This is a genomic window from Streptomyces sp. CNT372 (assembly GCF_000377145.1).
Map to the genome: position 1 here is coordinate 113,470 of NZ_KB897788.1, position 50,426 is coordinate 163,895.

Consider the following 50,426-nt stretch of genomic DNA (forward strand, 5'->3'; position numbering starts at 1 on the left):
GCTCCCGGGGCGGACGCGGCCCCGGTGCCGGTCCCGGCGGCGGACGCGGTGCCGGCGGCGGCCCGGGTCCCGGACCCCGACCGCGCGCCCGCCCGGCGCAGCCTCACAGCGGGCCGAAGCGGTAGCCGAAGCCCCGCAGGGTCTGGATGTACCGGGGGCTGCCCGCCGGGTCCTCGATCTTGGTCCGCAGCCGCCGTACGCACGCGTCCACCAGCCGCGCGTCCCCGTGGTAGCTGTGCTCCCAGACGTGTTCGAGGAGTTGCTGGCGGCTGAAGACCTGCTCCGGGGCGGCGGACAGGTGCAGCAGCAGCTTCAGCTCGGAGGGCGCGAGGGCGAGGCGGGTCCCGGCCCGGGAGACGGTGAGCCCCGCACGGTCGATGGCGAGGTCGCCGTGCTGCTCGACGGCGGGCCGCGCCCCGGCCGGGCCCTCGATACGGCGGAGCACCGCCCGGATACGGGCCTCGATCACCTCGGTACGGGCGGGCTTGACGATGTAGTCGTCCGCCCCCGCCTCCAGGCCGATGACCACGTCGAAGTCGTCGCCGCGCGCGGTCAGCATGATGATCGGCAACTGGCTGGTCTCGCGGACCCGGCGGCAGACCTGGACCCCGTTCATCCCGGGCAGCATCAGATCGAGCAGCAGCAGGTCGGGCCGGAAGGCGCGCAGGGCGTCGAGCCCGGCCTCGCCGGTCGCGGCGGCGAGGACCTCGTGGCCGCGCCTGCGCAGCCCGAGCTCGACCCCCTCGCGCACGGAGGGGTCGTCTTCGACGAGGAGGACGCGGGGCATGGCGATGACTCCAGGAGGTGAGAGCGGCGGGGAGGGCCGCCGGGAAGGAAGAGCACGGGACGGGACGGACGGTTCCCGGACCTGAGCGCGTTGAGCGCTGCGCGCGCTGTGGGCGCTGTGGGCGCTGCGCGCACTGTGGGTGCCTCGAACGGTGCGCCCGGTACGAGCCGGCGCGCGCTGCGCCCGCCGTCGGCGCTTCGAACGGTGCGCGCGGGGTCACCGCTTCCCGCCGGGCCCGGCCCGGCGCAGCCGCCCCGCCACCCGGCCGAGCAGCGCGTCCAGGTCGGTCAGCCGCAGCGGCCTCGCCAGCAGCGCGAACACCGCGAGGACGGCGACCGACCCGGCGACGGCCCCGGCGAACGCCCCGCCGGGCTCCGCCCAGCGCGCCGCGAGGTGCCCGAGCCCGGCGGCGGGGAGGGCCGCGACGAGCAGCCGCGCCTGCGCGGCCACCGTCGCCGACCGCCACAGCCCACCGCGCGCACCGGCCCCCGGCCCGCCCGCCGCCAGCCTGCGCCGCAGCACCACCGCCGTGACCAGCCACCCCGCCACCAGCGCCACCGAGTACGCCCCCGCGATCCCGGTGACCGCCCAGCGGGCGGGCAGCACCAGCCAGGCCGCCCACGACAGGGCCGCGTTCAGCCCGGCGATCACCAGGTTCAGCAGGAACGGCGTGCGGGTGTCGGAGAGCGCGTAGAAGGTGCGCGAGAGGACGTACTGCCCGGAGAACGCGACGAGTCCGGGCGCGAAGGCCATCAGGATGCCCGCCATCACGGCCACGTCCTCCGCGCCCGTCGCCCCGTACCCGTAGACCGTCCCCATCAGGGGCTGGGCGAGGGAGAGCAGCGCGCAGGCGGCGGGGACGACCAGGGCGGCGCTGCGGCGGAGGGCGTACGCCACGTCCCGGCGCAGCGCGGCCGTGTCCCCGTCGGCCGCCGCGCCGCTCATCCGGGGCAGCAGGGCGGTCATCAGGGAGACGGTCACGATGCCGTGCGGCACCGCCCACAGGACGTAGGCGTTGGTGTACGCGCTGAAGCCCGCGCCCTCCACCCCGGCCCGCTGCGCGGCGAGGCCCGCCGAGGTCGCGAGCCGGGTGGTCACCCAGTACGCGGCCTGGTTGGTGAGGACCAGCAGCACCAGCCAGCCCGCCGAGCGCAGCGGCCTGGTCAGCCCCGCGCCCCGCCAGTCGAAGCGCGGGCGGAAGCGGAAGCGGGCCGCCCGCAGGGCCGGGAGGAGGGCGGCGGCCTGGACGGCGATCCCGGCGGTGGTGCCCCAGCCGAGCAGCGCGGTCTCGCCGGGGGTGAGCCGCCCGCCGTCGCCGGTCGCCAGGTAGAGACCGAACACGGCGATCACGACGACGTTGTTGAGGACGGGCGTCCACATCATCGCGCCGAACCGGCCGCGCGCGTTCAGCACCTGCCCGAGCAGGGTGAACACGCCCAGGAAGAAGATCTGCGGCAGGCAGTAGCGGGCGAAGGCGACCGTCATCGCGCCCTGCTCGCCGGAGTAGCCGGTGTACGCGCCGATGATCGCGGGCGCGGCCCACACGGCGGCGGCGGTCAGCGCGAGCAGGGCGAGGACGCAGACGGTGAGCAGCCGGTCGGTGTAGGCCGCGCCGCCGTCCGCGTGCTCCTTGCCCGCGCGGACCAGCTCGGGCACGAAGACGGCGTTCAGCGCGCCGCCGATCAGGAGCATGTAGACGATGGTGGGCAGCGCGTTCCCGACGGCGTACCCGTCCGCGACCAGCCCGACGCCGAGCGCCGCCGCGACGACGGCGGACCGCGCGAACCCGGTCGCCCGGGACACCAGCGACCCGGCCGCCATCACCAGCCCGCTCCGCGCGACCGACGGCGCCTCCGCGCGGGGCCCGGTCCCGCCGTGCCCGGCCCCCTCCGCCCGGGGCCGGGCGCCGGAGGCCGGGGTGGCAGGGACCGGGGTGGCGGGGGTCTGCGTGGCAGGGGTCTGGGCGCCGGGGGTCTGGGCGCCGGGGGCCGTCACCGGCGCGCCAGGTACGCCTGGAACGCCCGGTACAGCGCGTGGTTGGCGGTGCCGTCCAACGGTCTCTCCCATTCCCCCGAGGTCTCCACGACCTCGCCCCCGGTCCCCAGCTTCCAGCGCAGCAGTCCGAAGGCGCGCTCCTCGGGGTCGAGGGTGGAGGGTACCCCGCGCATGTCGTACACGTCCGCGCCCAGTGCGTGGGCGTCCTGGAGCATCCGCCACTGGAGGAGGTTGGACGGCCGCACCTCGCGCCGGTGGTCCGCCGACGCCCCGGTCTGGTACCAGACCCGCCGGCCGACCCGGACCATCGTGTGCGCGGCCAGGATGTCGCCCCGGTGCCGGGCCAGGTACAGGGTCATCCGCCCCGGCTCCTCCGCGTTCAGGGCCGCGTACTGGCGCTGGTAGTACGCCAGCGAACGCCCCAGCCGGAACCCGTCCCGTGTCTCCGTGATCCCCAGCAGCCGGTGGAACTCGGGCAGGTCCGCCGCGCTGCCGACCACCGTCTCGACGCCCTCCCGCCGCGCCCGGCGCACATTGCGCCGCCACTCCTGGTTGAGCCCCCTCCACAGGTCGTCCGTGGTCCGCCCGGCGAGCGGGACGCGGAAGACGTGGCGGGGCTGCGCGTCCCCGTCCTCCTCGCCGCCGCAGCGGTGCCAGCCCCGGGCGCGCAGCCGTTCCGCGACCACCGAGCCCACCGGGTCGACCTCCCGGGCGAGCACGTCCGTGATCCGGCGGCCGGGCCCGGCCGCAGCCTTGAGCCGGGCCGCGTCCCAGACCCGGTGCGCGGGCGCGGGCCCGATCCGCACGGCGAACGCGCCCGCCGAAGCCAACTGCCGCAGCAGTGGGTTCAGCCAGGCGTCGATCCCGGGGTCCGCCCAGTCGGCGACCGGCCCCTCGGGCAGATACGCGAAGAACCTGCGCGTCCCGGGCAGCCGCCGCATCAGCACCAGCGCCGCGCCCGTCAGCTCCCCCGCCTCCGGGTCCGGCCCCCAGCCGAACAGCAGCGGACGCCAGCCCTCCTTCACCTGCCCCCAGGACGGGCACTGGAGAAAACCGGGGGCGAGGGCCTGACCCGCCGGGGAGGCCAGAAAGGCGCGATGGACGTCGGCGGTGACGGGAGCGAGCACGGTCTCGCGGCCTCGGTCGGCCGGCAGGAGCAGCGCGGACACGGTGGGACCTCATGTCTGTCGGTGTGTCTGTCGGTGTGGCGGGGGGCCGGGGGCGCCGTGTCCCGCACGGCGGTCCCTCCTGGCGGTCCGACGGATGCTCACAGCCGTCCGTGACCGTCCCGCCCGCCGAATGTGACCGGACGATGACCGTTGCGCCGCAATGCCCGTCACACGCCACGGACGCCTCTCACCTGCGGTTTCGCCGCCCTACGCTCGCCGTCGAGCCACGTGCTCCGACTTCTTTCCGCTTCTTTGCGCTTCTTTCCGCCGCCGCGCAACGGTCCGTCCCCGACGGGCCTCTTCCGTGGCGGCCCAGCCCTGCACGACGGAGGTTCCGATGCGTCCCATGCACCCCGCGAGAGCCGTGACCGAGCACCCGATACGCACCCGGATCGCGGTGGCCGCCCTGCTGCTCGCACCGCTCGCCGCCTGCTCGGCGGGCGGCGGCACGGGCGGCAGCGGCGCCGGGGACGACAAGCCCGGCGGCGGGAAGGGCCGTCCGCCGACCGTGACCGTCACCCCGGCCGGCGCCAAGGCCCCCGCCGGGAAGCCGGTCACCGTGGCCGTGCGCGGTGGGACCCTGGTGAAGGTCGCCGTCACCGACGCCGAGGGCCGCTCCCTCGCGGGGGAACGTTCCGGCGACACCGCCTGGAAGTCCGCCCGCAAGGCCGCCCCCGGCACCGAGTACACCGTGCGCACCACCACCCGCACCCCGGACGGCACCGAGCGCACCGACGAGTCCTCGTTCACCACCGCGCCCGCCGACCGGGTCAACAAGGTGGACTGGCGGCCCGGCGAGGCGAGCACGGTCGGTGTCGCCCAGCCCCTGTCCCTCGTCTTCGACCACCCCGTGACCGACAAGGCCGAGGTGGAACGGCAGTTGAAGGTCACCTCATCGGACGGCACCGAGGGCTCCTGGGGCTGGATCAAGGACTGGTCGGGCCGCGACCGGGTGGACTGGCGGCCCAGGGAGTACTGGAAGCCGGGCACCGACGTGCGGCTCGACGCCCGGCTGAACGGCACGGACTCCGGAGACGGCGGCTGGTTCGTCCGCGACTACTCCACGCGCTTCACGGTGGGATCCAGCCAGATCGTCAAGGTCGACCTGGACGCCAAGCGCCTGACCCTCCAGCGGGACGGCAAGACGGTCCGCTCGATCCCGGTCTCCGGCGGAACCCCCGGCGGCAAGAAGCGCTCCTGGGGAGGCACGACGGTGCTGATGTCCAAGGAGGGCACCATCAACATGAACTCCGAGACGGTGGGCCTGGGCAACGCCTACGACAAGATGGTCGACTACTCGATGCGGCTCACCTGGTCCGGCATGTACGCGCACGCCGCGCCGTGGAACGCCCAGTACATGGGCCGGGCGAACCGCAGTTCCGGCTGCATCGGCATGGACACCCCCGACGCCCGCTGGTTCTACGGCCAGGTCCGCCCCGGCGACCCCTTCGAGGTCACCGGCGGCGACACCAAGGGAGTCCCCGACCCGGGCAACGGCTTCGGCGCGTGGAACCTCTCCTTCGAGGAGTGGCGGGCGAAGAGCGCGCTGCGCTGAGCCGGGGCGGACACGGCGCGGGCGTCCCGGGTCAGGCGTCCGCGCCGGGGAGTTTGGACATGCACTCGAACCACACGGTCTTGCCCGGCGGGCCGAAGCGGTGGGGCAGCACGCCCCAGCGGTCGGTGACGGCGTCGACGAGGAGCAGCCCGCGCCCGTCCTCGGCATTGACGTCGCCCCGCCCGGGGCTGGGCACGACGGGGCTGCCGTCCGAGACCTCGACCCGCACCCCGCCGTCCTGGAAGGTGACCAGGGTCCGGCAGCGGCGGCCGGGCACATGGCGCACCACGTTCGCGATCAGCTCGGTGAGGGCGAGCTCGGCGGCGTCGCTGACGTCCGGGATGCCCCAGGAGACCAGGTAGGTGCGGAGGATGCGGCGCAGGTGGCGGGCGGAGTGCTCCCCGACGGCCATCTCCGCGCGGTAGCCGGGCCCGAGGGCCGGTTCCCGCGCATCAGTTGCGTGATTCATGCCACCAGCGTGCGACGCGACGACTACGCTCGGCTACGGAACGAACCGAACGCCGCAAGGCGTTGCAGGCCGGAGGTGCCCGTCGTGGCCAACATCCAGTCACTCGACCCCAGCGCGTCCCCCCTCGACTACTACGGCTGGGAGTTACGCCGGCTGCGCGAGGCCGCGGGCCTCAAACAGGGCGAGCTCGGGGACATCGTCTTCTGCTCGGGGTCCCTGATCGGCCAGATCGAGACCACGAAGAAGGTCCCGACCAGGGAGTTCTCCACGCGGGTCGACGCGGCCCTCGGGACGGACGGCCTCTTCTCCCGGCTGATCGGGCTGGTGCTGCGCAGCCAACTGCCGAGCTGGTTCCAGCCGTACGCGGAGATGGAGGCGAAGGCGTCCTACATCTCGACGTACCAGGCGCAGGTCGTGCCGGGACTGATGCAGACCGAGGCGTACGCACGCGCGATCCTCGCCACCGGCGAACAGGATGAGCTCGAAAACCTTCTGGCGGCCCGGATGGAGCGGCAGCGCATCGTGGAGCGCGCCCATCCCCCACTCGCATGGGTCGTGCTGGACGAGGCTGTGCTGCACCGCGAAGTCGGTGGAACTGCCGTGATGCGCGACCAACTGACGCGCCTGTTGCAGTACACGGACCACCGCTGGATGCGCGTCCAGGTGCTGCCCTACACGGCGGGTGAACACCCCGGGCTGGACGGCGCCTTCAATCTGCTGCGCTTCGACGACCACCCGGACATCTTCTACACGGAGGACATGATGTCCGGCCACATGACCGCCGATCCCCGAACCATCAAGCAAGCGTCCCTCCATTACGCTCACTTGCAGGCCCTCGCCCTCTCAGTGAGGGATTCGGCGGCGCTGATCACGTGTGTACTGGAGGAACGCTATGGAGATCCGACCCGACCTGGCCAAGGTCCAGTGGCGTAAGTCCAGCTTCAGCGGCCCCAACGGGGGCGACTGCGTGGAGTGCACGGTCACGGGCACGGCCGCCTGGCGCAAGTCCAGCTTCAGCGGCAGCACGGGCGGCGAGTGCGTGGAGTGCACGACTACCGGCACCGCCGCCTGGCGCACCTCCACCCACAGCGGAAACACCGGCGGTGAATGCGTCGCGGTCGCCGACGGCTGCCCCTCCGCCACCGTGCCCGTCCGGGACAGCAAGAACCCGGACGGACCCGTCGTGGTCTTCGAGGCCGCCGCCTGGCAGACCTTCGTCAACGGCCTCCGCTAGCCCTCAGCGACACCCGCACCGAGGGCCGCCAGGACTTCCCGCGCCCGTCTCCGGAAGCGCTCGTCCTCGCGGACGATCTCCGTGTCGACGCCCGAGTTGACCACCCGGGCGTCGCCCTCCGCCAACACGGCCAGCCGGGCCGCCTGTTCGGCCGGGACGCCATCCGGGCCGAGGGCCAGCAGCGCGTCCAGGACGTCCAGCGGCGGCGCGCCCCGGTCCGCCGCGTCCAGCACGGCGACCGCGAGCACGGGCCGGTCCAGGCCCGCCCCGTCCGCGACGGCGAGCAGCGCGAGGACCGCCGCCGCGACCTGTCGCGGATGGTCGAACAGCGCCCGCAGCCGGGGTTCCAGCGACCGGCCCGCCGGGCCCAGCAGGGCCGCCGCCCCGGCGGCCCGTATCGCCGTCCAGCGGTACCACTCCTGCCCCGTCGCCCGCTCCAGGACCGCGTCCAGCACGGGCACCGCCGCCTCCGCGTCGCCCGTGATCCGCCACAGGGCCGCCTCGATCGCCACATCCGCGTCCAGGACCGGGACGATCGTGTCCTCACCCGCGTCGCTGAGGGCCGCCCGCAGAGCCGGGACCAACGCGACTGCCCGCGCGCCCAGTTCACCCGCCGCGACCGCCGCCGACGCGACCTCGTTCTTCCCCTCCGCCAGGTCCCGGGCCAGCGCGGCGAGCAGCGGTTCCGCGTCCCCGGTGAGGGCGTGCAGGGCCCCGGCCACGTCCGACGGGCCGTCCGCCGCGTGTGCGCGCAGGGCCGCCGCCGCGCGGGCGCGCTCCTCGTCGGGCGCGGCGGGGGCGACCGCAGCCAGCGCCCGGGCCGCCGGGAGCGGATGGCTGCCGAGGTGCGCGTACACCTCGGGCAGCGCGGGAACGGCCCGAGCGCCCCACTGCCGCAGCAGGCCCATCAGCTGAGACGGCTCGTTGCCGCTCAGTCCACCGGCCCCCAGCCGCTCCCGCACCGCGTCCAGCAGCCCCGCGTCGAAGGGGAAGTCACCGGCCGCCCGGAACCCGGCCGCCGCGTCCAGCGCCCAGGGCAGTCGGCCGAGGCCCCGGGCCAGCAGCGGGGCGGCCTCCTCCGGCGCGACCTGGACGAGTGCGGCGAGCGCCCGGTCGCCGAAGTCGTCCTCGTACTCGGCCTCGGCGAGGGATTTCAGCGCGGGCGCGGCTCCGGCGGCGGCCCGGCCGAAGCGGGCGACCAGGGAGGCGGCCCGGCGCGGCTGGGCGTCGGGGGCGAGCAGGGCGGTGAACGCGGGGAGCAGCCGGACGCCGAGCCCGCGCGACCGGGTGACGGCGTCCTCCGCCGCCCACAGCGCCTCTTCGACGGCTTCCGGCCGCCCGTCCGCCAGGGCGGCGGCGAGGAGATCCCCGGCGGCGGCCGTGTCCTTGTCGGTCCCCCGCCTCAACAGGGCGAGGACGAGAGCGTGCAGGGGCTCGGCGCGGTCCAGGTCGAAGCGCTCCCGGCCGAGCGCGTCGGCCGGGAGGAGGGCGAGGACCGTCTCGTGGTGGGCCCGCTCCCAGCTCTCCCCCGCGTCCAGCGCGGTGAACACGGCGGCCAGCCGCAGCGGCGCGGGCCGGTCCGGGCCCAGCTCCGCGCGGGCGAGGCGGGCGGCCTCGCGCACGCCGGACCGGCCCAGGGCGGTGAGGAGTTCGGCGCGCACCAGCGGGTCGGGCTCCACCGCCCAGCGCTCGCGCAGCTCGGTCCCGGCGCTCCCGGCCGCCCGCAGCTGCCCGGCGGCCCAGGCGGCGGCCTGGCGCACCGGCGGATCCTGGTGGGCCAGCAGCGGTATCAGCAGCGGGAGTTGGGCGGCGACGGCCGCGCGGACCGTGCCCTCCGGGACGCCCCACTCGTCCTCGCTCTCGGCCAGCCCGCCGAGGAGCAGCAGCGCCTCCGCCGGGCGTCGGCCCGCCGCCGCGATCCGGGCCAGCCAGGGCGCGGCCTCGGCGCTCGCCGGGTAGACCGTGCCCTGGTGCAGGATGCTGCCGTACAGCTCGGACTCGGCCTCCCCGGCCGCCCCCTCGTCCTCGCCCGCGAAGGCACGCAGCAGTTCGGGCAGATCCTCCGCACTGCCGTAGGCATGGGCGAAGTCCGCCCAGGGGCGGGCATCGAGGCCGTCGAGCGCGTGTGCGAGGTCCATACCGGGATCATGACAGCGGGGTCCGACACCACCCCCGGCGCGCCCACCCCCACCTTCGCGCCCCGGCGCACCCTCACACCCCCGGCCCGCCCCCCGCCATCTCCCACACCAGCACCTCGGCCCCCGACTCCGCGCCCGCGACCAGCGTCAGCCCCTCCGCGCCCGTGATCCGCGCCGAGTCCCCGGGGGACAACGTTTCTCCGCCGCCCGCACCGGCACTGCCGCCGTCACCGCCGCCCGCACCGCCGCTGCCGCCGTCCCCGCCACCCGCGCCCTCCGCCCCGGCGCCGGTCGCGCCCAGCACCGCCACCCCGCCCCGCACCACGTGCACGTAGACGAACTCCCCGTCCGGCACGGCGGTCCGCTCCCCCGGGGCCAGCCGGCGCGCGTGCAGCATGGCCCGGGCCTGCGGCAGCGCGTACGGCGTCGCGTCGGCGATCCCGCGCACGATCTCGTACGAGGGCTCCCCGCCCGGGTCGAGCGGGGCCAGCCACATCTGCACGAACACCAGCGGTACGTCACCGTCGTTGCGCTCGGTGTGCCGCACCCCGCCCGCCGCGCTGAGCCGCTGCACGTCCCCGGGGCGGACCACGCTCGCGTGCCCGGCCGAGTCCCGGTGGGTCAGTTCGCCCTCGACGACCCAGGTGACGATCTCGGTGTGGCTGTGCGGGTGCTCGTCGAAGCCCGCGCCCGGCGCGAGCCGCTCCTCGTTGCAGGCGAGCAGCGCTCCGAAGCGGAGATTGTCCGGGTCGTAGTGGCCGCCGAAGGAGAAGGCGTGCAGGGAGTCGATCCCCGCCCCGGGCTCCCCGCCCGGGTAGCGGTCTCCGGCGCGCCGGACCGAGATGCTGGAGGCTGTCACGCGTCCACGGTAGCGGCGGCGCGCGCACCGGCCGGCACAGTGCCGTGAACCCCTGCACTCGGTCCCCCCGTCCTGATAAGGCAGTCTTGTCCCCGTGCCCGAACCTGCTGCGAACGCCTCCCACCCGCACTCCGCGACCCTGCGCCGCCTGGAGCAGTCGTCCGGCCGGCTCGCCGCGAACGCGATCGCCCGCATGGACGAGACGCTGCCGTGGTACCGGGCCATGCCCCCGGAGAACCGGTCCTGGATCGGGCTGGTCGCCCAGGCGGGCATCGCCGCGTTCACCGAGTGGTTCCGCCACCCGGAGACCCCGCAGGCGATCTCGACCGACGTCTTCGGCACCGCGCCCCGGGAGCTGACCCGGGCGATCACCCTGCGCCAGACCGTGGAGATGGTCCGCACCACGATCGAGGTCATGGAGACCGCGATCGAGGAGGTCGCGGCCCCCGGCGACGAGTCGGTGCTGCGCGAGGCGCTGCTCGTGTACGCGCGGGAGATCGCCTTCGCCACCGCCCAGGTGTACGCGCAGGCGGCCGAGGCCCGGGGCGCGTGGGACGCCCGGCTGGAGTCCCTGGTGGTCAACGCGGTGCTGTCCGGCGAGGCCGACGAGGGCGCGGTCTCACGGGCGGCGGCCCTCGGCTGGAACTCCCCCGACCACGTCTGCGTGATCCTCGGCACCGCGCCCGACGGGGACAGCGAGCTCACCGTGGAGGCGATCCGCCGGGCCGCCCGGCACGCCAAGATCCAGGTGCTGACCGGGGTCCTCGGCGACCGCCTGGTCGTGATCGCGGGCGGCAGCGACAACCCCCTCCAGGTCGCCAAGGCCCTGATCGGCCCGTACGCGGCCGGGCCGGTGGTCGCGGGCCCGATCGTGCCGGACCTGCTGGCCGCGACCCGGTCCGCGCAGGCGGCGGCGGCCGGGCTGAAGGCGTGCACCGCCTGGCAGGACGCCCCGCGGCCGGTCCTCGCGGACGATCTGCTGCCGGAACGCGCCATCGCCTCCGACCCTGCGGCGCGCGAGCAGCTGGTGGAGGAGATCTACAGACCGCTGGAGGAGGCCGGTTCGGCGCTGCTGGAGACCCTCAGCGTCTATCTGGAACAGGCCAGCAGTCTCGAAGGCGCCGCCCGGATGTTGTTCGTCCACCCCAACACCGTCCGCTACCGGCTGCGACGTGTGACCGACGTCACCGGCTGGTCGCCGTCCGACGTCCGCTCGGCGTTCACGCTGCGAATCGCCCTGATTCTCGGGCGTCTGGCCGACGGGGACACGCAGTCCTAGACTTTTGTGGGACACCGACAATTCCCCCGACGGTTCTTCGTCCCTGTCCCCACGGGCGTCGGAAGCCGTCCACAAGAGAGAGTGTGAAGGTGCTCGTACTCGTCGCTCCCGGCCAAGGCGCCCAGACGCCCGGCTTCCTGACCCCCTGGCTCGAACTGCCCGGCGCCGCCGACCGCGTCGCCGCGTGGTCCGACGCCATCGGCCTCGACCTCGCCCACTACGGCACGAAGGCCGACGCGGACGAGATCCGCGACACGGCCGTGGCCCAGCCCCTGCTGGTCGCCGCCGGACTGCTGTCCGCCGCCGCCCTCGGCACCCTCGCCGAGATCGCGCCGGGCGCGGTCGCCGGCCACAGCGTCGGCGAGTTCACCGCCGCCGCCCTGGCGGGCGTCGTGGACGAGACCACCGCGCTGCGCCTGGTACGCGCACGCGGGCTCGCGATGGCGGAGGCCGCGGCGGTCACCGAGACCGGTATGTCGGCCCTGCTCGGCGGGGACCCGGACACGAGCGTCGCGCACCTGGAGAAGCTGGGCCTGACCCCGGCCAACATCAACGGCGCGGGCCAGATCGTCGCCGCCGGCACCATGGAGCAGCTCGCCGCCCTGGAGGCGGACAAGCCCGAGGGCGTGCGCAAGGTCGTGGCCCTGAAGGTGGCCGGCGCCTTCCACACGCACCACATGGCGCCCGCCGTCGCGAAACTGGAGTCGGCCGCTGCCGATGTGACGCCCGCCGACCCGGCCGTCCCGTACGTCTCCAACAAGGACGGTCAGACCGTCGGCACCGGCTCCGCCGTCGTCTCGCGGCTGGTGGGCCAGGTCGCCAACCCGGTCCGCTGGGACCTGTGCATGGAGACCTTCGCGAAGCTCGGCGCCACCGCGCTGATCGAGGTCTGCCCCGGGGGTACGCTCACGGGTCTCGCCAAGCGCGCCCTGCCGGGCGTGAAGACCCTGGCTCTCAAGACGCCGGACGACCTCGAAGCGGCTCGCGCGCTGCTGGCCGAGCACTCCGCCGCCTGAGCCGACAAGGAGCCCCTGAGCATGTCGAAGATCAAGCCCAGCAAGGGTGCCCCGTACGCACGGATCATGGGTGTCGGCGGCTACCGGCCCACCCGGGTCGTGCCGAACGAGGTGATCCTGGAGACGATCGACTCCTCCGACGAGTGGATCCGCTCCCGCTCGGGCATCGCCACGCGCCACTGGGCCTCCCCCGAGGAGACCGTGACGGCCATGTCCGTCGAGGCGTCCGGCAAGGCGATCGCCGACGCCGGGATAGCGCCGGAGCAGATCGGCGCCGTGATCGTCTCCACCGTCTCGCACTTCAAGCAGACCCCGGCCGTCGCCACCGAGATCGCGGACCGGATCGGGGCCGGCAAGCCCGCCGCCTTCGACATCTCCGCGGGCTGCGCGGGCTTCGGTTACGGACTGACCCTGGCCAAGGGCATGGTCGTGGAGGGTTCGGCCGAGTACGTCCTCGTCATCGGCGTGGAGCGGCTCAGCGACCTGACCGACCTGCACGACCGGGCCACCGCCTTCCTGTTCGGCGACGGCGCGGGCGCGGTCGTCGTCGGCCCCTCGGACGTGCCGCACATCGGCCCGACCGTGTGGGGTTCGGAGGGCGACAAGTCCGAGACCATCAAGCAGACCGTCCCGTGGAACGATTTCAGGGTCGGCGACGTCTCGCAGCTCCCGCTCGACGAGAGGGGCGAGGTCAAGTTCCCCGCCATCACGCAGGAGGGCCAGGCGGTGTTCCGCTGGGCCGTCTTCGAGATGGCGAAGGTCGCCCAGCAGGCACTCGACGTCGCCGGCATCGAGGCGGCCGACCTGGACGTCTTCATCCCGCACCAGGCCAACATGCGGATCATCGACTCGATGGTGAAGACGCTCAAGCTGCCGGAGCACGTCACGGTCGCCCGTGACGTGGAGACCACCGGCAACACCTCGGCCGCCTCGATCCCGCTCGCGATGGAGCGGCTCCTGGCGACCGGGCAGGCGAAGAGCGGCGACACCGCGCTCGTCATCGGCTTCGGGGCGGGTCTCGTCTACGCCGCCACGGTCGTTACCCTCCCCTAGGCACCGTGCGGAACCCCGGATCTCCGGAGAAGCCGCGCGGACCCCGCCACACCCTCTGATACACACCGAAGGAGCGCCACATGGCCGCCACTCAGGAAGAGATCGTCGAAGGTCTCGCGGAGATCGTCAACGAGATCGCCGGCATCCCGGTCGAGGACGTCCAGCTGGACAAGTCCTTCACCGACGACCTGGACGTCGACTCGCTGTCCATGGTCGAGGTCGTCGTCGCCGCCGAAGAGCGCTTCGACGTCAAGATCCCGGACGACGACGTCAAGAACCTGAAGACCGTCGGCGACGCCGCGGACTACATCCTCAACCACCAGGCCAAGTAACCGTCCTGGGCTCGTGACGCGCTGGTCGCCGCCCTCCGGTGGCACCGTGACAGTTCAGCACCCCGATGACAGTGGAGAAAGAATTCCTGTGAACTCGACCAATCGCACCGTGGTCGTCACCGGTATCGGCGCAACCACACCGTTGGGTGGCGACAGCGCATCGACCTGGGAGGGCCTGCTCGCCGGGCGCTCCGGTGTCCGGACCCTGGAGGAGGAACGGTACGCCGACCTCCCCGTCCGTATCGCCGCGACCGCCGCGGTCGACCCGGGCGAGGTCCTGCCCCGCCCCCTCGCCCGCAAGCTGGACCGCTCGGCGCAGTTCGCGCTGATCGCCGCGCGCGAGGCGTGGGCCGACGCGGGCTACACCGGCCCGGCCGGCGAGGACGAGGGCGTGGCCCCGGCCCGCCTGGGCACCGTGATCGCCTCCGGCATCGGCGGCGTGACCACCCTGCTCGACCAGTACGACGTGCTGAAGGAGAAGGGCGTCCGCCGCGTCTCCCCGCACACCGTCCCCATGCTGATGCCCAACAGCCCCTCCGCGAACGTGGGCCTGGAGGTGAACGCCCAGGCGGGCGTGCACACCCCGGTCTCCGCCTGCGCGTCGGGCGCCGAGGCGATCGGCTACGCCGTCGAGATGATCCGCACCGGGCGCGCCGACGTGGTCGTCGCGGGCGGCACCGAGGCGGCCATCCACCCGCTGCCCGTCGCGGCGTTCGCCAACATGATGGCGATGTCGAAGAACAACGACGAGCCGGCGAAGGCCTCCCGCCCCTACGACACCGCCCGTGACGGGTTCGTCCTCGGCGAGGGCGCGGGTGTCGTGATCCTGGAGTCCGCGGAGCACGCGGCCGCGCGCGGCGCGCGCGTCTACTGCGAGGTCCTCGGCCAGGGCCTGTCCGCGGACAGCCACCACATCGCCCAGCCGGAGCCGACGGGCCGCGGTATCGCCGCGGCGCTGCGGAACCTGCTGGAGTCCACGGACCTCAAGCCCGCCGAGGTGGTCCACCTCAACGCCCACGCGACCTCGACGCCGCAGGGCGACGTGGCCGAGATCAAGGCGCTGCGCTCGGTCCTCGGCGACGACCTGGACCATGTCGCGGTCTCCGCGACCAAGTCCATGACCGGCCACCTGCTGGGCGGCGCGGGCGGCATCGAGACCGTCGCCACGGTCCTCGCCCTGCACCACCGCACGGCCCCGCCGACGATCAACGTCGACGACCTGGACGAGTCGGTCGACGCGGACATCGTCCGCGACGAGCCCCGCGCGCTCCCGGAGGGCACGATCGCGGCGATCAACAACTCCTTCGGCTTCGGCGGCCACAACGTGGTCCTCGCCTTCCGCACGGTCTGACGACCTGCCCCGGCCGACACGGCGGTGGCCCGGCTCCCCTCGGGGGGAGCCGGGCCACCGCCGTGTTCGTCGATCGCACCGGCGCGTCCTTCCGGGCCGGGTGGCGCGTCTCCGGCCCCACCGACGCGTCCTTCCGGCTCCGGCAGCGGATCTCTCCAGCCTCGCCGGCGCGTCTCTCCGGCCTCGAACGGCGATTCAGCCTCGCACGGCGATTCCTTCCGGTCCGGGCGGCGCGACTTTTCAGCCCTCCGGCGATCGAGGCACGGAGAACGCCGCGCGCCCGGAGAGCGCTCCCGTGCAATCTCGCCGGCGCGTCCTTCCGGCCCCGCCGGCGGTTGAGGCGCGGGCTCCGGGGCGGAGCCCGGGCGAGAGGGCCCGGTGGGGCGCGTCCACCGTGGTCGAAGGGCGGTGGGTGGGCGTGGTCACACCACCTGGTGGAGCCACCGCACCGGCGCCCCCTCCCCCGCGTACCGGAACGGCTCCAACTCGTCGTCCCACGGCTTGCCCAGCAGCTTCGCGATCTCCGCCTCCAGGTCCGTCTCCCCCGCGACGGACCGCGCGAGCGCCGCCCGCAGGCGGTCCTCGGGGATCAGGATGTCGCCGTGGATGCCGGTCACCGCGTGGAAGATCCCGAGCTCGGGCGTGGCGCTGTAGCGCTCGCCCTCCGCCGTCGGGCACGGCTCCGCCGTCACCTCGAAGCGCAGCAGATGCCAGCCGCGCAGCGCGGACGCGAGCTTGGACGCCGTCCCCGTCTGGCCCTGCCAGGAGAGCTCGGCTCTCCATGTGCCGGGCGACGCCGGCTGCCGGATCCAGTCGAGCTGGACCCGCGCGCCGAGGACACCCCCGACCGCCCACTCGACGTGGGGGCACAGCGCGCGAGGGGCGGAGTGAACGTACAGAACGCCGCGTGTCGTCACCGGGACCTCCAGTGTGGGACGAGGGTCACCTTCCCAGCGGCCTCAGTAAACAGCATCCGACGCGAAACTCCACAAAAGGGACATCATGTGACGTGATGTAATTTACTGACCCCACTGGGCGGCGCGCCTCTGGGTCGACGGGAGAAAGCTACCGCGCGAGCGCCCCCGAGGGGTGGCGTACTCTCGCTCCAGGCCCCGTACGCACACAGCTTTCACCCGCCAGGAGTCGACTGGCAGGGCCCGGGAAGGGGGATCAGCGGATGCGCCTGCGCGCCGCGCCACTCCGGCCGCGACCCACCGCGGCAGCCACCGCCCTCGCGCTCGCGGGCCTCACCGCCGCCGCGCTGACCGCATGTGACTCTCCGTCACCGCACGAGATGGCCCCCCGGAAGTCCTCCGCCCGCCCCTCTCCCTCCCCCAGCCCCACCCCTGTGTGGAACACCGCGCCCCGGTCCGTCGCCGCCGTCGGCGACTCCATCACCCGCGGCTTCGACGCCTGCGGCATCCTCGCCGACTGTCCGGCGGTCTCCTGGGCCACCGGCTCGGACGTCACGGTGAACTCCGTCGCCCTGCGCCTGCTCGGACCGGCCGGGGTCGGCACCCGGAGCTGGAACCTCGCCGTCAGCGGCGCCGACGCGGCCGACCTGCCCGGCCAGATGGCCGAGGCCGCCGCCCGCCGCCCGGACCTGGTCACGGTGATGGTCGGCGCCAACGACGCCTGCGCCGACACGGTGGACCGGATGACCCCCGTCCACGCCTTCCGCGCCTCCGTCGAGAAGTCCATGAAGGTGCTGCGTACGACGGCCCCGAGGACCCAGGTGTACGTGTCGAGCGTGCCGGACCTGATGCGCCTCTGGGAGACGGGCCGCGACGACCCCCTCGGGCGCGGGATCTGGGAACTCGGCATCTGCGCGACCATGCTCGGCGACGCGGGGAACGACGGCCCGGCGGCCCAGCAGCGCCGGGAGACCGTTCACCAGCGGGTGGTGGCGTACAACGCGGTCCTCGAGGACGTCTGCGCCGAGGACGAGCGCTGCCGCTGGGACGACGGCGAGGTCTTCGGATTCCGTTTCGGCAAGCAGCAGTTGAGCCGCTGGGACTGGTTCCACCCCAGCCGGGACGGGCAGCGCCGCCTCGCCGAGATCGCCTACCGCAACATCACGGCCCCCGACGCCTGAGCCCGCCGCACCGGCCCCCAACGCCACCGGCCCCTCACGCCACCGGCCCCTCACGCCACCGGGACCACCCGCGGCACCCGGACCACCGGGACCGCGCGCCACCTGCGCCGTACGCGCCACCCAGCCCACCCGGACCACCCGGACCACCCGGACCACCCGGACCACCAACGCCACGCGAAACGGCCGAGCTCCCCGTAGCCACCGCCCGTCGCCGGAGGCGATACTTCCGCGCACCCGCCACCCCGACGGAAGGATCCCCGTGCCCCGCCTGTGGATACGCGCCCGGATCGGCCTGACCCTGGCCGTCTCGGCCGCCCTCGCGCTCACCGCCGTCCCGCCCGCCCTCGCCGGCCAGGCGACCCCGGAGGCGAACGCCCCCGCCCCGCTCACCGTCGAGGAGCGGCGGCTCGCGCAGGCGGCACCGCAGGAGATCCTGCGCCGCAGCGGATTCGGCTCGGCGGCCCCCGCGTTCGGCCGGGCGCTGGCCGGGGCGGGCTCGTACCGGGACGCCGAGCGGGCCGTCGCCCGGCACGGCGGGGCGCTGTGGAAGCGGGCGGTGGCCCGGGCGCAGGGCCGGGGCCCGGCGGGCGGGGACCTCAGCCGGGACGACGACCGGCCGCTGTACTGGGCCCGGCTCGGTATGACCGCCGAACTGCGCCAGTGGCAGCCCGTCTTCGGCCTGGACGACACCGCGCGGGCCCGGCTGCTGGAGCGCCTGGAGCGCACCTCGCGCGGCCAGGACACCCTGGACCTCCCGGCGGGCAGGGGCGTCCGCCGGATCGTGCTCACCGGGTTCGACCCGTTCACGCTGGACCGGGACATCCGGGTCAGCAACCCGTCCGGCGCGGCCGCCCTCGCTCTCGACGGCACCTGGATCCGCACGGCCGACGGCCCGGCCCGGATCGAGACCGCCGTCTTCCCGGTCCGCTGGCAGGACTTCGCGGACGGCGAGGTGGAACGCGCCCTCGCGCCCGTGCTGCCCCGCGCCGACCTGTTCACCACCGTGAGCCAGGGCCGGGTGGGCCGGTTCGACGTCGAGCGCTTCAACGGCGCCTGGCGCGGCGGCTTCGGGGACAACGAGAACCTCTCCCGCACCGGCCTCGTCCCCGTCGCCGACCCGGAGTCCCAGCCTCAGTGGACGACGACCACCCTGCCGTACGCGGCGATCACGTCCGCGCCCACCGGCCGCTTCCCGGTGTACGACAACACCTCGGTGACCGAGGTCCCGGCGGGCGGCACCGCGCCCGTGGTCCGGCCCGAAGGCCCGACACCGGGCTCCGCGGCCCGCGCGGGCGGCGGCGGGGACTACCTCTCCAACGAGATCGCCTACCGGGCCACCCTGCTCCGCGACCGTCTCGGCCTCGACGTCCCGGGCGGCCATGTGCACACGCCCGTCCTCCAGTTCGGCACGGGCAACACGACGGAGATCACGGACCCGGAGTTCGTGCGCAACCGGCTGGACATCATCGCCCAGGTCCGCGCGATCCTCGTCGCGGCGGCGGACGCGCGGGGCTGACGGGACCGGTCGGGGGCTGACGCGACCGGTCGCGCGGGCGCCGCGCATCATGGACGCATGAGGATCGCGGCAGCCCAGTTCAGGTCCGTCCCCGGCGACGTCGCGGCGAACGTCCGCGCCACCGCCGCCCTGGTCCGGGAGGCGGCGGCGCGGGGCGCGGCCTTCACCGCGTTCTGCGAACTGTCCCTGAACGGGTATGCCCTGGCCCCCGTCGCCGCCGGCCCCGGCGCGTGGTTCAGCGAGGACGACGTGCGGCTGGACCCCGTGCGGGAGGCGTGCCGGGAGACGGGAACGGCAACCCTCGTCGGCTGCGCGGCACGCACCTTGGGCCCGCGTCCCGCGATCTCCGCCCTGGTCCTCGGCCCGGACGGCGGCTTGCTCGCGCGCTACGACAAGCGGCATCTGTACGGCCCGGAACGGGAGGTCTTCGCCCCTGGCGGGCGGGACGGCCGCTTCACCCTCGGCGGGGTCCGCTTCGCCGTGGCGGTCTGCTACGACAACCGCTTCCCGGAGGTGGCGGAGCGCGCGGCGGCGGACGACTGCGCGGTGTACGTGGCGAGTTCGGTGCTGAACGCGGCCAACGACTCCTTCGAGACCGTGTATCCGGCCCGCGCCCGGGACCACGGGCTGCATGTGCTGCTGGCGAACCAGATCGGCCCGGGCGACGAGGGCGAGTGCTTCGGCGGCAGCGCCGCCTGGGGCCCGGACGGGGCCCTGCTCACCACGGCGGGCCCGGCGGAACCGGGGCTCGCCGTGGTGGACCTGCCGTAGCGCCGGTGCCCAAACCTGCTCACCGCGCGCGGCCCGCGTCCGGCCCGCCCGCCTCCGGCCAGTGCACCGGCGCCGGGGTGCGCCCGGCACCCGCCGTATCCGCGGCACCCGCGGCATCCGCCCTGCCCGGGGCATCCGCCGCGCCCGCCGTGCCCGGGGCGGGGATCTCACCCCGAGCCGCGTTCTCGGGGCCCGGGCCCTCCGGGGCGGGCGCCGGGACCAGGTCGCGGGCCATCAGCGTCGCGCCCGCCACCGCGCCCGGCATCAGCAGCACGGCCACGAACGGGACCAGGAACGCCAGCACCAGCGGCACTCCGAAGCCCAGGGCACGCAGCCGCCGCGCCCGCAGCAGCGCCAGCCGCTCGGTCAGCTCCACGCCCCGGCGCTGGAGCGCCACCGCCGCAAGCTCCTCCGCGAGGAAGAACCCGGAGACGCAGAAGCCGATCACCGGGACGACGGTCTGGCCCGCCACCGGGATGAACCCGCAGGCGAAGAGCAGCACCCCGAAGAACGCGACCCGCAGGAGCACCCGCACCGAGTCCCGGGCGGAGATCCACAGTTCGCGCCAGAGCGGCAGCTTGGACTGCGGGACGTCCCCGCCCTCGGTCCGGTCCACCTGCTCGGAGAGCGACTCGTAGAAGGGCTGGCCGACCAGCAGGGTCACGGCGGTGAACGTGATCACCGCGAGAAACAGGCCGAACGCGAAGACCAGGACGGTGAGCGTGCCGCGCAGCACGTCGAGCCACGGCGAGGACCAGTCGTCGGCGAAGGGGGTCGCCCACGCCGCCAGGTCGTCCGCGCCGACGACGAGCCCGTAGAGCGCGCCCGCGTAGAGCACCAGGGTCACCAGTCCGGGCAGCAGCCCGAAGCCGAACCAGCGGCCGTGCCGGACGACCCAGCGCTGGCCCTTCACCAAGTAGCCGAAACCGGCCGCGAGATCACGCATATCCCCAGCGTAGAGCCTGTCGCCGCGCTGCCCGCCGGACACCCCCGCGCCGTCCCCGCCGAACCGGACACCACACCCCCGCCGGGCCGGACACCACGCCCGCGCCGGACACCCCCGCGCCCCCCACCGAACCGGACGCCATCGCACCCCTCGGCCGCCCTTGTCGCGCGGCGAGGGAACCGGTAGACCTCGCGTACTGATCGTGTACAGATCAGACCCGGCCGTCGAAAGGTCCGTACCGTATGGGATCCCCACGCCCCACCGTCGTACGCACAGCTCTGCGCAGGGCCCTCCCGTTGCTCGCCGCCTCCCTCGCGGGTGCCCTGCTCGTCCCGCCCGCCGGTGCCGCCCCCGGGCCGAAGGCGCCCGAGCCCGGGCCGGTGCGCGAGGCGGGCCGCCCGGACGGGTCCGGGGCGGCCGGGCCCGCCCGGACACCGGCCGAGGCCGCCGCGCGGGCGCTCACCGCCGAGCCGGCCGCCCCCGGCCACACCCCGTCCCGCACCGGCGGCTACCCGCGCCGGACCGTCCTGGACACCCCGCCCGAGAACCCGGCGGACACGTCGATCAAGCTGGGCCTGGTCCCGTACCACGGCATCGCGCCGCGCCTGAACGCCCTCCAGGAACTGGGCGACCGGGTCAGTGTGGAGGTCGCCGGGCGTTCGGCGGGCGGCCATGAGCTGTACCTGGTGACGGTCACCGCGCCCGAGAGCCGCCGGGAGGCGCGCGAGCAGGAGCGGATGCGCGAGCTGATCGAGAACAGCCCGGCCCGCGCGGCGAAGGACCGCGCGGTCAAGGCGTCCTACAAGACGCCCGTGTTCCTCAACAACAACATCCACGGCAACGAGTGGGAGGGCACGGACGCGGCCCTGAAGCTGGTCGAGGAGCTGGCGAGGGCGAAGGACCCCGGGACCGCGAAGCTGCTCTCCCGCAACCGCCTCTATCTGAACATCACCGCCAACCCGGACGGCCGGATCGCGGGCACCCGCGCCAACGCCAACGGCTTCGACCTCAACCGGGACTTCATCACCGCGAGCCAGCCGGAGACCCGCGCCATCCGGCGCATCGCGATCGAGAAGCAGCCGGCCGTGATGCTGGACCTGCACGGCTACGTCAACGGCACCCTGATCGAGCCCACCACCCCGCCGCACGGCGAGAACTACGAGTACGACCTGTTCCTGAAGAACGCCTACGCCAACGCCCTCGGCATGGAGAAGGCGGTCAACGGCCTCGGCTACACGGAGGCGGAGGACGGGGTGCGGCCGGTCGTGATCCCGTACCGGGACGAGGAGGAGGGCTGGGACGACTGGCCGCCGGTCTTCACCCCGCAGTACATGCCGTTCCAGGGCGCGGTGGCCTCGCACACCGTCGAGTTCCCCCTGGTGGTCAACAACAACGCCTACACCTCCCTGCCGGAGGCCGAACTGCGCCGCCGGGCCACGGTCAACACCGACATCGCGGGCGCGGCGATGCGCGCGACCCTCGCGTACACGGACCGCAACCGGCGCTCGGTGATCGCGGACCAGATCGAGACCTTCCGGCGCGGCGCGGCCGGTGAGGCGCAGCGCCCGGTCTCCGAGGAGACGGTCCCGGGGGTCCCGGGCATCGGCCCCGAGGACGTGTACACGACCGAGTTCCCGCGCACCTACGTGATCCCGGCGGGCGGCGGCGCCCGGTCGGCGGTCGCGGCGGCCCGGCTGGTGGACCAGCTGGTCGCCAACGACGTGCGGGTGACCCGGGCGCGCACCGCGTTCCGGCTCGACGGGCGGACGTACCGGGCCGGTTCGTACCTGGTCGACATGCATCAGCCCAAGCGCGGTGTCGCCAATGTGATCCTCGCGGACGGCCGGGACATCAGCGCGGACGTCTCCACCATGTACGACATCTCCGGCTGGAGCCTCGGGCGGCTGTGGGGTGCGACGGTGGTCGACTCCCGGCGCGCGCCGCGCGTACCGGTGCGCCCGGTCACGGCTGCCGCCCCGACCGGCGGGGTCGCCCCCTTCGGCGACCTGCGGCTGCGGCTGGACGACCCGGCGGAGATCCGGGCGCTCAACTCCCTGCTGGCGCAGGGCGTACGGGTGGGCCGGGCGGCGGACGGCACGGCCCTGGTGCCGGGTTCGGCACGCGACCGGGCGCGGGAGCTGGCCCGGGAGCTGGGCGTGGAGTTCACCGCCGGCCGGCCGGGGGAGAAGAGCACGGGCCGGCTGCGCCGGACCCGGGTCGCGGCGGCGGTCTCGGCGGGCGAGCTGTTCGCGCTGCGGGAGATGGGCTTCGCGGTGCGGCCGGTGTCGACCGGGACGCTGAACGCGGGCTTCGACTGGTCCTCGGCGGACGTGCTGTTCGTGTCCGCCGGGCTGGACCACACGAAGCTGACCCCGGCCGCGCGCGAGGCGTTCGAGGCCAGCGGGGTGTCCGTGGTCGGCGTCGGTGCGCAGGGCGCGGCCTTCAACGCGGCGGCCGGGCTGCTGGAGGCGACCGCGGTGGCGGGCAACGGGGACGCCAACGGCGTGGTCCGGGTGCGGAACGCGGGCGGCCCGGTCACGGGCGGCGCGGTCACGGGCGGCGCGCCGGAGCACACCTTCGTCTACTCCCCCGGCTGGTTCACCGGTCTCGGCGCGGGCGTGCGCGCGGAGCAGACCTACGCCGAGGGGAACCCGCTGGTCTCCGGCCACTGGCGGGCCGCGGAGGACGGCACGGGCGGCCCGGCGGACGCGGCGGGCGAGGCGTCGGTGGTGTCCGGTGCGGCGGCCTCGGGGGCGCGGGTGGTCCTCTTCGGCACCCAGCCGCTGTTCCGGGCCCATCCCAAGGGCCTCTACGCGCAGCTCGGCAGGGCGCTGCTGACCCGCTGAGGCGGTTCGCACAGGCTCGCGACAGGGGCTGTGCACGGGCTCGAAAAGGGGCTGCCGAGCGGCCGGTTAACGAGCCGGTGAAACGAGCGCCGGTGAACGGGCCGGTGAACGGGCCGAGGGCCGTACCCCCTTGTGCAGGGGGTACGGCCCTCGGCCGTGTGTGCGGCACGGTGGTCGCCGGGTGCTCAGACCGCCAGCTCGACCGTGATGTTGCCGCGGGTCGCCTTGGAGTACGGGCAGACCTGGTGGGCCTTCTCGATCAGGTCCCTGGCGGTGGCGGCGTCCGCGTTCGGGATGCTCGCGGAGATCTTCACGACGATGCCGAAGCCGTCGTCGTTCCTGCCGATGCCGACCTCGGCGGTGACCGTGGAACCGCTGATGTCGGCGTTCTCCTGGCGGGCGACGACACCGAGGGCGCCCTGGAAGCAGGCGCTGTACCCGGCGGCGAAGAGCTGCTCGGGGTTGGTGCCGACGCCGCTGCCGCCCATGGCCTTCGGCGGGTTGACGACGACGTCGAGCTGCCCGTCGTCGGTGGCGACGCGCCCGTCGCGGCCGTTCTCGGCGGTGGCCACGGCGGTGTAGAGCACGTCGGACTGCTGGATGGACATGTGGTCTTCCTCCTGCTGGTTCGCCGCGACTCGCGCCCACGATCGCGACGGCTGCGCACGAGCCTAACGGGTGGCCCGTGCGCGGTGCCGGGGCGTCTCAGGTGCCGGGGCGTCCCGGCGGCGCGGGGCGTCTCGGCGGCGCGGGAGCCGCGGGGTCAGCCGAGGGAGACGATCATCTTCCCGGTGTTCTCGCCGCGCAGCAGGCCAGCGAAGGCGTCGTAGCCCTTCTCGATGCCCTCGACGACCGTCTCGTCGTACCTCAGGTCGCCGGAGGCGATCCAGCCGGCCACGTCCTCCACGAACTGCTCCTGGAGGTGCCTGTGGTCGTTGACGAGCATGCCCTGGAGCCGCAGCCGCTTGCCGATGAGCAGGGCGAGGTTGCGCGGGCCGGGGGTGGGCTCGGTGTCGTTGTACTGGGCGATCATGCCGCAGACGGTGGCGCGTCCGCCGACGTTGAAGACGGAGATCGCGGCCTCCAGGTGGTCGCCGCCGACGTTGTCGAAGTAGACGTCGATGCCGTCGGGGGCGGCCTCCTTCAGCTGCTCCAGGACCGGCCCGTTCTTGTAGTTGAACGCGGCGTCGAAGCCGTACTCCTCGACGAGGCGCCGCACCTTCTCGTCCGAGCCGGCCGAGCCGATCACGCGCGAGGCGCCCTTGATCCGGGCCATCTGGCCGACCTGGCTGCCGACCGCACCGGCGGCGCCGGAGACGAAGACCGCGTCCCCCTCCTTGAAGGAGGCGACCTCGAACAGGCCCGCGTAGGCCGTGAGGCCGGTCATGCCGAGCACACCCAGATACGCGGAGAGGGGCGCCCTGGCGGCGTCGACCTTGACCGCGTGCTCGGCGGGGACGCTCGCGTACTCGCGCCAGCCGAGGCCGTGCAGGACGTGGTCGCCCGCCTCGAAGCCCTCGGCGTCCGAGGCGACGACCTCGCCGACGGCCCCGCCGTCCATGGGGTGGTCCAGCTTGAACGGCGGGACGTACGACTTCACGTCGTTCATCCGGCCGCGCATGTACGGGTCCACGGAGAAGTGCAGGTTCCGTACGAGGACCCGCCCCTTGCCGGGGGCGTCCACCGGGACCTCCCGCAGGGCGAAGTCCTCGGGCTTCGGGAAGCCGTGCGGACGGGCGGCGAGATGCCATTCACGGCCGGACGCGGGAAGAACGGACATACTGCGAGCCTCCAGAGAGATGTTTCATGTTCTGAAACAACCATGCTCCTGGATATTTCATGTTGTCAAGTAAATCGGTAGGGTAGTGCCCATGGGCATCCCCGGAACCGACCCCCTGACCGTCGAGGTCGTCGAACTGATCGGCGCCGTCGTCGCCCGCTACCACGACGAGTACGAGCGGGCGGCGGCCGAGCACGCGCTGACCGGCGCGCAGGCGCGGGTCCTGGGTCTGCTGTCCCTGGAGCCGCTGCCCATGCGGCGGATCGCCCAGCGGATGAAGTGCGAGCCGTCCAACATCACCGGCATCGTCGACCGGCTGGAGGCCCGCGGCCTGGTGGAACGCCGCCCGGACCCGGCCGACCGGCGGGTGAAGGTCGCCGCGGCGACGGACGAGGGCCGGGCCACCGCCCGGCTGCTGCGCGGCTCGCTGGACTTCGCCCAGGAACCGCTGGCGGAACTGTCGGCGCAGGAGCGGACGGCCCTGCGCGACCTGCTGCAACGGATGCTGGGCGCACCGGCGGGCTCCTGACCCCGCCCGACACCCGGCAGGCGGGTCAGGTGACGGGCCCCGGGCCCGTCACCCCGCTCGGCGGCTCACAGGCACCACCACAGAAAGCGCTCGCACGTCGGGGTCGGTGTGGGGGTGGGGGCGGGCTGCTGGGAAGGGGGCGTCTGGGGCGGTGGCGGCGGGTCGTCGCCCTCGCCCGGTCCGCCGGGCTCACCGGACGGCTCCGGGGACCCGCCGCCCTCCGGCGGGTCCTCGCTCGCGGACGGGGACGGGCCGTCCCCGGCGGGCGGCCCGCTCGCGGACGGCCCGGAGCCGTCGCCGCGCCCTCCGGGTGCTCCGTGTTCTCCGGACTCTCCGGGCTGCTTCGAGGGCTCGCCGCCCGGGACGTCGTCGCCCTTGCCGGTCGCGGTGGCGCCCGGCCGGGGCGAGCCGGCGGAGGCACTCGGCTGCTCGGTCACCTTCGCGGGCCCGTCCGGCGGCGCGACGGACACGGACGGCTCGACGATCTCCTCCGGCTCCGCGACGGCCCGCTCCTCCACCGAGGTGGCCGCGCCCTCGCCCGCGCTCTCGGTCGCCAGCTCCGCGAGGCTCAGCGCGCCGGCCGCCAGCACCAGACCGACCGTCCCGATCACCACCGTGCGCCCGCGTCTGCGGCGCGCCCGGCGTCCCGCCGGTGCGGGCCTGCGCCCCTTCGCCCGCGACGCCTGCCGGCGGGCACCGCGGGACCCGGAGCCCGCGGCCGAGGGCTCCGGCGTCACGTCCGGTACACGGGCGTCGTCCGGGGCCGCATCGAACGCGGCAGCACTGTGGCGGCGGAGCTCCTCGACGGGGGTACCGCACCCGGCACAGGCCAGGGCGCCGTTGAGATGCCGTCCGCACGGGTGGCAGTAATCCATGGCCAAAGGAGGCTATGCGGCGGTGGGGCACCTGAGGCGCCCCCTCTGTGAGGATCCTGTGTGGAATCCCTCCTTCCGCGGCGTGGCCGCTCGGCCCGCCCGGGGCAGGATGCCGGGCATGAGTACCGACGCCCCCTTCGGACCGCTCGGCAATACCAACGCCCCCTTCGGACCGCTCGACTTCCAGCTCGTCCTGCTGCGCCGCATGGCCGACCAGCGGCCGGAACTGGTCGAGGAAGCCCGCCGCGCCCTGGGCGTCACCGCCGCGCGGATGCGGGAGGCCAACCGGCGCTGGCAGGCCATGTCCCGTTCCCCGCGCGGGCGCGGCGCCCTCGCCCGCTACCGCTCGGTCCTCGGCGCGCCCGGGTCCACCACCCGCCGCCGGATCGGCGACCTGGAGTGCGAGGCCCTGCTCTGGCCCGTCCCCCTCTGGCCGGACCTCCGCTTCGAGGTCATGGCCCTCGCGGACGGCGGCGCCGTGTGGAACGAGTGGCTGGTCCGCGCCCCGGGCGCGCCCGGCCCGGCCCCGAGGACGGCGGCGGACCTGCGCCCCTGGTCCGCGACGGTGGACGAGGTGGCCCGCGCCTTCCCGCCGGCCCACCCGCTCCCGGGGACCGCCCCGACCCGCTTCCGGCTGGCCTTCACCGACCCCGGCGACGGCGCCGAGCGGGTGGCCGACTTCACCTGGGGCCTGCTCCAGCAGGTCGACTGACGCCCCGTCGGCCGCCGGACGCGGCCCTGCTCCGGGCCCGTCCACCGCCTGCCCGCGGCACGCCCCCGACCGGCGCAGCACAGCGCGCGCCCCGCCCCTCCCGCACCCACGATGCGAGACAGGTACGTACCGCACTCGGGAGGACTTGCCGTGACCGTCAGTCTTGAGCAGTTGCACCGCTGCCACGTCGCCGTCGACCTCGGGGCGGCGCGCACCCGCGTCTACGTGAAGGGCTCGGGGCTCGTCGTGGACGAGCCGAGCGTCGCCGCGGTGAACACCCGCACCGGCGCGCTGATCGCCGTCGGCGCGCTCGCCGAGAAGATGACGGGGCGCACGCCCGACTACATCCGGGTCGCCCGCCCGGTCTCCGGCGGCACGGTCGTCGACATCGAGATGGCGCAGCGGATGCTCCGTCACCTCCTCGGCGAGAAGCTCCGCCGCCAGCTGCGCCGCAAGCCCCGGCTGCGCGCCGCCGCGAGCACCCCGCACGACAGCGACCCGCTGGCCCAGCGGGCGACGGTGGAGACCCTGGTGGGCCTGGGGGCCCGGCGGGTCGAGCTGGTGGACACCCTGATCGCGGCGGCCGTGGGCTGCGGACTCCCGGTCGAGCAGCCGACCGCGACCATGATCATGGTGTGCGGGGCGGCGACCACCCAGATCGCCGTCCTCTCCCTCGGTTCGATCGTCACCGCCGAACGCATCCCGGTGGGCGGCAACGCCATCGACTACGCCGTCATCCAGCACCTGCGCCACCAGCACGAACTGCTGCTCCCCAGCCAGTCGGTGCGGCCCCTGCAACTGGCCCTGCACGGCAACGGCCTCACCGAGCAGGGTCCGGCGGTCACCGAGATCCACGGCCGGGACGTCGCCACCGGGCTCGCCCGCTCGGTCCGGGTGGACACCGCCGCGGTGCGGGACGCGATCCAGACCCCGCTGACCTCGGTGATCGACGGCATCGGCAAGGTCCTGCGGGTCTGCCCGCCGGACCTGGTGGCCGACCTCGTCGACCGCGGGATCATGATGGTGGGCGGCAGCGCGCTGCTGCCGGGCCTGGACCAGATGCTGCGGGACGCGACGGGCATGCCGGTCCAGATCGCCGAGCGGCCCGACACCTGCACGATCCAGGGCCTCGGCGCGATGCTGGAGGGTCGCATCCGGCCGATGATCCTCGACCCGCTGGCGGAGAGCATCCCGGAGGCGCAGCCGGCGATGGGGCCGGTCTTCGACGAGGAGCCGGAGAACGCGATGGCCGGCCACGGGGTCGTCGACTCCGACGCGGGTGCGGACCTCCGCTGACCCGGGGGCGACGAGGAGTCGACGGAGCGGAAGCCGGAGCCGGGGCGGCGCGCCGCGGCGGGTGGTGGCGGGACACCTGGTGTCCCGCCATATGGCGTGCCCGCACATGGTCGTCCGGCACACGGTGGTCCGGCACATGTGGCGGGGGCACACGGTGGCCCGGCACATGGTCGTCCGGCACACGGTCTTCCCCCCTATGTCGCGGGCCCACAAGGTGGCCCCGGACACGGTGCCGGCACACAGAGCAGCCCACCACAGGGAGCGGGCCCCCAGGGCAGCCCCGCACGCGGTGCCGGGGCACGCCCCTGCCCGGTGCGGGCGACCGCGCCGGCCGGGCCGTCCGGGCTGTCCGCGCTGTCCGGGCTGTCCGGGCTGTCCGCGCCGGCCGGGCCGTCCGGGCTGTCCGAGGCGGCCGGGCCGTCCGGGCTGTCCGAGGCGGTGGCCGGCGCCGGGGCAGAGCACGGGCGTGAACTCCGGCCCGCCCTGCGGCACATCGCCGCCGGGGCGGTCAGCGTCACCGGGGCCCGTTACGCCGTGCTGACCGTCCTCGACCCCGAACACGGCCTGGTGGGCGAGGTGTTCGCCGAGGGACTCGACCCCGCCGAGCGGGACCGGATCGCGCGACCGCCCTGCGGCCCGGACCGGTTCGGCGAACGGCTGCGCACCGCCTTCGGAACGCGGACCGGGTCCGGGGCACCGGCCCCGGCGCGCGCCGGCAGGGGGGCGGGCCGGGCGGGCTCGCGCCGCGGTCGGGGAACGCTCGGGGAACGCTCGGGGAACAGCCGGGGACCGGCTCGGGCCCCGGTGGCGGAACGGCCGGTTCCGTGGGGTGGCGGTGCGGCCGGCGGGCGCGGCAGGCCATGATGCCTCGCAGGGTCGCGCCGGCGGGCGCGGCACGCGACGACTGGAGGTCGACGAGTGAGTGCGCTCTTCCCGGCCCTGACGGACCCGGCCCCGGCCGGCCGTCCGGACCGGACCGCCCTGCGCTTCGGGGACAGGTCCCTCAGCTACCGCGAACTGGCCGGCACCGCCGGGGCTCTCGCCGCCCGCCTGGGGAGCACCGGCCGACAGGGCCGGGTCGCGCTCTGGGCGGTGCCCGAGCTGGAGACCGCCGTGGGCGCGGTGGCCGCCCTGCTGGCGGGCGTCCCCGTGGTACCGCTCAACCCGAGGACCGGGGAACGGGAGCTGGCGCACATCCTCGCCGACAGCGCGCCCGCGCTGGTGCTGACCGCCCCCGGCGCGGAGCTGCCCGCCGGGCTCGCGGGCCTGGAGCGCATGGGCATCCCCGCGCACACCCCGGTGGACATCCCGGCGCACCTCCCGGTGGACAACCCCGCGCACCCCCCCGTGACCGGCGACGGCACCGGCCGGGAACGCGAGCCGGTGGACGAGCCCACGGACGACGAGGCACCCGCGTTCGTCGTCTACACCTCCGGGACGACCGGGCCGCCCAAGGGGGCCGTCCTACCCCGCCGGGCCGTCGCCGCGACGCTGGACGCGCTGGCGGACGCCTGGGCGTGGACCGCCGACGACGTCCTCGTCCACGCGCTGCCGCTGTTCCATGTGCACGGGCTGATCCTGGGGATCCTCGGTCCGCTGCGGCACGGCGGCGAGGTGCGGCACCTGGGCCGGTTCACACCGGAGGGCGTGGGCCGGGAGCTGGCGGGCGGCGGCACCATGCTGTTCGGCGTGCCGACCATGTACCACCGCATCGCCGAGTCCCTGGCGTCGGACCCGGAGCTGGTGAAGGCGCTCGCCGGGGCGCGGCTGCTGGTCTCGGGCTCGGCGGCCCTCCCGCTGCCGGACCACGCGCGGATCACGGCCGCGACGGGGCGCCGGGTCGTCGAGCGGTACGGGATGACGGAGACCCTGATGAACACCAGCGTCCGCCCGGACTCCGACGCCCGCCCAGGGACGGTGGGTCTGCCGCTGCGCGGGGTGGAACTGCGGCTGGTGGACGACGACGGGAGCCCGTTCGACGTCCGGGACGGGGAGACCATCGGCGAGATCCAGGTCCGCGGGCCGAACCTGTTCACCGCGTATCTGAACCGGCCGGACGCGACCGCCGCGGCCTTCAGCGGCGACTGGTTCCGCACCGGTGACATGGCGGTACGGGAGGCGGACGGCCAGGTGCGGATCGTCGGCCGCCGCGCCACGGACCTGATCAAGAGCGGCGGTTACAAGATCGGCGCCGGCGAGATCGAGAACGTCCTCCTCGACCACCCCGGGGTGCGTGAGGCGGCGGTCACGGGGGCGCCGGACGCGGATCTCGGGGAGCGGGTGGTCGCTTGGGTGGTGGCCGCGGATGCCGCCGCCCCGCCGTCCGCCGAGGAGCTGGGCGCGCATGTGGCCGCCCAGCTGGCACCGCACAAGCGGCCGCGCGAGGTCCGGTTCCTGGACGCGCTGCCGCGCAACGACATGGGGAAGATCATGAAGCGGGCGCTGGGCGATGACTGAGCCGACGAACACGGTGGGCTCCACCGGGCCCGGCGGGCCCGGCTCCGGGCGGACGGGCGCGCGGGAGGCCGTGGCCCTGGTGGCGGACGCGTTCACCGAGCACGAGGTCGCCGAGGTGCCCGCCACCGACGACGGACCGCTGGGCTGGGAGGGCTACGGCGCGGCCCGCGACCGGGCCGCGCGGCGCACCGGCTCGGCCGAGTCGGTCGTCTGGGGCGACGCGGTGATCGGCGGGCGGCGCTGTGTCCTCGTCTCCTTCGAGTTCGGCTTCCTCGGCGGCTCGCTGAGCGCCCGGGCGGGGGACCGGCTGGAGGCGGCGTACGCGCGGGCCCGGGAGGAGCGCGTCCCGCTGGTCTCGCTGATCGCGACGGGCGGCAGCCGGATGCAGGAGGGCATGATCGCGCTGTCCCAGCTCCAGCGGGTGGCACGGGCGGCGGTGCGGCTGCGGGAGGCGGGCGTCGCGCACGTCGCGGTGCTGCGCGACCCGACGACGGGCGGCGGCTGGGCGGTCCTCGGGGCTGCGGCCGACGTGATCCTCGCGCTGCCCGGCGCGCAGGTCGGCTTCGCGGGCTCCCGGGTCCGCCCGGCGGACGCGGACCCGGCCGCGTACACGGCGGAGGGCCAGCTCACGGCCGGTCAGGTCGACGCGGTGGTCCGGCCGGAGGCGCTGCGGGAGGTCCTCGGCTTCTGGGTCGCGGCCCTCGGGCACGCGGACGCGGGCGAGGCACGCACGGCACCCGGTCCGGCGGCAGTGCCGCGGGCGCTCGCCGAGGACCCGGTGCTGCCGCACTCGGGCTGGGAGGCGGTCCGCGCGGCACGGGACCCGGCGCGGCCCCGGGCGGCGGCCTATCTGGACGACCATTTCGACCGGCGGGAGCCCCTGCGCGGCGACCGGTGCGGCGGGGACGACCCCGGGATGCTGTGCGGGGTCGGTCTGCACGCGGGGCGTCCGGTGGCGTACGTGGCGCAGACGGGGACGGCGACCCTGCCGGCCGGGTACCGGACGGCCGCGCGGGTGGTCCGCCTGGCCGGCCGCTTCGGGCTCCCGGTGCTGACCCTCGTCGACACCCCGGGTGCGGCGAACGGCGACGCGGCGGAGCGGGCGGCCTCGGGCGCGGCGATCGCGGACCTGTTCACGGCCGTCGCCTCGGCGGCGACACCGGTGACGACCCTGCTGATCGGCGAGGGCGGCTCGGGCGGTGCGCTGGCACTGGCCGCGCCGGACAACACCTGGGCCACGCCGGACAGTTACTTCTCGGTGATCGCCCCGGAACTGGCCGCGGCGATCCTCAAACGCGATCCCTCCCGCGTCGCCCACACCGCCGACCAACTCCGCCTCCGCCCCCAGGACCTGGCCGGCCTGGGCATCATCCGCGGCATCGTGGGCCCGGGGGCACCGCGCTGAACGGCCCCGCGGGAGGTGGGTGAGGGGCGGCCCCGGGCCGCGACCAGGTCCGGGCCCGTCCGGCGGGCGGGCCTCGACGCCCTGCGAGCCCGCACGCGGGCACGGTCCGGGCGGCACGGCTCGTGCCGCCCGGACCGTGCCCCCGGGCCGGCTCGGCTCCGCCGGGCCGCGCGACCGGCCGCCCGGGCTCACCGCCCCGGGGCGGGCGGGGCGCCGATCCGGTGGAGGGGGGCGGACGAGGCCGACGGGTCAGGGGCGTCGGCCTTCTCCGCGAAAGGGGCGTCGCCCACCGTGCCGGAGGCGTCCGGGGTGCCGGAGCGGGGGGCGCCGCCGGTCGCCCAGCGCTGGGGCGGTGCGTCGTCGCGGACCTTGACGGCGACCGGCGAACCGGCGTCGGGGGCGGCCGGGACGACGGCGAGGCCCTCGTTCCAGCGCGGGACGATCTCGCCCTGGAGGGTGAGGTCGTAGCGGACGTCCGCCGCGTCGGGCGCGCCGCGGCCGGTGCAGTCGCCGGCGACGAGGATGCCACCCAGGCTCCGGGAGTCCAGGCAGAGGCCGGGCGCGAGGGCGCTGCGCAGCCGGCCGTCCCGCTCGTAGACCCAGCGCTGGCTGGGCGCGGTGGAGCAGGCGGCCATCACCACGTCGGCGTCCGCGTCCGCCTCGCCGCCCGCGAAGTCGACGCAGAGGTCCGCGTCGATGTTGCGCAGCACGAGGGTGAAGGGCCCGGTCTGGCTGCCGGCCGACGTCGCCGAGGGGTCGGGCACGGGCGTGCCCGGTGTGCCCGGGGCGGTGCCGGTGACCGCCCCGCTGGGGGCGGTGGAGTCCGTGTGGTCGGTCTCGTCGGACCACAGCAGGGAGACCAGGGTGCCGACGAGGACACCCGTGACGACCACGGCCGTCCCGAGGCCCAGCGCCGTCGGCCCGGGCCGTTCCACCGCGGCGCGCCGGCCGCGCAGCACCAGGTCGGGCAGCACGGTGCGGGCGGTGCGCACACGGGCGCGGGCCGGCTGCGCGCCGCCCCGGACGGTGCCCGGCCGTGAGTGCCGCCCGCCGCCCCGCCCGGCGGACGTGCCCGGGCCGCCGCGGTCCGGCCCGGTGGGCGCGTCCGGTCCACCGCCCTTCAGCCGGGCCTGCCGGCGGCGGCCGGGCCGGGACGCCAGGTACCCGGCGGCCGCGCCGCCGAGCAGCGCCTGAGCGAGGAGGACACCGAGACGTCCGCCCGACTGGTCGAGCTGGTCGGCCGCGTACCCGCAGTAGCGGCACTCGGAAAGGTGCACCTGGACGTCGGGGATGAGGCTTCCGCCGCGGCGCAGTGATATGTCGAGAAGCCGGTTGTAGTGGCGGCATTCGCCGGTGGGCGCGTACTCGCGGTGGGTGCGCACGCAGGCGCCCCTGAACTGTTCGCGCGCCTGCTCCAGTTGGTCGGAGGCGACGCGGGGATCGAGGCCGAGCAAACCGGCGGGTATGGATATGCCTTCGGCCTCCGTCTCGGCATGCCACAGCAGGACCTGCGCGACCATCGGCATTGCGTGGAAAGCGCGGGAGACCAATTGCCGGCTCTCGGGCGGGGGCTCGGGAATCGACAGTCCGGGGAGCATCGTGGTCACGCGCGGGTCGCGGGCCCACGCCTTGGCGATATGCCGGGTGGTGACCAGCAGCTGCGGGCGGACCGCGCCGCCCGCGCCGTTGCGCGCGAGATTGTCGAGCACCTGGGAGAAAGCCGCCGTGGCGAGCATCGACGCGGATTTCGCGGAGGGCGCGCACAACGCCGCGTAGTCGAAGACCGGTTGCCAGTGCCGGGCGAGCAGTGCGGCGACGGGGTACGCAAACAGGTCGGCGGCGCCGCCGTACAACTCGGCGGCGAGCTCCTCGTCGGAGACCCCCGGGGTGCGGCCCGGCTGGTCGGGGGGCACGCTCCCGGGCGTGCTGGGGTGCTGCATCGACGTCTTTCCATCCATGGCTTTGCGGTGGGGGGTTGCTGTGCGACCGTCGGTTCCGGTCGGCAGCACACCGACGGCCGACGGAAAGGCGGTCACCTGTTGGTACACACCTTTCCGGGGACGGCGCCCCCTCTTTTGGAGAGGCTCGCCCGCAAAGAATTCGAACGGTTGATCACAATGGTGTCCTGCGGATCACAAGAAGCCTCACCTTGGCACAACTGCCCGGCCAGTAACAAGAGTTCCACAAGGCGACCCAATCGACCCGTCGGACCGAACCGCCCCCGCCCCCGCCCCCGCGGAACCGGTTTCTGGAACGCGGGTAAGTACAACAATGGCAGCGCATTCGTGGAGAACTCCTTGACGCTTGCCCGAAAACAGTCCATCCGGAAGGGGGTTACCACGCGAAACCCCCGGTCCGGCGACGACCGGACCCGGAACAGTCCGGAAACACGCCCCGGTGACGCGTTTCCGGTGTCCGGACAGGACTACGCTGCGATCCCGGCAAATCGCCACGAAATCACCAGGAAGGGATTCGCCATGGCCACTCGCCTCAACCCGTACATCAGTTTCTCCGGCGACGCGAAGCAGGCGCTGGAGTTCTATCGGAGCGTCCTCGGCGGCGACCTGCGCCTGAGCACCTTCGGCGAGATGAACCCGGACCTCACCGGCGACGAGGCGAACCAGATCATGCACGGAATGCTGGAGACCCCGGCCGGCTTCACCCTGATGTGCGCCGACACACCGCCCGGGATGCCCCACTCCCCCGGCACCAATTTCGCGGTGAGCCTCAGCGGCGACAACGCGGACGAGCTGAGGGGCTACTGGGAGAAGCTCTCCGCCGACGGCACCGTGACGGTCCCGCTGGAGAAGCAGATGTGGGGCGATGTGTTCGGCATGTGCACGGACCGGTTCGGCATCGCGTGGATGGTCGACATCCACGAGCCGCAGGGCTGAGCCACCCGCACGTCGCCGGACGCGGCCACCCGACGGCCGGTGCGGCCCGGGTCAACGGAGCGGGGCGGTCCAGGTGAGCCGGGTGCCGCCCTCCTCGGGCGCGGCGAACCCGAAGGTGCCGCGCACCGCCCGGGCTCGTTCGGCGAGGTTGGCCAGACCGCTGCGCCGCCCCTCGCGCGGGATGCCCCGGCCGTTGTCCGTGACCGTGAGGCGCACCTCCTCGGCCGTCGCCCGCAGGACGACGTCGACCCGGGTCGCGTGCGCGTGGCGGGCCGCGTTGCTCAGCAGTTCCGCGAGGGCGGCGACCACGTGGTCCGCGACATCCGGCGGCACGTCCGTGTCGAGCAGCCCCTCCATGCTCAACCGGGGAGGGAAGCCGAGCGCGGTCACCGCGTCCCCGACCGTCCGGGACGCCCGGGCGCGCAGGCTGGGGGCGGTTCCCTCGTCCCGGGTCCGCAGCCCGAAGACGGTCGACCGGATGATCTTGATCGTCTCGTCCAGGTCGTCCACGGCCCGGCCCACGCGCTCGGCCGCGCCGGGGTGGTCCACCAGGCGGGCCGCGCTCTGGAGGGTCATCCCGGTGGCGAACAGGCGCTGGATCGCGAGGTCGTGCAGATCGCGGGCGATGCGGTCGCGGTCCTCGAAGAGGACGAGCTGCTCGGCGTCCCGGCGGCGTTCCGCCAGTTCGAGGGCGAGGGCGGCCTGACCGGCGAAGGCTTCGAGGGGTTCCAGCTCCGCCTCGGCGAACACGGGCCGGCCCGCGTCGCGCACCAGGACCAGCGCGCCGCCGGCCCCGGACCCGAGCGGCACGGCCACGGCGGGCCCGGGACCGGACCCGGGGTCGGGGATCGAGCCCGGCCCGGAGCCGCCCGCCGCACCGGAGCCGGGGCACGGCCCGGCACCTGGTCGCGGCCCGGAGCCGCCCGCCGCACCGGCGTCGGCCGCCGTGCCGGAGCCGGCGGACGCGAACGCCACCGCGTGCGGGTCCGCGGCGAAGCGTTCGTCCTCCGCCAGGCACCCGGAGACCACCGGTGCCCCGGCCGCGCGGGCCGCCCCCGCGAGGGTGCCCTCCGCCGGCGCCGTCCGCCCCTGGAGGGTGCCGTCCCCCACCGAGACCTCCACGGCCAGGTCGTCCGCGCCCTCGACCGGGACCACGACGGAGGCGAGGCGGGCCCCGGCGATCTCCCCGGCCCGGCGCGCGATCAGCTCCAGCACCTCATGGCGGGCGTCACCGGAGAGCAGACGGTTGGTCACCTCGGCGCCCGCGCGCAGCCAGCGCTGCTGGCGCTGCGAACTCTCGTACAGCCGCGCGTTGTCGATCGCGACGCCCGCCGCCACCGAGAGGGTCGTGATCACCGCCTCGTCCTCCGCGTCGAACTCCAGCCCGCCCCGCTTGTCGGTCAGGTAGAGGTTGCCGAACACCTCGTCCCGCACCCGGACCGGCACCCCGAGGAAGGTACGCATCGGAGGGTGGTGCTCCGGGAATCCGTACGAGGCGGGGTGGGTGCCGAGGTCGGCCAGGCGCAGCGGTTCCGGTCGACGGATCAGCTCGCCGAGCAGGCCGTGCCCGGCCGGCAGCGGCCCGATCCGCTCACGCTGCCCGGGCGTCATCCCGGAGGTCAGGAACTCGGACAGGGTCCGGCCGTCCGGTCCGATCACCCCGAGGGCCCCGTACCGCGCGTCGACGAGCTGGGCGCCGGCCTCCACGATCCGGCGCAGCACCTGGGAGAGGTCCAGTTCCCGGCCGACGGAGACGACGGCCTCCAGCAGGCTGTGCACCCGGTCCCGGGTGCCCCGGACCGCGTCGATCCTGACCTGGAGCTCCTCCAGGAGTTCGTCCAGCCTCATCCGAGGCAGCGGCGACAACGGCGGCTCCACGCCCACGACTCTTCTTCCCTCCGCCTCCGGGCCCCGACCCTGCGAGCCCAGCCTAACGAGCTGCGGGAGGGGCGGGAGCAGCGACGGCGGGCACCGGCGAGAACGCGTCGCGCCCGCCCCGCGCGAGGCGGGACGGGCACGACGGCACCGGCCGGGCGCGGACCGGGGGACGGTCCTCCGCGCCCGGCACGGGTCTACGGGGTGCGCGCGTTCCCGGCGTCGCGCGCCCCGGGGCTCGCGCGCACGGGTGCGCAGGCCCTGACGGGAGGGGTCAGCCGTGCGGGACGACCGCGACCGGGCAGCGGGCGTGGTGCAGCACCGCGTGCGCGGCCGAGCCGATCCGGGTGCCGACCGGCCCGCGCCGGGCGCGCCGCCCGACGACCATCAGCCCCGCCGACGCGGACTGCTCCAGCAGGACCTGCCCCGCGCTGCCGATCTCCACGTGCTCGACGACCTCCACCTGCGGGAAGCGCTCGCGCCAAGGGGCCAGCGCCTCCTGGAGCGCCTTGCGCTCGTACGGCTCCAGGCCGCCCGCGTCGTCGATCAGGGCCAGGGAGCCGGGGCGCCAGGCGTAGAGCGGGGGCAGGCTCCAGGCGCGCACCGCGCGCAGCGGCACGCCCCGCACGGCCGCCGCCTCGAAGGCGAAGCCCAGCACGCCGGCGCTCTCCTCGGCGGACCCCTGCTGACCGACCACCACATCGCCGTCGGGGGCGAGCAGAGGGTTCTCGTCCTCGGCGCGCACGGAGACGACCGGGCCCGTGGCGTCGGCGATCACCTGCTGACCGTAGGAGCCCAGCAGGAACCCGAGCAGCGCGCCGTGGCCCCGAGTGCCCAGGCAGAGCAGCTCGGCCCGGCCGGACTCGGCGACCAGGGCCGCGACCGGGGTGTCCGAAAGGATCTCGGACCTGACGTCGAGGCCGGGGTGCCGGTGCGTCACCCGCTCCTCGGCCTCCCGCAGGACGGCCCGCGCGGACTCGGCCTCCGCGTCCCGGTTCTGGAGGACCGGGATGTCCAGTGGCTGCCAGAGCCAGGCGTGCACGATGCGCAGCGGCAGGCCGCGCACCTGCGCCTCCCCGGCGGCCCAGTCGGCCGCCGCCAGGCTCTCGGGCGAACCGTCCACCCCTACAACTACGGCGCGAGTCATGGAATCTGCCTCCGTACGACGACACGGGTGCCGGCCCCCCTCGACCGGTCGCTGCGTCCAGCTTCGCGGGACGCGCGCCTCCCGGGGAGGGCCGATCGGCCCTGCCGTGTGGTCCGTTCGGCACACGGGCGCCCCGGCGGTCCGGGCCGGCATCCGCTCGCCTGCCCGGCCCGCGCGGCTCGCACACACGCGCCCCGCCCGTGCGCCGGTGCCCGCGTACCGCGGTGCTCTGGCGGCCCGGCCCTGCTCTACCGCACCGGGGTCTCGAACCCGGGTCCGGGCGTCAGAGTTCCGTCAAGGACGCGTCGGGAAGGCGTCCGGACTTCCGTTTCGTGCAGGGCGTCGCGGTAATTTCCGTCGCATGGTTTCCCTGCGGCACCCCGACCGTGCCGTCCGCCGCTCGGTCATCGCCCTCCTCCTGCTGTCGGGACCGCTGATCGGGGCCGGCGTGGTGCTGGACCACTGGCTGGTGCTGAGCATCGGCGTCTGGGCGCTCATCTCCGGTATCGCGGTCGAACTCGTCTACCGCCCCTGACCTCCGGGGCCGGGTTCCTTCCGCTGTACGCGGGTGACCGGCCGCCCCGGCCCCTGCGCCGTCACGTACGGTGTGGCCGTTCGGTTTCGGGGGCGGAGGGCACGTCATGAGTTCGCTGGAGGACCACCACGGTCAGCTGGAGGTCCTGGCCCGGTCGGTCGCCGACGCCGTGGGGTCGGGCCGCCGCCTCACACGCGACGAGATCGAGGCGTACCGGTCGTGCGGGAACGCGGCGGCGGAGCAGGGGTTCGGTCTGCGTTCGATGATCGTCGCGCACATAGCCACCGCGCGGGTCGCGTGGGCCTCGGGGGACGTCGGGGACGCGCTTGCCCTCGTGGAGCAGTCCGTGGACGCCCTGGCCGCCGGTTACGAGGGAGCGCAGCGGCTGGCCGTACGGCGGGAGGAGGCGGCTCGGCGCGAGTTCATCGACGATCTGCTGTACGGCGGGAGTGACCTCGGGCGCCTCGCGGAACGGGCCGAACGGTTCGGGCTGCGGCTGTCGCACGCGCATGCGGTGGCCGTGGCGGGAGGGCCGGCTGTCTTCGACGAAGGGGGTGCCGGTCTGCGGAAGGTCGAGCAGGCGGTCTTCCAGCGGTTCGGGGACCGGCATGTCCTGCTGACGACGAAGGACGGGCACCTGGTCTGCGTGGCCCCGGGCGACCAGGACGACGTGCTCGTCCACTTCGCGAAGTACGCGCACGCGGCCACGGACGGCGCCCAGGTCGCGGTGGGGCGGCCCCACCCCGGCCCCGGTGGTGTGCGGCACTCGTACGAGGAGGCGCTCGCCGCTCTCGATCTGGCCGAGCGGATGAGGCTGGACGCCCCTGTACTACGGGCCGCCGACCTGCTGGTCTACCCGGTGCTGCTGCGTGACCGGGCGGCGATGTCCGATCTGGTGGAGCACACGCTCGGGCCGCTGTCGCAGGCGCGGGGTGGTGCCGGTCCGCTGCTGGAGACGCTGTCCGTGTTCTTCGACGCGGGCTGCGTCTCGGCGGAGGCCGCCCGCCGTCTCAACCTGAGCGTGAGGGCGCTGACCTACCGACTGGAGCGCATCCATCGGCTCACGGGGGCCAATCCGGCCGATCCGGGCCACCGCTACACGCTTCAGGTCGCCGTGGTGGGTGCGCGGCTCCTGAACTGGCCGGACACACGGGGCTAGGGCCTGCCGCGGGCGGGCGGATCTGTGCCGCTGGAGGGTTCCGGTTAGGGTGTGGGGAACGCGCCGGGACGCGCCGGGTGTGCCGGGAAGTCCGGTCGGCGTCGGGGAGGGCCCCGCCCCGCTGTCCCGTGTTTCCGGAGGCCCTGTGGTGAGCACCCGTCCGCGTCTGCCGTTCCTCGGCGTGCTGCCGTGGCCCGAGCGTCAGGCTGTCGCCCGCGCCCTGCGCACCGAGACGGTCGGCGGGCTCGCCCTGCTCGGCGCCGCCGTGGTGGCGCTGGTCTGGGCGAACACTCCGTGGCAGGACGTCTACCAGCAGGTCCGCGACTTCCACTTCGGCGTGCCCGCGCTGGGGCTCGATCTCTCGGTCGGGCACTGGACCGCGGACGGGCTGCTGTCGGTGTTCTTCCTGATCGCGGGTATCGAGCTGAAACGCGAGCTGGTGTCGGGAGAGCTGCGCACCCCGGCGACGGCCGCCCTGCCGGTCGTCGCCGCCGCGGGCGGCATGATCGTGCCGGCGGCGGTCTACCTCACGGTGGTCGGCACCGCGGGCGGCTCGCGCGAGGGCTGGGCCGTGCCGATGGCCACGGACATCGCGTTCGCGCTCGCTGTGCTGGCCGTCATCAGCACGCACCTGCCCGCGGCGCTGCGGGCCTTCCTCCTCACCCTCGCGGTGGTGGACGACCTGGGCGCGATCCTGGTGATCGCGGTCTTCTTCACCAGCGACCTGAACCTCTTCGCACTCGGCGGCGCGGTGGCGGGGCTGGCCGTCTTCTTCCTCCTGCAGCGCAGACGGGTGCGCGGCTGGTGGTGGTACGCGCCGCTCGGAGTCGTCGTGTGGGCACTGACGTACAACAGCGGCGTCCACGCCACGGTCGCCGGCGTGGCCCTGGGCCTGATCCTGCGCACCACGCCGGACCGGGGGGAGAAGCAGTCGCCCGCGGCGCGTACCCAGCATGCGCTGCACCCGTTCTCCGCCAGCGTGGCCGTCCCGTTGTTCGCGCTGTTCGCCGCCGGGGTCGAGGTCTCCGCGGGTGCGCTGGGGGACGTGTTCAGCAGGCCGGAGACGCTGGGTGTGGTGCTCGGTCTGACGGTCGGCAAGACGGTGGGGATCTTCGCGGGCGCCTTTCTGGCGGCCCGGCTCACACGGGCGCGGCTCAATCCGGACCTCGCCTGGGGCGACGTGTTCGGACTCGCGACGCTGGGCGGCATCGGGTTCACCGTGGCCCTCCTCATCGGCGAGCTCGCCTTCCCCGGCACCGCGCTGGGCGACGAGGTGAAGGCGGCCGTGCTGCTCGCCTCCCTGCTCTCCGCCGTCGTCGCGGCGGTACTGCTGCGACGGCGCAACCGGCTCTACCGGGAGTTGTCCGAGGCGGAGGACGTGGACACCGACGCCGACGGCGTCCCCGACATCTACCAGCGCCCGGAGGGCGGTGCTGGGGGTGGGAGGGGTTCGGGGGGTGGGTCGGCGTTCCGGGGCTGAGGGGCTGCGGTGCGTCACGGGGTGTGCGGTACAAGGTGTCCGATACATGGAACTGTCTGTTCATATAACGATCCGAACACCGGGGTGCCGTATTCCGGCATTACTCGCCGTTATGTGATCCGCGTCACTAAGAATCGCGTAAACGGCATGGTAGACATGCCCAACTCCAGTCAGGGCCCCGGCGGGTCGTGGCAGGCAGTGACCGGCTTCGGCCGGCAGTTGAACCAGGGTGCGGGCACGGGCCGCACACCGCGCACGCCGCCGCGCACCCCGGGTCGCCGACGGACAACGGCGTTCGCTCACACCCGACCACCGACCGGCAGCCACCCCTCCGCATGCCGGTCCTGCGCCATCGAGGTATGCCAACGTGTCACTTCAGTCCATTACCGAGTCCATCGACTCCGGCGTCAGCGAGTTCTTCGAACCCGTGGCGACGTGGCTCACCAAGGTCGTCTTCTGGGAATGGTCGGTCGCCGGCGTCAAGGTGCCGCTGATCGTCGCCTGGCTCGTCGTCGCCGGCCTGGTCTTCTCCGCCTGGTTCGGACTGATCCAGTTCCGCAAGTTCAAACTCGCCGTCGCCGTCGTCCGCGGCAAGTACGACGACAAGAACTCATCCGGCGAGGTCAACCACTTCCAGGCCCTGACCGCCGCCGTCTCCGGCACCGTCGGCCTCGGCAACATCGCCGGTGTCGCCGTCGCCGTCTCCATCGGCGGCCCCGGCGCCACCTTCTGGATGATCCTCTGCGGCCTCCTCGGCATGGCCACCAAGTTCGTCGAGGTCACCCTCGGCGTGAAGTACCGCGAGGTCCACCCCGACGGCACCGTCTCCGGCGGCCCCATGCACTACCTGCCCAAGGGCATGGCAGACCGTTTCGGCAAGAACGGCAAGACCCTCGGCAAGATCCTCGCGGTCCTCGCCTCCGTCATGATCCTCTTCTTCGGCCTCTTCGGCGGCAACCTCTTCCAGGTCAACCAGTCCTACGCCCAGCTCGTCTCCGTCACCGGCGGAGAAGACGGCCTGATGGGCTCCTCCGCCGGCGCCCTGTTCTTCGGCATCCTCATCGCCGCGATCGTCGGCATCGTCCTGCTCGGCGGCATCCGCTCCATCGCCTCCGTCACCAGCCGCCTCGTCCCCGCCATGGCCGGCATCTACATCGCCGCATGCCTGATCGTCATCCTGGTCAACGTCACCGCCGTCCCCGCCGCCATCGCCACGATCATCGAAGGCGCCTTCAACCCCCAGGGCGTCGCCGGCGGCATCCTCGGCGCCCTGATCATCGGCTTCAAGCGCGCCGCGTTCTCCAACGAGGCCGGCCTCGGCTCCGCCCCCATCGCCCACTCCGCCGTGAAGACCAAGCACCCCGCCAGCGAAGGCCTCGTCGCCCTCCTGGAACCCTTCATCGACACCGTCGTCATCTGCACCATGACCGCCCTGACGATCGTCATCGCCAACCCCGCCAGCTGGGGCGAGGCCCGCGCCGGGGAATCCATCGGCGGCGTCACCATCACCTCCGACGCCTTCGCCACCGTCCTGCCCTGGTTCCCCTACATCCTCACGATCGCGGTGATGCTCTTCGCCATCTCCACCGTCCTCACCTGGGGCTACTACGGCCTCAAGTCCTGGACCTACCTCTTCGGCCGCAGCAGGGCCAGCGAGATCACCTACAAGATCCTCTACACCCTGTTCGCCGTCGCCGGCTCCCTCCTCACCCTCTCCACCCTGATCGAGATGGCCGACGCCATCCTCTTCATGCTCGCCGTCATCAACATCATCGGCCTCTACCTCCTCGCCCCCGTCGTCAAGCGCGAACTCGACCGCTTCCTCGCCTACGTCCGCGCCCGCGACACCGGCGAAGACGACCCCGAAGACCAGGAACCCGCCAAAACCACCGTCTAAACCCCCGGCCCACCCCCACAGCCGCCACACCCAGCCACACCCAGCCGCCACACCAGGGCCCGCACACCCCCACCAGGGCGTGCGGGCCCACCCCCAACCCCCTGACGAGGCCAGGCTCGGTGGTCGGTGCGTTCTCACGCGACGCCGGGTGCGTCGGGCCAGCCGAGAGGGTGGTCGTCGGCGGGTGCCGGGGGCTCCTCGCCCGCCTCGCTGAAGGTGTGCAGGGCGCCGATGAGAGCCGCCCGCTCGTTCGATGACAGGCGCTCCACCACACTGCGGATCTCGGCGCGCCTGCGCGCCGTGACGTCCGCGACCAGTTCCCCGCCGTCCTCCGTGAGGCTCAGCACGGTCTCACGCCGGTTGACCGGATTGGTGCGGCGGTCCACCAGACCCGCGGCGACCAGGCGATCGACCATGCGCATGGCGGTGGACGGGTTGACCGCCAGCTGTTCGGCGAGCTGGACCAGCTTGGCCGACCCGTGGCTGGACAGGACGACGAGCAGCCGGAACTGCGGCAGGGTGACCCGGTCCTCGCACGAGGCGAGAGAACGGGCGGAGATCGCGACGAGCAACCGCGAGGCGGTGAGCACGGCGCGGGTCACGGCCTCGACGTCGTCGTCGGGCAGCGGCAGGTCACGGGACTCGGCGGGCATGCCCTCTTTCTACAACCCGGCACCGGGGGCGCCGAACGAGGGCTTCGCTTCGGGGGATCGCGCGTTCAGGCTGCGACCGGATCCCGAGACGCCGGCTCGCAGTCACCGCTCCGGCGGCGGCACTTCGTGCTCCGCCGCGACCAGCAGCATCGCGGCGTCGTCATGCAGGGGCCCGCCTGCGTGCTTCACGAGATCACCGCGCAGGGCCTTCAGGGCTGTCCCCGGAGCGCCGTCACGCAGCAGTCGCGCCCGTGCGGGCAGCGGATAGAAGTCGCCGTGACGGTCCCGGGCCTCGGAGACGCCGTCCGTGTAGAGCAGCAGGCGGTCGCCCGGGCCGAACGGTACGGGCCGGGCGGCGGGTCCTGCGGTCTCGTGCACGCCGAGCCCGAGAGGAAGTGCCCGTTCGCGGGGTTCGGCGAACCGGGACGTGCCGTCGGCGCCCACGAGGAGCGGCGCGGGATGGCCGTAGTTGAGGACCAGGGCGGTCCCGTCCCCCCGCAGCTCCGCGAGGACCGCCGTCACGAACTTCCCGCCGTGGAGTTCACGGTCGGCGGAGCGCTCCAGCCGTGCTCCCACGTCGCGCAGATCCCGTTCGTCGTGCGCCGCCTCGCGGAACGCGCCCAGGACGACTGCCGCCGTCCCCACGGCTTCCAGGCCCTTGCCCTGGACGTCCCCGACGATGACCCGGACCCGGTCCCCGGTCACGACCACGTCGTAGAGGTCCCCGCCGATGCGGGCCTGCGCGGTCGCCGACGTGTACGAGACCGCCACGCGCAGCGGTCCCGCCCGCTCCGGGACCGGGCGCAGCAGCACCCTCTGGGTCACCTCGGCGACGGCGCGCACGTCCGCCAGTTCGCGTTCCCGGCGCTCCCGCATGGCGACGGCGAGAAGGCCGGTGGCGGTGACACAGGCGACCGCGGCCATCGCGGTGACCACCCGGCGTGTCCCCAGAAGTCCGCTGTTGGCGCCCAGCAGCAGGCACAGCAGCAGGCCGAGGACACCGATGAAGGCGGTACGCCGCCGGTCGCCGACCAGTCCGGCGAGCGCCGGCCCGACGGACACCAGCGGCAGCAGCCCCACGGAAGGGCCGGCGGCCACGTCGGCGACGGCGACGACGGCCATCACCGCGTAGGGCAGGACGGCGAGGGTCCTTGATCCCGAATCCCGCGGCACACCGGTTCCCGGTGCCGCCCTGCCCGTCATGCGCCCTCCCGACTTCCGCCCCGGTTCCTCGTCCGGCACCTGTCTTGTTTAGCCTATGCAAAACTTTCCCTGGGCAAGATTCTCGGGGCCGTTACTGAACCGACGCCGGCGGGCGAGGCGCCGGAAGAGGAGGTCACATGCCCGAGCCCCAGGATTCCCCGCGCGGTCCGGGCCGCGCCCTCGGATGGCGAGCGCGCCTGGCGCGGCTGCCCGTCGGCCTGTACCTGATCGGCCTGGGTCCGCTGTTCGGGAAGAGCACGCTGTTGCTGATCCACACGGACCGCTCGTCCGGGTCGGTCCGCAAGGTGGTCCTGGAGGTCGTCGAGCACTCCCCGGGGGACGGCACGTGGATCGTCGCCTGCGATACGGGGCTGCGTCTGCCCTGGTGCCGGGAGCTGCGGGACCAGCCGCAGGCGACCGTCCAGTACGGCAGGCAGTACCACCCCGTGTCGGCGGACTTCCCCGGCACGACGGAAGGCGCCCGCGTGCCGGCACGTCGCCCCGGTCGCCACAGGCTCACCATCCGTCTGCTCCGCGGCCTCGTGGGGCTCTCCGGCCCCGGCAACGACCTGCCGGGCCCGGGGGCCGACAGGCAGGTCGGCCTCGTCCGGCTCCGCAGCGTGCTGCCGCCGCCTCAGGGCCGTCGAACCGGGCGGCCCCCGCGAGGCGTGTAGTGCCGGGACGGCGTTCAGCACCCCGTCGCACGCCATCTCCTCGCGCGGATGAACACGGCGGCGCCGCTTCCCGTACAGAGGGGCACGCGCCGTGCCGACGCGAACCGGGTTCCGACGACTGCAACGACATCCGTCAGATCGGGAGCCGCCACCATGAACCGAAGCCGACAGACCCAGCCCTCTTCAGCGCTATGGACGATCGGAGTCCTCGCTGTCGTCTGCGCGGTCGTCGCCGGCCTCTTCGCCGTCTTCGACGAGGAAGACAAGGCGGTGGCCGGCACGCGGCCGGTCGTCGCCGGCGAGAACGGACATGCCGCCTCCGGTGCCGCCGGTCACTCCGCCCCGGATGCCGCCGGAGCGGCTTCCGACGGCGCGCCGGACTCCGCCGGCGCAGCGGACTCCGCCGGACCGCAGCCGGTGACCCAAGTGGACCGCACCTTCCTCGTCGCCGTCCGCCAAGCCGGCCTCTGGGAGATCCCCGCCGGCCGTCTCGCACAGACGCACGCCTCCAGCGAAGCGGTGAAGAGGGCCGGGCTGCACCTGATGGACGGTCACAGCAAGCTCGACCAGCTCGTGCGTGAGGACGCGAAGATCCTGGGGGTGCCCTTGCCGAACGAAGCCACCGAGGAGCAGCAGGAGTTCGTCCGGCGCATGGAGCAGGCCCGTGGCGCGGAGTTCGACCGGATCTTCGCCAATCTGCTGCGTGCGTCGCACGGCAAGATCTTCGCCACCATCGCCGAGGTCCGCGCCGCCACGCAGAACGACCTGATCCGCCGCCATGCCCGGCAGGCCAACCAGACCGTCCTCGACCACCTCGAAGTGCTGGAGGACACCGGGCTGGTGGACACCGCCACCTTCCAGGAAGTCGAGGAAGCGGTCACTTCGTAGTGCGACGCGGGTGCGGTGCCGTCCGGTGCCGCACCGCACCCCACCCTGTGCGCACACCCCTAGGCGAAACCATTGCCCTGTGCAATGCTTCATGCCGGGAGGGTCGGCCGCACCGGCCACCCCCACTCGCGACCCGGAGCTGGCACGGCGCCGTCGTCCAGCGAGTGGAGTGGCGTTCGCCGCCGACCCTCCCGTCTCTCGCCCTACCGGATACCGCCCGACCGCCCCCGCGGCGTACCCGGCCGGACGTCCTTCCGGGGCCGGCCCGGCAACCAAGGTCCCCGGGCGGTACGGGACGCCGAAGTGACCGAGCAGATCGCCGCCGTCCTCCAGCAGCAGGGCGAGACATGCGGGCGCCGCAGGGTGGCCCGGCTGATGCGGCGGGCCGGACTGGCCGGCCAGCACCGCAGACGACGTCACCGCACCACAATCCCCGCCCGCATGCGCCCACCCGCCCGACCTGGTCATGCGCGACTTCCGCGTCGACCCGGTCGGGGCCGACAGCCGCGGGTGCGGCGACATCACCTACGTCGCAACCGACGAGGGCTGACCCCACCCGGCCACCGTCACCGGCATCGCATCCCGCCGCATGCTCGGCAGGGCCACCACCGGCCACCTGCGAACCGGGCTCGTCGCCCACGTGCCGAGGGCAGCGCTCAGCACCCGCCGCCCTACTGGTGCGGTGATCTTCCACTCGGCCCCTGGCTGCCAGCACACCAGCCGTGATTTCGCTTACCTGGCCGTCGAGTTCGGGGTCCACCTCTCGGTCGGCGGCACCGGGCAGTGCTGGGACAACGCGCCAGCCGGATACCGACCTGGTCACCGAAGAGAACCTCGGCGCTCTCCGCCTTCGCCCTGGCCCGAATCGAGGGCCAGGTCTCCTCGAGCCATACGCAGACCACTTCCGGATCTTGCTCGACCGCCCGCTTGTCCGAACGCCGGAAGGTCAGCCCCCACCGCCTGAGGTACACGACACCCTGAAACAGGACGGCGACCTCCACCCGGTCCCGGCCCTCCAACAATGCGGCCGCCAGCAACCGCACAGCTTCCTGCCCGTTCGGCGACCGCGTCCGCCATCACCCAACGGATCACTAACCTCGCGCTATCACGAGATGGCGTGTCCAGTGTTTGATCAAGAACACGAAAAGTGCCCTTGACCTGCAACGATAGGACTTGCTGAGGGTCCTGTTGGCTGCGAGGAAAAGAGCACTTTCCAGGTGAGAGAGCTTACCGGGTCATACCCGTCTGTCCGCGTCCAGGGCGACGGCCGTCAGGTGATCTCGCAGGCCGGCTCGGTCCTGCTGGTGGAGACGGTCCGCAAGGCCGGTCTGGACACCTCGATATCAGCGGCACTCGGGCCGTGGCGGAAGCCACGGTCCGTGCACGATCCCGGGAAGGTCCTCCTGGACGTCGCCCTGGCGGTCGCGTTGGGCGGGGACTGTCTCGCGGATGTCGGCATGCTGCGGGCCGAGCCGGCGGTGTTCGGGCCGGTCGCCTCCGACCCAACAGTCTCCCGCCTGCTCGACTCCCTGGCGGCCTCCGGGGAGAAGGCTTTGCAGGCTATCCGTTCCGCGCGGGCCGAAGCACGCGAGCGCGTCTGGCGAACGGCCGGACGGGCAGCGCCCGACACCGGCGGGATGGTGACCGTCGATCTCGACGGGGTACTGGTGATCGCGCACTCCGACAAGGAGGACGCAGCCCCGACCTGGAAGCGGACCTATGGTCACCACCCGCTCATGGGTTACGTCGACCACGGACCGGGAGGCACAGGGGAACCCGTGGCGGCCCTGCTGAGGCCGGGGAACGCGGGCTCGAACACCGCGTCCGACCACATCATCGCCGCCCAACTGGCCCTGGCCAGCTGCCGAAGAAGTACCGGAGCGGGCGCCGGACCCTGGTCCGCACGGACTCCGCGGGCGGCACCCACGACTTCGTGGCCTGGCTCGCCCGGCGGGGACGGTGGCAGTCCTACTCGGTCGGCATGGTGATCACCGACGTCATCCATCAGCACGTGCTGAAGGTTCCGGCTTCGGCCTGGACGCCGGCCGTCGAGGCGGACGGCGAGGTCCGTGACGGGGCCTGGGTCGCCGAGCTCAGCGGCGACGTCCTGGACGGCCGGCCGAAGGGAATGCGGCTGATCGTCCGCAAGGAACGACGGCACCCCGGGGCCCAGTTGAGGCTTACGGATGCAGACGGCATGCGGCTGACCTGCTTCGCCACCAACACGCCCGGCCGGCCGATCGCCGAGCTCGAGCTCCGTCACCGGCTGCGGGCCAGGGCCGAGGACCGCATCCGGGCCGCCCGGGCCACCGGTCTGCGCAACCTGCCCCTCAAGCGCATGGCACAAAACCGGGTCTGGCTGGAGATCGTGCAGATCGCTCTCGACCTGCTGGCCTGGATGCCCATGCTCGCGCTGACCGCGAAGCCAGACTCGGGGAGCCCCGCCGCCTGCGGCTTCGTCTGCTCAGCACGGCTGGACAGCTCGTGACCACCGGCCGCCGCCGGATCCTCCGCCTGGCCCGGCACTGGCCCTGGACCAGCCACATCACCGCAGCTCTCGACCGACTCGCACTCCCCCCGAACCCCGGCTGATCAGCAGATTCACCCGTCCCTGCGAAAGAACCCTCTACCTCGGAGCAGTGGAACCCGGCGTCCACCCGAGACGACACTCGGGACCTCAGCCTGCACAGCCTCAGCCCACAGCACGAAAACGGTCCACCGACTCCGTCGGCGGACCGTCACGAACCTTTGAGTTTAACACACCGTCAACGAGCCTGAACTCTAAGCGTCCCCAATCAGGTCGTGGCTGCCCCACGGCCGTCGGTCTCGAAGACGGGGCCAGGGCACGGTTGGCGACCAGCGCGCACAGGGCGCTTGGCGGCCTGAAAGTTGCATGGACGGCCTCGCCCCGATGCCAAGATTGGAAGATCGGGCGGCATCTAGCCTTTTCCAACCTGTTTCTGGGGCAAGCCTGTTGGCCTGACAACATGATGAAGCCCTGGTAGATGGGTTTTCGACCAAGAGAACCGGCTCCACCAGAGGCTTCACATGCTTGTCTACCCGTCGGGCGTCGACGTGTCCAGCTCCACCCTCCGCTTCCTTACGCAGCAACTACGGCGACACCGCCGCGCGATCGGCTCCCGGTGACGTCGCCTCAGCGCCGGCCGCCAGGCCCTGCTCACCCTCGCCCACCTTCGGATGGGACACACCTAAGACGTCGTCTCATTTGGTGAGTCTGCGGTAGCAGATGAGGCTGCATGCGATGGCGGTGAAGGCCAGGAAGTGCTCGGCCTTGCGTTCGTACCGGCGGTGCAGGCGGCGGCAGCCGCTCAGCCAGGACATCGTGCGCTCGATCGTCCAGCGGTGCCGGCCCAGCCGGGTGGAGGATTCGATGCCCTTGCGGGCGATGCGGTGCCGGATGCCCCGCTTGCGTAGCCATCGGCGCAGGTGGTCGTAGTCGTAGCCCTTGTCCGCGTGCAGCTTGGAGGGCCGCCGTCGGCGGGGGCCACGGCGGGAGCGGATCGGCGGGATGCCGCGCACAAGCGGCTCGAGTGCC

At 74.0% G+C, this 50,426-nt stretch carries 43 protein-coding genes and 2 pseudogenes; 28 read left to right on the forward strand and 17 right to left on the reverse strand.

Annotation, left to right across the window (positions count from 1 at the left end; all coding sequences use genetic code 11):
* Window positions 1-103 precede the first annotated feature (103 nt).
* The 3 genes from C593_RS0124015 to C593_RS0124025 form a co-directional block, all read right to left on the reverse strand.
* Window positions 104-787 carry a response regulator transcription factor gene (locus C593_RS0124015; RefSeq protein WP_018849881.1) on the reverse strand — a complete coding sequence of 228 codons (684 nt, stop codon included), beginning with the start codon at window positions 785-787 and terminating at the stop codon, window positions 104-106.
* A 216-nt stretch (window positions 788-1,003) separates the two neighbouring features.
* A complete protein-coding gene (gene murJ, locus C593_RS0124020) occupies window positions 1,004-2,782 on the reverse strand; it encodes a murein biosynthesis integral membrane protein MurJ (RefSeq protein ID WP_018849882.1) in 1,779 nt (592 codons plus the stop codon).
* Entirely contained in the window at window positions 2,779-3,951 is a 1,173-nt protein-coding gene (locus tag C593_RS0124025) for a peptidoglycan bridge formation glycyltransferase FemA/FemB family protein (protein WP_018849883.1), read from the reverse strand. Before C593_RS0124025 ends, murJ begins: the two co-directional genes overlap by 4 nt.
* A gap of 346 nt (window positions 3,952-4,297) precedes the next feature.
* On the opposite strand from C593_RS0124025, the gene C593_RS0124030 reads away from it, so the two are divergent.
* Window positions 4,298-5,506, forward strand: a complete 1,209-nt coding sequence (locus C593_RS0124030; protein ID WP_037746965.1) for an Ig-like domain-containing protein — start codon at window positions 4,298-4,300, stop codon at window positions 5,504-5,506.
* 31 nt (window positions 5,507-5,537) lie between these two features.
* On the opposite strand, the gene C593_RS0124035 is transcribed toward C593_RS0124030, so the two are convergent.
* Window positions 5,538-5,975: an ATP-binding protein gene (locus C593_RS0124035; protein ID WP_051093763.1), complete on the reverse strand. Its 438-nt coding sequence runs from the start codon at window positions 5,973-5,975 to the stop codon at window positions 5,538-5,540.
* 84 nt (window positions 5,976-6,059) lie between these two features.
* On the opposite strand from C593_RS0124035, the gene C593_RS0124040 reads away from it, so the two are divergent.
* Together C593_RS0124040 and C593_RS30390 are read left to right on the forward strand one after the other, a co-directional pair.
* Window positions 6,060-6,908 (forward strand): Scr1 family TA system antitoxin-like transcriptional regulator, encoded by an 849-nt coding sequence (locus C593_RS0124040; RefSeq protein WP_026278020.1) that lies wholly within the window; start codon window positions 6,060-6,062, stop codon window positions 6,906-6,908.
* Window positions 6,868-7,209: a DUF397 domain-containing protein gene (locus C593_RS30390; protein ID WP_018849887.1), complete on the forward strand. Its 342-nt coding sequence runs from the start codon at window positions 6,868-6,870 to the stop codon at window positions 7,207-7,209. The genes C593_RS0124040 and C593_RS30390 overlap by 41 nt, the downstream gene beginning before the upstream one ends.
* Here the strand turns inward: C593_RS30390 and C593_RS0124050 are convergent.
* Together C593_RS0124050 and C593_RS0124055 are read right to left on the reverse strand one after the other, a co-directional pair.
* On the reverse strand, window positions 7,206-9,347 hold the full coding sequence (locus C593_RS0124050) for a HEAT repeat domain-containing protein (protein ID WP_018849888.1): 2,142 nt from the start codon (window positions 9,345-9,347) through the stop codon (window positions 7,206-7,208). The two genes, C593_RS30390 and C593_RS0124050, sit on opposite strands and share 4 nt — an antisense overlap.
* Before the next feature lie 73 nt (window positions 9,348-9,420).
* Window positions 9,421-10,191, reverse strand: coding sequence for a pirin family protein (locus C593_RS0124055; RefSeq protein WP_026278021.1), 771 nt, complete (start codon window positions 10,189-10,191; stop codon window positions 9,421-9,423).
* Between the two features lie 109 nt (window positions 10,192-10,300).
* Here C593_RS0124055 and C593_RS0124060 point away from each other — a divergent pair, with 109 nt between their 5' ends.
* From C593_RS0124060 to fabF, 5 genes are all read left to right on the forward strand, one after another.
* Window positions 10,301-11,485 (forward strand): helix-turn-helix domain-containing protein, encoded by a 1,185-nt coding sequence (locus C593_RS0124060; protein WP_018849890.1) that lies wholly within the window; start codon window positions 10,301-10,303, stop codon window positions 11,483-11,485.
* Window positions 11,486-11,574: 89 nt separating this feature from the next.
* Complete coding sequence (locus C593_RS0124065; protein WP_026278022.1) at window positions 11,575-12,501, forward strand: ACP S-malonyltransferase; 927 nt, start codon at window positions 11,575-11,577, stop codon at window positions 12,499-12,501.
* A gap of 21 nt (window positions 12,502-12,522) precedes the next feature.
* A complete protein-coding gene (locus tag C593_RS0124070) occupies window positions 12,523-13,554 on the forward strand; it encodes a ketoacyl-ACP synthase III (RefSeq protein ID WP_018849892.1) in 1,032 nt (343 codons plus the stop codon).
* Between the two features lie 80 nt (window positions 13,555-13,634).
* The gene (locus C593_RS0124075) at window positions 13,635-13,886 is read left to right on the forward strand and encodes an acyl carrier protein (protein ID WP_018849893.1); all 252 of its coding nucleotides are present in this window, start codon (window positions 13,635-13,637) and stop codon (window positions 13,884-13,886) included.
* An 88-nt stretch (window positions 13,887-13,974) separates the two neighbouring features.
* Window positions 13,975-15,237, forward strand: a complete 1,263-nt coding sequence (fabF, locus tag C593_RS0124080) for a beta-ketoacyl-ACP synthase II (protein WP_018849894.1) — start codon at window positions 13,975-13,977, stop codon at window positions 15,235-15,237.
* A gap of 422 nt (window positions 15,238-15,659) precedes the next feature.
* Here the strand turns inward: fabF and C593_RS30395 are convergent, their stop codons facing one another.
* Window positions 15,660-16,154 carry a DUF3145 domain-containing protein gene (locus tag C593_RS30395; RefSeq protein ID WP_018849895.1) on the reverse strand — a complete coding sequence of 165 codons (495 nt, stop codon included), beginning with the start codon at window positions 16,152-16,154 and terminating at the stop codon, window positions 15,660-15,662.
* Between the two features lie 260 nt (window positions 16,155-16,414).
* On the opposite strand from C593_RS30395, the gene C593_RS0124090 reads away from it, so the two are divergent.
* The 3 genes from C593_RS0124090 to C593_RS0124100 all read left to right on the forward strand — a co-directional run bounded on the left by C593_RS0124090 (window position 16,415) and on the right by C593_RS0124100 (window position 19,619).
* A complete protein-coding gene (locus tag C593_RS0124090) occupies window positions 16,415-17,332 on the forward strand; it encodes an SGNH/GDSL hydrolase family protein (protein ID WP_018849896.1) in 918 nt (305 codons plus the stop codon).
* A 259-nt stretch (window positions 17,333-17,591) separates the two neighbouring features.
* Window positions 17,592-18,848: a hypothetical protein gene (locus tag C593_RS0124095; RefSeq protein ID WP_018849897.1), complete on the forward strand. Its 1,257-nt coding sequence runs from the start codon at window positions 17,592-17,594 to the stop codon at window positions 18,846-18,848.
* A 57-nt stretch (window positions 18,849-18,905) separates the two neighbouring features.
* Window positions 18,906-19,619 carry a carbon-nitrogen hydrolase family protein gene (locus C593_RS0124100; protein WP_018849898.1) on the forward strand — a complete coding sequence of 238 codons (714 nt, stop codon included), beginning with the start codon at window positions 18,906-18,908 and terminating at the stop codon, window positions 19,617-19,619.
* A gap of 19 nt (window positions 19,620-19,638) precedes the next feature.
* On the opposite strand, the gene C593_RS0124105 is transcribed toward C593_RS0124100, so the two are convergent.
* Window positions 19,639-20,565 (reverse strand): EI24 domain-containing protein, encoded by a 927-nt coding sequence (locus tag C593_RS0124105; protein ID WP_018849899.1) that lies wholly within the window; start codon window positions 20,563-20,565, stop codon window positions 19,639-19,641.
* A gap of 242 nt (window positions 20,566-20,807) precedes the next feature.
* On the opposite strand from C593_RS0124105, the gene C593_RS0124110 reads away from it, so the two are divergent.
* On the forward strand, window positions 20,808-23,411 hold the full coding sequence (locus tag C593_RS0124110) for a M14 family zinc carboxypeptidase (protein WP_026278023.1): 2,604 nt from the start codon (window positions 20,808-20,810) through the stop codon (window positions 23,409-23,411).
* A gap of 185 nt (window positions 23,412-23,596) precedes the next feature.
* Here C593_RS0124110 and C593_RS0124115 read toward each other — a convergent pair whose 3' ends face one another.
* On the reverse strand, window positions 23,597-24,019 hold the full coding sequence (locus C593_RS0124115; RefSeq protein WP_018849901.1) for an organic hydroperoxide resistance protein: 423 nt from the start codon (window positions 24,017-24,019) through the stop codon (window positions 23,597-23,599).
* 155 nt (window positions 24,020-24,174) lie between these two features.
* Window positions 24,175-25,191: an MDR family NADP-dependent oxidoreductase gene (locus tag C593_RS0124120; protein WP_018849902.1), complete on the reverse strand. Its 1,017-nt coding sequence runs from the start codon at window positions 25,189-25,191 to the stop codon at window positions 24,175-24,177.
* A 91-nt stretch (window positions 25,192-25,282) separates the two neighbouring features.
* Between C593_RS0124120 and C593_RS0124125 the strand changes: the two genes are divergently transcribed.
* Window positions 25,283-25,720: a MarR family transcriptional regulator gene (locus C593_RS0124125; RefSeq protein ID WP_018849903.1), complete on the forward strand. Its 438-nt coding sequence runs from the start codon at window positions 25,283-25,285 to the stop codon at window positions 25,718-25,720.
* Between the two features lie 65 nt (window positions 25,721-25,785).
* On the opposite strand, the gene C593_RS0124130 is transcribed toward C593_RS0124125, so the two are convergent.
* Window positions 25,786-26,595 (reverse strand): SCO2400 family protein, encoded by an 810-nt coding sequence (locus C593_RS0124130; protein WP_026278024.1) that lies wholly within the window; start codon window positions 26,593-26,595, stop codon window positions 25,786-25,788.
* A gap of 118 nt (window positions 26,596-26,713) precedes the next feature.
* Between C593_RS0124130 and C593_RS0124135 the strand changes: the two genes are divergently transcribed.
* The 5 genes from C593_RS0124135 (at window position 26,714) to C593_RS0124155 (ending at window position 32,465) form a co-directional block, all read left to right on the forward strand.
* A complete protein-coding gene (locus C593_RS0124135; RefSeq protein ID WP_018849905.1) occupies window positions 26,714-27,307 on the forward strand; it encodes a hypothetical protein in 594 nt (197 codons plus the stop codon).
* 150 nt (window positions 27,308-27,457) lie between these two features.
* Entirely contained in the window at window positions 27,458-28,603 is a 1,146-nt protein-coding gene (locus tag C593_RS30400; RefSeq protein WP_018849906.1) for a rod shape-determining protein, read from the forward strand.
* Window positions 28,604-28,915: 312 nt separating this feature from the next.
* The gene (locus C593_RS0124145; protein WP_026278026.1) at window positions 28,916-29,467 is read left to right on the forward strand and encodes a hypothetical protein; all 552 of its coding nucleotides are present in this window, start codon (window positions 28,916-28,918) and stop codon (window positions 29,465-29,467) included.
* Window positions 29,468-29,521: 54 nt separating this feature from the next.
* Entirely contained in the window at window positions 29,522-31,060 is a 1,539-nt protein-coding gene (locus C593_RS0124150) for an acyl-CoA synthetase (protein WP_018849907.1), read from the forward strand.
* A complete protein-coding gene (locus C593_RS0124155; protein ID WP_018849908.1) occupies window positions 31,053-32,465 on the forward strand; it encodes a carboxyl transferase domain-containing protein in 1,413 nt (470 codons plus the stop codon). The genes C593_RS0124150 and C593_RS0124155 overlap by 8 nt, the downstream gene beginning before the upstream one ends.
* A gap of 188 nt (window positions 32,466-32,653) precedes the next feature.
* Here the strand turns inward: C593_RS0124155 and C593_RS30405 are convergent, their stop codons facing one another.
* Window positions 32,654-34,405: an RICIN domain-containing protein gene (locus tag C593_RS30405; RefSeq protein ID WP_018849909.1), complete on the reverse strand. Its 1,752-nt coding sequence runs from the start codon at window positions 34,403-34,405 to the stop codon at window positions 32,654-32,656.
* A 537-nt stretch (window positions 34,406-34,942) separates the two neighbouring features.
* Here C593_RS30405 and C593_RS0124165 point away from each other — a divergent pair.
* Complete coding sequence (locus C593_RS0124165) at window positions 34,943-35,359, forward strand: VOC family protein (protein ID WP_018849910.1); 417 nt, start codon at window positions 34,943-34,945, stop codon at window positions 35,357-35,359.
* Window positions 35,360-35,410: 51 nt separating this feature from the next.
* Here the strand turns inward: C593_RS0124165 and C593_RS0124170 are convergent, their stop codons facing one another.
* Window positions 35,411-37,207, reverse strand: coding sequence for a GAF domain-containing sensor histidine kinase (locus C593_RS0124170; RefSeq protein ID WP_018849911.1), 1,797 nt, complete (start codon window positions 37,205-37,207; stop codon window positions 35,411-35,413).
* A gap of 301 nt (window positions 37,208-37,508) precedes the next feature.
* On the reverse strand, window positions 37,509-38,381 hold the full coding sequence (locus C593_RS0124175) for a universal stress protein (RefSeq protein ID WP_026278029.1): 873 nt from the start codon (window positions 38,379-38,381) through the stop codon (window positions 37,509-37,511).
* Window positions 38,382-38,742: 361 nt separating this feature from the next.
* Between C593_RS0124175 and C593_RS33105 the strand changes: the two genes are divergently transcribed.
* From C593_RS33105 to C593_RS0124195, 4 genes are all read left to right on the forward strand, one after another.
* Window positions 38,743-38,916 carry a hypothetical protein gene (locus tag C593_RS33105; RefSeq protein ID WP_018849913.1) on the forward strand — a complete coding sequence of 58 codons (174 nt, stop codon included), beginning with the start codon at window positions 38,743-38,745 and terminating at the stop codon, window positions 38,914-38,916.
* Between the two features lie 106 nt (window positions 38,917-39,022).
* Window positions 39,023-40,075: a helix-turn-helix domain-containing protein gene (locus C593_RS0124185; RefSeq protein ID WP_018849914.1), complete on the forward strand. Its 1,053-nt coding sequence runs from the start codon at window positions 39,023-39,025 to the stop codon at window positions 40,073-40,075.
* A 145-nt stretch (window positions 40,076-40,220) separates the two neighbouring features.
* Window positions 40,221-41,555: a Na+/H+ antiporter NhaA gene (nhaA, locus tag C593_RS0124190; RefSeq protein WP_018849915.1), complete on the forward strand. Its 1,335-nt coding sequence runs from the start codon at window positions 40,221-40,223 to the stop codon at window positions 41,553-41,555.
* Window positions 41,556-41,922: 367 nt separating this feature from the next.
* A complete protein-coding gene (locus tag C593_RS0124195) occupies window positions 41,923-43,452 on the forward strand; it encodes an alanine/glycine:cation symporter family protein (RefSeq protein ID WP_018849916.1) in 1,530 nt (509 codons plus the stop codon).
* A gap of 134 nt (window positions 43,453-43,586) precedes the next feature.
* Here the strand turns inward: C593_RS0124195 and C593_RS0124200 are convergent, their stop codons facing one another.
* Window positions 43,587-44,105: a MarR family transcriptional regulator gene (locus C593_RS0124200; RefSeq protein WP_018849917.1), complete on the reverse strand. Its 519-nt coding sequence runs from the start codon at window positions 44,103-44,105 to the stop codon at window positions 43,587-43,589.
* Between the two features lie 102 nt (window positions 44,106-44,207).
* A complete protein-coding gene (locus C593_RS0124205) occupies window positions 44,208-45,227 on the reverse strand; it encodes a PP2C family protein-serine/threonine phosphatase (protein ID WP_018849918.1) in 1,020 nt (339 codons plus the stop codon).
* Between the two features lie 218 nt (window positions 45,228-45,445).
* Here C593_RS0124205 and C593_RS30410 point away from each other — a divergent pair, with 218 nt between their 5' ends.
* The 5 genes and pseudogenes from C593_RS30410 to C593_RS33930 form a co-directional block, all read left to right on the forward strand.
* Window positions 45,446-45,982 (forward strand): hypothetical protein, encoded by a 537-nt coding sequence (locus tag C593_RS30410; protein ID WP_018849919.1) that lies wholly within the window; start codon window positions 45,446-45,448, stop codon window positions 45,980-45,982.
* 153 nt (window positions 45,983-46,135) lie between these two features.
* Window positions 46,136-46,870 (forward strand): DUF4142 domain-containing protein, encoded by a 735-nt coding sequence (locus C593_RS0124215; RefSeq protein WP_018849920.1) that lies wholly within the window; start codon window positions 46,136-46,138, stop codon window positions 46,868-46,870.
* Between the two features lie 84 nt (window positions 46,871-46,954).
* Window positions 46,955-47,596, forward strand: coding sequence for an IS3 family transposase (locus C593_RS33110; RefSeq protein WP_486591175.1), 642 nt, complete (start codon window positions 46,955-46,957; stop codon window positions 47,594-47,596).
* 491 nt (window positions 47,597-48,087) lie between these two features.
* A pseudogene (locus C593_RS30420) lies at window positions 48,088-49,462 on the forward strand (IS1380 family transposase).
* A 456-nt stretch (window positions 49,463-49,918) separates the two neighbouring features.
* Window positions 49,919-50,080: pseudogene (locus tag C593_RS33930) on the forward strand (IS5/IS1182 family transposase); the annotation flags it as partial.
* A gap of 12 nt (window positions 50,081-50,092) precedes the next feature.
* On the opposite strand, the gene C593_RS0124230 reads toward C593_RS33930, so the two are convergent.
* A partial coding sequence (locus C593_RS0124230) for an IS5 family transposase (RefSeq protein WP_018849921.1) occupies window positions 50,093-50,426 on the reverse strand: 334 nt, incomplete at its 5' end.

Coding starts and splice junctions, on each gene's coding strand:
- C593_RS0124205 (WP_018849918.1), bottom strand. CDS start 45,227: ATGGCCGTCGTCGCCGTCGCCGACGTGGCCGCCGGCCCTTCCGTGGGG.
- C593_RS30390 (WP_018849887.1), top strand. CDS start 6,868: ATGGAGATCCGACCCGACCTGGCCAAGGTCCAGTGGCGTAAGTCCAGC.
- C593_RS0124135 (WP_018849905.1), top strand. CDS start 26,714: ATGAGTACCGACGCCCCCTTCGGACCGCTCGGCAATACCAACGCCCCC.
- C593_RS0124050 (WP_018849888.1), bottom strand. CDS start 9,347: ATGGACCTCGCACACGCGCTCGACGGCCTCGATGCCCGCCCCTGGGCG.
- C593_RS0124075 (WP_018849893.1), top strand. CDS start 13,635: ATGGCCGCCACTCAGGAAGAGATCGTCGAAGGTCTCGCGGAGATCGTC.
- C593_RS0124090 (WP_018849896.1), top strand. CDS start 16,415: ATGCGCCTGCGCGCCGCGCCACTCCGGCCGCGACCCACCGCGGCAGCC.
- C593_RS0124200 (WP_018849917.1), bottom strand. CDS start 44,105: ATGCCCGCCGAGTCCCGTGACCTGCCGCTGCCCGACGACGACGTCGAG.
- C593_RS0124170 (WP_018849911.1), bottom strand. CDS start 37,207: ATGAGGCTGGACGAACTCCTGGAGGAGCTCCAGGTCAGGATCGACGCG.
- C593_RS0124115 (WP_018849901.1), bottom strand. CDS start 24,019: ATGTCCATCCAGCAGTCCGACGTGCTCTACACCGCCGTGGCCACCGCC.
- C593_RS0124070 (WP_018849892.1), top strand. CDS start 12,523: ATGTCGAAGATCAAGCCCAGCAAGGGTGCCCCGTACGCACGGATCATG.
- C593_RS0124125 (WP_018849903.1), top strand. CDS start 25,283: ATGGGCATCCCCGGAACCGACCCCCTGACCGTCGAGGTCGTCGAACTG.
- C593_RS30410 (WP_018849919.1), top strand. CDS start 45,446: ATGCCCGAGCCCCAGGATTCCCCGCGCGGTCCGGGCCGCGCCCTCGGA.
- C593_RS0124110 (WP_026278023.1), top strand. CDS start 20,808: ATGGGATCCCCACGCCCCACCGTCGTACGCACAGCTCTGCGCAGGGCC.
- C593_RS0124155 (WP_018849908.1), top strand. CDS start 31,053: ATGACTGAGCCGACGAACACGGTGGGCTCCACCGGGCCCGGCGGGCCC.
- C593_RS0124100 (WP_018849898.1), top strand. CDS start 18,906: ATGAGGATCGCGGCAGCCCAGTTCAGGTCCGTCCCCGGCGACGTCGCG.
- C593_RS0124030 (WP_037746965.1), top strand. CDS start 4,298: ATGCACCCCGCGAGAGCCGTGACCGAGCACCCGATACGCACCCGGATC.
- C593_RS0124130 (WP_026278024.1), bottom strand. CDS start 26,595: ATGGATTACTGCCACCCGTGCGGACGGCATCTCAACGGCGCCCTGGCC.
- C593_RS0124120 (WP_018849902.1), bottom strand. CDS start 25,191: ATGTCCGTTCTTCCCGCGTCCGGCCGTGAATGGCATCTCGCCGCCCGT.
- C593_RS0124165 (WP_018849910.1), top strand. CDS start 34,943: ATGGCCACTCGCCTCAACCCGTACATCAGTTTCTCCGGCGACGCGAAG.
- C593_RS0124175 (WP_026278029.1), bottom strand. CDS start 38,381: ATGACTCGCGCCGTAGTTGTAGGGGTGGACGGTTCGCCCGAGAGCCTG.
- C593_RS0124105 (WP_018849899.1), bottom strand. CDS start 20,565: ATGCGTGATCTCGCGGCCGGTTTCGGCTACTTGGTGAAGGGCCAGCGC.
- C593_RS0124185 (WP_018849914.1), top strand. CDS start 39,023: ATGAGTTCGCTGGAGGACCACCACGGTCAGCTGGAGGTCCTGGCCCGG.
- C593_RS0124035 (WP_051093763.1), bottom strand. CDS start 5,975: ATGAATCACGCAACTGATGCGCGGGAACCGGCCCTCGGGCCCGGCTAC.
- C593_RS0124215 (WP_018849920.1), top strand. CDS start 46,136: ATGAACCGAAGCCGACAGACCCAGCCCTCTTCAGCGCTATGGACGATC.
- C593_RS0124015 (WP_018849881.1), bottom strand. CDS start 787: ATGCCCCGCGTCCTCCTCGTCGAAGACGACCCCTCCGTGCGCGAGGGG.
- C593_RS33110 (WP_486591175.1), top strand. CDS start 46,955: ATGCTTCATGCCGGGAGGGTCGGCCGCACCGGCCACCCCCACTCGCGA.
- C593_RS30405 (WP_018849909.1), bottom strand. CDS start 34,405: ATGCAGCACCCCAGCACGCCCGGGAGCGTGCCCCCCGACCAGCCGGGC.
- C593_RS33105 (WP_018849913.1), top strand. CDS start 38,743: ATGGTTTCCCTGCGGCACCCCGACCGTGCCGTCCGCCGCTCGGTCATC.